Origin of the sequence: Halarchaeum nitratireducens (assembly GCF_017874695.1) — an archaeon.
Lineage (GTDB): Archaea > Halobacteriota > Halobacteria > Halobacteriales > Halobacteriaceae > Halarchaeum > Halarchaeum nitratireducens.
In genome coordinates this window covers 111,986-162,255 of sequence record NZ_JAGIKY010000005.1, presented here as the reverse complement: position 1 = coordinate 162,255, position 50,270 = coordinate 111,986, and the positions used below count along the sequence as shown (strand labels likewise).

Here is a 50,270-nt window from a genome sequence, read left to right as displayed (position 1 = left end):
GACGCTCAAAAGATCCACAAGCGACGACCAATCTTACAAGAGACGCTCGCTACCGCTACACAACCGAGGTGTGAGGCTTAACTAAAGACGGATGCACAGTCGACTGAGGGCTGAAATGCCGAACGGGATATCCTCATCCGGAGAGTTATACCACTGTCTTCAGTGGCTGATGGCCTCTTCGGAGGGAAGATAGCCATCGGAACCACGCCGAGGACAGTCCTGTTGACCGAGCACACTCCTGTCGTGTAACCCTCAGCCGCGCTACGACGTGCCTTGGGGCTACCAATAGGAGTCGATGGGTCCAGATCTGCTCTGTGGGAGTATGATCCGAACGATTGTCCCCTGTGGCTCCTTATCTTTGATTTCAACACGGCCGTCCGACATCTCTGCCACCCAGTAAATGACCCATAGCCCAAGTCCGAGGGTGTGAATGAGTGGGGTTTCTTCAGAGGTGTTGATCGCTTCTTGATCAACGCTCGGTATTCCCTCGCCCGTATCCTTGATCTCAATGACAACCTCACTATCGCGGTCCTCCTTCACTACTACTGAGACGGCGGTGTCAGCTGGATTGTGCTCGAATGCATTCTCGATCGCCTCCTCAATGGCTAGAGAGAAGGCTGAATTCACCCGCACACGGCAGGACTCCGGGAGGTCCGTAGTAAGGGTACGGTCCGGATACTCCTCCTGGACTCGTGCTTGTTGTGCTTCGATCACCTTCGTCAGATCGAGTTCCCGCTTCTCTTTTTCCTCCCAAATCGAGACGAGCTGCCGGGTCCGCTCGGCATTGTCAAGTAGGGACTCTAGACGTTTGCGGATGATTGTGAGCTTCTGCTCTCTCGCTGATGCAGTGGTGTCGCGTTCAAGCTCGTCCAGGTAGCCCAACACGATCGACAATTCGTTTCTGACGTTGTGCCGCATCACCCGTTGATTGATCTGCAGCAGCTTAGAGAGTTCTTGGGCTTCTTTGAGTGTCTCTTGAGTCTCGATTGCGTATAGACTGCCTCGAGTACCGACTGCTACTCCGAGAGTGCTGGCAAACGATACTAGAAAGGACAGCTCAGCGGGACTCCCCTCAAGATGCCAGATCAACCAGACAATAACTGCTAGGAGAGCAAACGAAATAGAGACGCCGATTGAGAGATAGAATGACCGCCACTGTCCAGAGTGGGAAATATTACTCTCTGAAAGGTTGTATGCTGTGCGTAATACGACGATTGCAAGGATCCAGATGATCAGTGACTCCAGCAGCGTCCCTATGCCATCCCCCTCAAACACAGCATGCTGTAACCCAAGTGCTATGCAAAGGCCACCTAACCCGTAAAACCCATAGCGGGGAGAGATATTGGGGGCCATCATCAACCGTCCTAAGTGTATTTGCTTCAGCCCGCCGTAGTAAAAAACATAGGACGCCTCCTCATACATTATGGACGGTCGTCTCAGGGCGCCCTGTCGTTTCGCTACACGTTGTCTCTCTATCGTGCCGTTCCAACTCTTGTCCGTCTCCGAGAACCCCGTGGGATCGCGTCCCCCTAGTCAAGTGTGGTTTCGGTGACGCGGAAGGTGCCGTTGGCTTCGTAGAGATAGCCACGATTCAGCAGTCGCTCGACGGCGTACTCGCTGTCACTGTGTTCGATGGAGAACGTGTCGGCCTCCTCAGGGAGTGCATAGGCTTCCTCGTAGGTGAAGTCGCTCTGTGAGACATCGGGAGTGTCGCGAAGAATCTGGCAGGCCTCCTGCACCCACTCCGGGAGTGGTGCTCGTGGGTCGGATGGGTCAGAGAATCGCGTCATTGAGGCTTGAAGGTCGTAAACAAGTGTATGACCGTATCGCTTGTGAACCGTCCCACCAACGACTGCATCCTCTCCGGGAGATCCGGATTTAACCAACAAACCTTCCAATAGTCCTCTTGTGTTGGTTAATAACCCGTCTAGCGAGTTCGGAGGACATCGATGGGGCGAACCCGACACACGTCGCGGCGTCGCGTCCACTGTCCATCCTCGACTGGTTGATCGAGCGTGAGTCGAGCGACGAGATCATCCTGAACGGTGAGTTGGCGGACGGACGTCTCCCGCCACCCGAGCCGTGGATCATACATCCGCTTCTGGACGGTCGTTCCATCTCCCTGCGCGAGGTACTGCGTACGCTTCACGCCGAAAAGCGTCGTCGACGTATACTCGACGCCGACTCGTTCACGCTTCAGCGTCGAAATGACGCCTTCGACGAACCGCTGGATCGCGACCTCCCCGACGTCGTTCGGCACGTGGAGTTGGAGTGGTGTTCGTGGGTGCTGTTCGGTTTCCAGTTCCGTGTCGGGACGTCGTTGATTGTATCGCTTGTTGTGGTCGAACATACTGTTTGAGAGGGGCTGTATCGGCCCCTCCAGCCCTCACAGGGGCGAGAAACACGACCAGCGGAGACACCCACCGTGAATATCTGATCCGAATCGCCGGCATCAACTCCATAGCAGATTGGTAGTGTAGCGTCGTCGGCGCCGTCGCGACGACATGCCATGCTCAGCCGTGCCCCCTCCTCGTCGTCATCGTAGCCGTCGAAGTCACTAACTGACCACACGTGCACGCGCACCATTGATTCCCGAAAGACTAAATTCACGAACGGAGTAGGGGAATGTACGATGCACGAAGACGCCCAACGCCGCATGGATCGTGATGTGGCGGACAATGATGACCTATACGAGGCGTTCGCGGCGACACCCGATGACGACGAGGAGTGACTCCGCCTGCCGGAGACTACATTATCGAGCTGGGTTCCACAGGACGATTTTGAAGTAGAGGAGCCAGACCAGGAGGAGTCGGTCGTGCCGATAGAGCGTATCTAGCCGGACTGGTGGGAGCTGTCGACGTACTCGATGGGAGTGCAGGACGGTTTCTCGCGAGACGGACGCTGGCCACCGTCCCGGCGAGAACTCGTTCTGACGCAGAAGTTCACGGAGGAGGACGAGTGCTGTCCGATGGTTCGCGTCTGGAAAGAAGTGCTTTCCAGCGATTGCATGCATCCAGCCAGCACACTGCTCGTACAACGGTGCATCTCGGGGGAACTCGTCGAGTACGCGTTGAACATCCCATTTCGCGTCACCCAGATCCGATGCCGGAGCACATCGAACTGTTCTGCGCCAGTCTGCTCGTACTCCGCGTCGCCCTGAAGGAATTGTGTATTCTGAATTTTGAAGTCAATCGGATCGATGCCTGAAAGCTCGGTGATCCGTGGTTGCGATGCCGAGTCGGCAAACCCCATTACGTGGCATTTCTCCCCCGTCCTCTTGAGCACCCACGGTTGGCGACGAAGTTGAATCGGTCCACGAGGAGATCCAGAAGCCACGTGCATAGCTCCGCCATGACCTCGCGGCTGATCTCGGCGGTGACCCCGAGGACTACGACTCCGAGACGTACTGGCGGAACCGTGGCAGTCAGAGTAGTACTGGCTCCGTCTCCGATGAGAACTCCAAGTAGATTGTCGTCACCCCAGACGTCGTCACTCCAGATCGAACCAGCCCTTCGTTCGACCCCACACCGACGACTCTTCATCGCGCTCGGTCTCTGTATCCGTCTCTGCCTCTGCGGCATCGAGTTCGTTCTCGAGGCGTTCGATCATCGCTTCTAACTCCGCGATCCGGTCATCTTTCTCCTCGAGTGTCGCTTCGAGTGTTTCGACACGGTCGGCTAATACGCGATTTTTCTCCGCGAGATACGCCTCCCCTTGTTCACCACGCGACGTCGCGCTCTGCCCGTCCGCTTCCACGTCATCCGCGGTCTGCGACGTCTCGGGATCGTAGAACTCCGAAGTTCGTTGGACGGCGCGCTCGATGGTCTTCTCGCCGTACGTCGCACCGTCCGCGTAGTGGACCTCGTCCCACTTCTCTCGCATCAACCCCGACTCGCGGAACAGCCGGTCCATCTGCGACTCGTCGCCGCCCGTCCAGAACGCAAGCAAACAACAGAACGCCATATCCGCCTCCGACTGACTCTCGTACCCACCGAGACGACCGTTCCACAACCGCTCGAACTTCTCGCCATTCGACGCGTTCCTCGCCTTCTCAAGGAGCTCTTCGTCCTCAAGGTCGACGTCGTCCGGCGCCGCGGCCGCCGTCGCGGACGCCCCGGCGTCGGCATCGTTGCTCGCCTCCTCGTCCGGCTGGACGTAGTCCTGGTGAATGCCACGCAGCGCGTCCTGTCGGCGCGCGATTCGTTCCGGCGTTCCCTCACATAATCGCCGGTAACAGTGAAGAACCGCGCTGTCTCGTAGCACTCGACGCTCCCACGACGATTCCGGCCGTCCGGAAGGTCGCCTTCGACGAGCACGTGAAAGCCCGTTCCCGACGGCGACACCTCCGTGTATGAGTCCAACCGCTCGACGATGTCGGTCGCGACATCGTCGACGGCGCGTACTACCAGACGACGTTCGCGTACTGGCAGCAGCTGCTCGCGGCACGCGCCACGCAGGTCGGCGTTGAACCGACGACGCCGTCGCCCTCGACGCCGACTTCGGAGGGCGTCGGGACGGGCATCACCGCTGACGGTGAGACGGTAACAGCTACCCCGGATCCCTTGCTCGATGCGTGGACGGCAACCGGGACCGGAGGGCGATAACGATGGGGCGCACGAAGCCGACGTATCGGGATGCGCTGCGGGCCATCGAAGAAAGCTGGGCGGGGTTCCGGCGGGCACTGCGCCGTCGCGACCGAGCGCGATGACCACAGCCCACGCTTCTACGTCGGCGCTCGCGACCTAGACGCCGATCTCGACCTCTCGCGACTCCAGTCGGTGTACGACCGGCATCCGGACGTCGTCGCGACTGAACGGGTTGCGCGACGACCCGGCTTCCGACGGGAGGAGGAACCAGTCCTCGCCGTCGGCGTCACTCACATCGACCGCGTGACTTCGCTCGCCCGGCAAACGCGCCAGCTCCCCGACTATCCGATCGGAGAGCTCGCCTGCTTCAACGTCGACTTCTCGCGCGAGTTCCGGTACTGTCTGGAGACTGGCGTCGATCCGACGCCGACGAGCGAGCTGTCGACGCTCCGGCTCAGCGTCCCGGTAACCGAAACGAGCAACGAGGTCTACAGGGAGCTGTCCGTCGCCGGCGACACCGTCACCGGCTCGTCGACGTCCTCCAGCCGATCGTCGACGCCCGCGACGAGATCAAGGCGGCCATCCGTCGCGAGAAGGAACGGGACGATCCCGACGAGGACCGACTAGCAGAACTCGAGGGGCGGTCGGGAGCCCTGAGATGGATCCTCGTCGCCTGCTTCGGCTACCAGGGGTTCAGCAACGCGAGGCTCGGCCGCATCGAGTGCCACGAAGCGATCAACGCGTTCGCTCGGGAGATTCTGCTGACGGCGAAACAGCGGCTGGAAGACGGCGACTGGCGGGTCGTTCACGGGATCGTCGACTCCATCTGGGTGACCCCGGACCCCGACGTTGACGACGATGCCCGCGAGAACCTCGAGACGCTCGCGACGGAGATCACGGAGCGCGTCGAGATTCGCCTCGAACACGAAGCCCACTACGACTGGGTGGCGTTCGTGCCGCAGCGCGAGAGCGACGCCGGCGCATTGACGAAGTACTTCGGGAAGGTCGCCGGCGACGACGACTTCAAGATCAGAGGCATCGAAGCCCGGCAGCGATCGACCCCGCCGTTCATCGAGGACATCCAGCGGGACTGTCTCGAACGGCTTGACGCGACTCGATCTCCGGACGCGGTGCTCGGGCGTCTCGAACGAGCAATCGATGAACTGCAGGCGGGCAACGTAGCAGTGGAGCGGCTCGTCGAACGGAATCGTGTTTCCAAGCCGCTGGAAGGCTATTCACAGAATACCCAGAACGTGGCCGCCTTGAAGCGAGCCCGTGAGCAGGAACTGGCAGTCCACCCGGCCAGGATATCGAATATGTGGTCGTCGACGACGAGAAATCCTCGCGAGACCGTGTCGCCCTCGCCCACGAAGCGATCGAGACCTACGACGCCTCGTACTACGAAACGCAGCTGGTCAGAGCGGTCGAGAGCGTGCTCTCACCGCTCGGGTGGGACCGAACCAATATTCGTCGAGAGATCTCCGATGAGAGGGACGCCGTTTTGAGCTCGTTCGGAGCCGTCAACGAACTGTCGTAGTGGACCCCACCCCTGGTTTCCGTCGTTTCGATCTAACCCCACGTTTCCGACGTAATTTTCGACCCCCCTCGTTTCCGTCGTTTCCTCACGCCCCACCCCGGATTTCCGTCGTCCGTACCCACTCAGTAGTAGGGGGTCACTACTCGCGAGTCCAGTCCTGCATCCGGCTGTCCTCGAGGATCGTTTCGCGGACGACCTGGGCATCTTCGATGAGGCGGTTCTGGAGGTGGATGCCGCCCGCACTCCCCTTGTTGATCTTCTCGATTTCGACAACCCCGAGGAAGGCCTGCTCTTTCAGGATGTCGCGGAAGCGACGGACGGAGAGGATATCCATATCGAGATGGTTGCAGATGCGTTCGTACTGGCCGTACACCCGGCTCGTGAGGAACGCATCGTCGTTGCTGTTGACACTCAGTTCCGTGAGCGCCAGCAACGCCGCCTTCGCCTGGGTGGGTGCGCCGTTCACGAGTTCTCTGAACCGGTCCTTTTCGGCGTGTTGCTGTGCCTGGCGGACGTATTCCTCCGTCACTTGCTCTGCCCCGGCCTCGTAGGCGACCTCCCCGGCGTGGCGAAGAATGTCGATCGCCTTCCGAGCATCGCCGTGTTCCTGCGCGGCGAAGGCCGCCGAGAGCGGAATCACGTCCTCGGAAAGGACGCCGTCCTGGAAGGCGTCCTCGCGGTTGAACATGATCTCCCGGAGCTGGTTGGCGTCGTATGGCTTGAAGAACAGCTCCTTGTGCTGGAAGCTGCTTTTCACGCGCTCGTTCACGTTGTCGACGTACTGGATCTTGTTGCTGATCGCGATGACGCCGACGCTACAGTCGATTTTCCCCGCCTCCTCAGCGCGCGAGAGCTTCATCAGCACGCTGTCGTCGTTCATCAAGTCGATCTCGTCGAGGATGATGATCACAGAATCGTATTTCGTCCTCGGAAACTACGACCGGGAGCCGATTCGGCGGCTCAACCTCGTTGTCGATCGACTGAACCGGCGGGAGGATGCCTACGCCTTCCGGATGGTTGATATTCGTGGCGAGTGGGACAACAGCATCTAGAAGTTCTGCCTGATCGCGGATATCGTCACGACGCTCGTCGGCGTCACCAGAACGCGAAGCGTTCTGGTTGGCAGACGAGAGCTACGGCTCTCGTCAACGTCGCCGAGAAGAACCCGAGTGACTTCCTCGTCGGACAGGGACTCCTCGTCGGGACGGTCGAATACTTCTCGAAGAGTCACGTCCTCAACCAGGAGTACGACGACGAAGCGCACCCATTCGGTTGGATGCAGGACGGCGTCTTTGAACTCTTTGAGCAGGAGGAGCGACTCCACCGATGGACGACCGAAGAGGATCTCGTTGACGCAGCCGAAGAACTGCCGTAGTTCGGTATCGTTCAAGTGCTCACAACCCTTGACCGTGTTCTCCTTGAGAGGTTCAGTAAGCTCGTTTGGAGAACCCGTTGACTTCGTTAATCCGATTTACGAGACTTATAGATTCTCTCTGTCTCCCTGTGGACCACTCCTCGGCGTTGACGATGTACGCCTCGGCATTGAGGGTGATCAGTTCGTCTCTCGGACTGTCCTCGCTCAATTCGCATTGTAGTTATCGAGAGTATATGTGTCCAAAAATAGTGACGCCTAGACTAGCGACGAGGACAAATACGACTATATCCGATGCGATTAGGTTAGTGACATCATCAAATGCGGCCACTAGCAGAGCAAATACTATCGAACCCAGCGTAACTCGGTTTCCTAATGACCATTTGCCACGGAGGAAAACAGCACTAAGTGATCCTGCTACTATCAAGTATGCCGCTGCCTCAATCATATCCCGTAATCTACAGCTAATCAGATAGAGCGTCATATCTCTTTTTCTGCCTCCGAGTTTGTCGAAGTCTTCAGCCGCTAACGGGGAGGTAAACTATTAGATATCGAAGGAGGCGATTAAACTACTCAATAAAAAACCAAGAAGAGTAATTGCCAACCCGAGATACGCTACCAGATCAACTCCGAAAACGAGACTGAATACGGTGAAATTCGTACCCAAGAGCATTACCTTCACTCCAAAATACGGGGGTGTTGAATCATCCTCAGCACCTTTTGCTGCTCGAACCCGGTTTAAAACGCTCATCTACACCCGCATAGTTTCTCTCAGAGAGTATATTCACCCCGGATAACAGTTCAATACACACCTCGATGGCGTCGTCCACCTCGGCGATGAAGCGTGTTCACCCCGGATAACAGTTCAATACACATATGCACTAACGAGTCTTTTAGATAGAGCAGTAACAAGTACGTCTTCAAAGAGTCGAAGTTTATGGATGTTACAAGGTAAAACCCCGCCGTTCAGGGCGGGAAGGATGTCAATTTCTAGTTGACCTTCTGATACCAGGAGGCATTATTATTCTCGGGCGCACACCCGCCTCTATGCCCTCCATGCCAGTCGCACGAGCCGAATTTCGACGGTGTATTCGTGGGAAGACACCATGGCTGATTGGCCTGTGTCTCGTCCTCGTCAGCCGCCTCCCGACAGCCTTCGACTCGAACGTCGTCCAGGGGCTCGGGACTGCCGTCGCGTTCCCGCGTGCGCAAGCCGCCGTCGCAATCGTCGTTCCCTTTGCTGCTGCCGCGCTCGGCTTCCGCTCAATCATCGGCGAACGCGAGACCGGCACCGCTCGCGTCCTCCTCGGCACCGAACTCTCCCGCGCTGATCTCGTTCTCGGGAAGACGATCGGTCGCAGCGCTGCTCTCGCCGGCCCCGTCCTCGCCACCACCCCGCTACTCGTTGGGTATAGTGTGTTCGCCTACGGCCGCTTTTCACTCCCGATGTTCGTCGGACTGCTCGCTCTCTCGAGTATCTATGTCTTCGCCTGGACAGCCGTCACCGTCGCGATATCGGCCGTCGAGTCCTCAACGACGCGTGCGGCCGCCATCACGTTCGGCCTAACGCTCTTTCTCAGTGTCTTCTGGAGCGATCTGACGACCGCCCTCCTCTGGGGTCTCATCACGGGCTCGTCACCGGGGAACGAAATGGCGAAGCCGGAGCTGTTTCAGGCTCTCAAATGGATCTCCCTTCCGAGCGCCTATTACGTCGTTACCGACTGGCTTTTGGGCGTCCCGGTCGGGCCCGGAAGCGCTGCGCTTCAGGTTAGCGACGCGCTCCACGAGCACGGGACACTCGCAGCGGCGACCCCACCGCTTCCAGCGTGGGTTGGTATCCCTATTCTTCTCGCGTGGCCCACGATCGCACTGCTCGGCGGCGTTGTCGGGATCCGGCGCGGCGATCTCACCCCGGGCGGCAACACTGGTCTCCTTCGACGGCTCTGGACGAAACGCCCGTCAGTTCGCCGATTCGGTGCGATCCCGCTCAGTGCCGTAACCGGCCGTGGGGGCTGGGTCGATGTGCTTCCTGGACGATGGCAACCGCTCGCGCGCCGTGAATTTCGGCGGCTCACCCATCGTCCTGGTATCTGGGTGCTCGGTGCGATGGTCCTTGTTGCCGGCGTGCTCAGCCTTTCCCCCTCGGCACTGATTCGTGACGCGCTCGGGCCACGCGTGCCACTCGCTGGCCTGCAGACGCCGCTCGGATTCCTTGGCGGGGTTGGGACCCTTCTGCTGACCTTCCGTGTTGTCGTCGCTGAACGCGACTCTGGAAGCCTCCGTGTGACTGCTGGAACCGCAATCTCTCGCGGAGAGACCCTCATCGGACTCATTATCGGCCGAGCGAGCGCGATCACACTTCCGCTCGTGCTCGCAGTGATTGGAACGTGTCTCGTCGCTGCACCCCGCTACGGTTTCGTGGCACCGGGCACGCTCCTTGCGTTTCTCGCGGCGACGGTCGTATTCTTCTTCTGTCTGACCGGCCTCGGCGTCGCCCTCTCGACACTGACGCGTCGGCAGTCGCTCGCAGGCATCATCATCCTCGTCTCGGGCGGCCTGTATCTGGCCTGGTTCCAACTCTCGAACGCACTCTATCAGGCACTCACTGGGACGGCAGTGAGTGGCTTTGCCCCACCCGCAAGCCCGACCTATCTCCTGCTTCGATGGCTCCCGCCAATCTCACTCTATCGCGTCGTGACGAACGCGATCCTCGATGTCCCGAACTCCGCCGGGAACGCGATGGGCGTCATTACCGATCTCCAACCGGACGTCTTCACCAACACGGTCGTCGTGAAGACGGCCTATGGCGCGGACGTCCCCGCGTGGTATCTGCATCCGGCTGTCGCGTTCGGGGAACTCCTCCTCTGGTTCGCGCTTCCGGTGGCCGTCGCGATGGTCGTCTATCAGCGACGTCCCCTCGACTGATTACGCGTCGTCGCGGCCACGTGTCGCTTCCCGCTGGGCGTCAGCCATCGCGACGAACGCATCCTCGATAGTGCCCGTGTCGACATTGAACGTCCGGATCGGTGCGCCCGCGTCGGCGAGTGTGTTGAGCGCGTGATAGCGACTCTCTGCACCGCACGCGATCTCGACGCCGGCGTCCGTTCGCGTGACGTATGTGACCCCGTCGACGTTTCGAACGGCCGTGAGTGCGGTGTCGTCGACGTCGGTATCGACGTGGAGGCGGCTCTCGACACCGGCGGTTGCACGGAGTTCTGCGGGGGTGCCCTCGGCGACGAGCTCCCCGTCAGCGAGGAGGCCGACGCGGTCACAGATGCGTTCGACCTGATCGAGGACGTGACTGGAGAAAAAGACCGTTGCGCCACGGTCGCGTTCGGCGGCCACCACGTCGCGAACGAGCCGAACTCCATAAGGGTCGAGACCGGAGAACGGCTCATCGAGGATCAGGAGGTCGGGGTCGCCGGCGATCGCCATCGCGAGCCCAAGCCGCTGTTGCATCCCCTTCGAGTAGCCACCCGCCCGTTGGTCGATTGCGTCACTGAGCCCGACGCGACCGAGGATGGTTTCGGGGTCGCCGGTGGCGTCGTTGGCGTCGAGGATATAGTCGAGGTGCTCGCGCCCGGTGAGCGATCCGTAGACGCCAAAGCGGTCCGGAAGGATGCCTGTGCGGGCGTGAATCGCGCTCGCGTCGTCGCGAACGTCCTGCCCGAAGATCGTCGCCTGGCCCGCGCTCGGACGTGTGTAGTCCATCAGCATGTCGATGGTGGTGGACTTCCCGGCGCCGTTTGGGCCGAGGAACCCGTACACTTCTCCAGTGTGAACGGTGAGATCGAGATCGGAGACCGCGGGGGTGCCATCGTAACGCTTGGTGAGCCCAGCTGTCTCAATGGCACTCATTGGTGCTCACCGCTGGAGTTCGAAGTGACTCGTGGAGTCTCGAAGCTGTTGATCTGGAGGGCCATGCGACTTGTTACTAGGCTGGTATGCAAAAGCGTTCACGGTCAGTACGATGACGCTGGACCGTTGCTGAGACTTCCAAACAGGGACTGGTTTAGTTAGTGCCACCGACTTGGGGCCGCGAGACGTTCAAGGACGGCGTCTGTGAGGACGATGACTGCGAGGAGCGTCCCGACAGCGAGCGTGAGGACGCCGCTCCACGCGACGCCGGGAGTGGTCGCGACCCGGCTGTATGTGGCCCAGCCAGCGACGAGGAGGCAGGGAGTGGCGAACGCAGCGAGGATGATTGTGGGTGTGCGCACGCTAACGGCGCGAAGATAGACTGTACCTGCGAGTACGAGCGGGAGTCCGACGAACAGGACTGTCGTCACCGCCTGATTGTTCAGTGTGAGTTCAGTGATGAGTACGCGGACCGCTGTCGCGACGGCTGGGGGTGGGTCGAGTAGTCCGACGACGAGTGCAGCTACTATCAATATACAGATCGCAAGCACGTACGAGCCATAACAGCTGCTTCGATACCACGTGGATCCCTCTCGGCCTGTCTTCTCTGATGTCATCGTTGGGCTACTGTCTGCGTACGACTACGACCGATAACTCTGGATGAGATACCGACAGAGGCCGCTCATCGTTCCGAGGACGATACCAGCCATGCTACTGAACTGGAGGGTGTTACCGTTTATGTATAAAACGGCTGTAAGAGCGGCTAATAGTACCGTCCCGATTAAGATGCTTTCACCGATGATTCCAATTCGACTTCGTAGTCCACTGCCGTTACTTCTTGACGTTTTCATAACAGTTTATTTCACCCGTTTACCATTAATTGGTCACGTTCTGTGGGGCGTGCCAGATTAGTGGAATGGATGGCCCGCAGAGACGACTCCCGATACGTCTGATGGTGAGACAAATTTACTTTCGTCTGTGACGCCGTAGCCAACAGCACCCACTATCTTCTGATTTGGGACTGTTCCGAAGACGGTGTCAACCTCGTTCACACCGACTGTAACCGAGTCGGTATCGGATATCAGTGCGATAACCGCACCGATAACTGTCACAGCGATCCCGATACCCGCCGACTCGATATAGATGGCGATGGCTGCGGCTGCGGTCGTAATTCCGATATCGTTGACTCGCTGCGTGAACTCAACAGTAACTCCCTTGAACTGATGAGAGTAGTCGCGGTATACCGAGCAGTTCCCTGTCGTTTCACTCACTTGTTTGTGACGCTCAACAACACCCTCGCTATCCATAGGTTGGACCGGCCCTGCTAACGAAGCCCCATCGTTTCCGCTTTCCAAACTCTCGTAGGTTGCCTTATTCACTTCTTGAATTGACAGCCCCTCGGTTTCGCTGGTGTTAGTACTCGTAGTGTCGATCGTCTTTGACCTGGTTTTGGTTTTCTTGTTCACACTCCCTTTGAAGTAAGTCGTATCTTCAACATTCCCTTCCCCATCGTATTCGACTACCTTAACGATGTACCTGATCTCCTTGACGTCGTTAGACACAGTCTGGTTGACCTTCTTGACTTCCTCTACAACTACAGGGGAGTGAGAATCCTCTGTCGCGGTAGCGAGACCCGTGAACCAGGCACCTGTCGTCCCGGTAGCGACTACGCCTCCAACCCCCCGGAGGATACCACGACGGGAGGCCTGGCACTTATACTGCTTCTCACTTAGTACCGACTGTTGTATGCGCTTACTCTGCACATTGTTGCTTTTCTCTTTCATACGTGACGAGCACAGAAAACAAATTGACCAGTTCATATGTTACCCTAATCATCACCGGTGTGCTCAACCTTCTCCCAATTCTGGCACTATGATAGATCACTCAAATATTGATTTTAAATCAAATGGTCTAATATCAAAATCCAGTCGAGAAGTACTATTATCGAGTAGGATAATCTCACAGCCTAATGGCTGATCGTCGTGGCCCGAATCTCAAAGAAAGGTTCATTCAATCCGCTACGGCGTTCTGGACAAGTAATTCGGGACCTCTCATATTCATCCGAGAGCTACTCAGCACCGCTCTTATCGTCGCATTCGTCGGGCTAGTTCTTTTTGCAGTTAGTGGCCTCTGGCCTTCCCTAGTTGCTGTTGAATCTGGGAGCATGCAGCCACACCTGGAGCGCGGTGATCTCGTCTTCGTTATGGAAGAACACCGATTCTCATCGTCGCAGGCGATCAACGGTACCGGAATCGTCACGTACCAGGCCGGCAAGCAGTCTGGCTACAGCAAATTCGACAAGCCAGGAGACGTGCTCATCTATAACCGATTTGGAAACCCGAATCGGACTCCCGTTATTCACCGCGCCCGGTTCTGGGTCAATAAAAGCGAAAACTGGTACAGTAAAACAGATCACGACTACACAGAAGGCGCACAAAGTTGCCGTCAGCTCGAATATTGTCCGGCTCCACACAGCGGCTTCATCACGAAAGGCGACCACAATTCGTATTACGATCAGGTCGGCGGAATCAGCTCTCCAGTAAAACCATCTTGGGTGAAGGGCACGGCAGAATTTCGGATCCCGTGGCTGGGGGAGATTCGACTTCTGGTAGCCGGCTAATCTGCTCCTCGGCTCTCGAAAAGCCACGCTTCAAGTGAACCTGGATCTTTCCCGTCCTCACGAAGCTCTTGCCCCTTCTCGAAGAGCTGTCGCAGCTTTCGTTCGTCCTCCTCTAACTCATCTTGGTCGAAATCTTCGAGACGTCTCTGTATTTCTGCGCTGTCGATGAAAACGTCAAGATCCCTCGGATCGAGGTATTCTACGGTTTGTTTAGGTGCTCCAAGTGCCCCATGCTGTCCTTCTTTGACAAAGGCCCGAACCAAAGTGAATAGCCCCTCTCTATCTTCAGCGAGCTCCTGGGCCCACTGGGTCGGTTTGTCCGAATCTGCCCACTCTGCCCATCGAGTGAGAACCATGTATACATTGGGCGTTTCCAGAAGAGCGTCGTTTGACACCCGCTCTTCAATCAAGCCGACTACATCCTCTTTTAAGTTCTCTACGTGTTCTCTGGCTAGCTTCCTGTCTTCCTGCTTGATCTCGTCACTATTGTACTCTCCGTGCTCCTGAAGCAGCACTCCGAGCAAATACGTGGCAAAGTAGGGGGCCTCTCCCTGCTGAATCGATCTATGCAATAGCTCGAAGCTCTCGTCTTTAGATCGTCCATCCAGAATCTGGAATATCGCTTGAAGAAGATACCCACGATTACCGTCGTCAAACGTATTCCGAGCGGGGTCCGTTTCAATAAGCTTGTCTCCCGCCAAGAACAACCCCTTGACTACCTCGTCGCCATCTTCGATATCCTCCATATAGTTGGGAAGTTGGCTCAAGAACGTATGAGCTAGTGACCGATCGGATTGCGTCTCTTGGGAGGCAAGGTCCCGGAGTTGGGTGGCAAACTTGTTTGCGTCGTCGGTGAGTTTGAGTATGGCTTCGATTTCTCCGATTGGTAGCTCTCCTCTGGGAACTGTTTGTCTGAAATAGTAGGGGAAGACATCGGGATGGCACACTCGCCTTTGCTTTCGATATGTGGCAGTGTCTCTGGAAAAGCTGAGTCCTATCGCCAGCCTCCCGGTTTTGACCTTCGGAAACAGATACCTGAGAAGGATTTGCAGCGGCTCTATCGTTTGTTCCTCTTCATCGAGGTGCTCCCACAGCTCGGAGTAATCCTCGTCCTCTGACGACCTGCTCGACCGCGTACTGACTGTATACCGAGATGGGTTGTCACGAATCTTCTCATAAGCTGGGTTGTGGAAGACCTGGAGTGCTTCTAATCCGACGATATCAATGAAGTTCGCATCGCGCCCCAATGCTTGATACGAGGTATCTATGGCGTTGATTAGCCTGATGACGTCCCTCGGCGTCTGAATCAATGGCTGAACCCCTCTCGGATAGACTGACTGCCACGTGGTGTCGTCGAAAATAACAGCGTCGTCCTGAACGATCTCCTCTAGTCGCTCGGTGAAGAAGTGGTTAAGCGAGCCTTCCGCAGGAGGGGGAACGCGCCGTTGCAGCTGGATAATCTTGTTTAGATACGCCCGTCCGTTTCCAACACCCTGTTCTCCGTCTAATGCCTCGACGACCACTTCTTGGTCAAACGCTAGTACGTAGGTGATGTTTGGGAAATCTGCCACCGCCTTTACGAGGCGAAACATCTGCCGTATCTCAGATTCAGTCAGGCGGTCGATGTCGTCGATAAACACGACGATCTGTTGATCTAATTCTCTAAGGCCCTCCGATATCTCTTCTTTGAGCCCCTCTAGGTCTGGATTTTCTGATTGGAGTGTATCTGAAAGCCAGGCAAGGAATTTTCCGGACGGTATCCCTGTTATCGTAGAAAGTGGGACTCAGGAGAGTCCATCAGCGAGCTTCGAAAGCTTATCGCGGATTTCGTCGTACTCTCCACCCGTGTCTAAGCCTGCGCTAAGCTGGGAGAAGAACTTCTCGATGAGATCTGATTGACCAGAAAACCACCACGGATTGAACTTTGTGATGACCGGTGGATTCTCTTTTTGCCGTAGCTCATACTCCACGAAGTTGAGAATCGTGCTCTTACCAGACCCCCACTGGCCATATATTCCGATGATGAACTCGTTTGAGGGGATTCGCGTATGCACTGTCTCAGCAAGATCCTCTGCGAAGTCGCCGTATCCAAGCCGGTCATATTCCGGCTTTTCTAACGCGGAGTCGGACCGCAACTCCGATTCTTCACTCGACATCTACCGTACTTCAAGCAATCCTATTGCATAGTACTGTGGCTCCAATATATACCGCCTTTCAGCCCCGAATTCACTACTGCCCTTCCCCTTGTACCGTTCCCCATCTATTTGGCGATAAATCATATTCACTTTCAGTGCTCAGCTAATAGCTGGGTTCGTCAACCTCAGATGCGGGATCCCTCATCAAATCCCATAGACGGCCGCCGATGGTACAGTCCAGCAACTACGGCACTTGGGTAGACGCCAATGAGGCGTATTCAGAACGGGTGGACTGACCTTTAGCACCACTGACGACGCGTATCGGGCGTGCTGGCCGAACGGTCGCTTGGGTAGGGAACGAGACTACTGTAGCGAGTGTATACCAGTACTATCGCCGTAGTACACCGCGTCGCCGACGAGGGCGACCGGATACCCACCGAATGAGCCACCCGGAGAGCGCGTCCAGAGCCGTTCACCGGTGGTCGTATCGAAGGCGTGAAGCACGCCGGAGGTCGCTGGGTTCCGTCCATCGGAACAGTCTGCCGTCGCCTGCGAATCGGAGGAGAGACAGACGGTCGGAGAGCCCGGATCGGCACCGCCGGTGACGACGACGTCCCCACCGATGACCGGGCGTCCGAGCATCGCACCGTCGTAGCGCCACTGCACCTCGCCGCTCGCCCGATCGAGCACGACGAGCGACCCGTCCGGTGGATCAGTCGTCGCCCGATAGGGCGTCGCATAGACACGGTCATCAGTGACCGAGATCACACCGAGCCCGTCCCACGAGAACTGCGTGAGCCACTCTTCATCAGCGAACGTGAGATCGTAACAGCGGACCATCCCCGGCGTGTTACCCGTCCTGCTACCGTACTGCGCAGCGAACACCGTATTCCCGACGAGAGTCGCTGAGACGACGTCCGGATGCCACCCCGGCGACATCGTCTGCCGTGTCTGTGGTGCTGGTTCCTCGAGGAGGCCGTCCGTCTGCGCACCGGGGACGAGGCTCTGAACGCGGTCGCGGGTGACGATGACGACCCGTTCATCGTCAGCGACCAGCGCCGGATGCCGGGCTGTTTCAAGCTGCCAGCGGCGGGCACCCGTGTCGGCATGCAGGCCGACGACGTGCTTGTGGCCGGCGACGTAGACCGTGCCCGCCGCTTCGATGACTTGCGCCGCCGATCGTTCCGCGTCGGTCGCGCGCCAGATCTCTTCGCCCGTCGTCGCGTCGAGTGCGATCACTCCCCGGTCGGTACTCACGTAGAGGCGTCCCTCGACGTAGGTGGGCGCGCCACCGACGTCAGCGCACCACTCCCCGGTCCCAGCGCGTGTGATCGCCCGCGTCTCTTCGTCAGAGCTCGCATACACCAGCGTCGGGCCGACAGCGACCGACGACACCGTTCCCGAGACGGGGACGGACCACGCTGTCGTCGGCGAGGACCGTGGTGGAGTAGCGGTCCGGTTTTGGCCGGTGTTCTGGACATCGTATCCGTTCCGTGGCCACGTGTCTGGTGCTGTAGTCGCCAGCGGGATCTGGCGCGCTGCCGTGTCTCGGGTGCCGGTGATCGATCCGAGACATCCGGAAAGTGCGAGTGCGCCGGTGAGCGCGCCCGTTTGGAGGACACGCCGCCGTGAGGCTGTCTCCGTGTCCTTCATCTACGTCACGAGTCGGGGAAGACGCTGTCGGGGTCGCGAGTAGCGAACGGACCAACGCGGCGGCCGTCAGTCGCATACTCGTAGAGAGCGGTGCGCGCGACCATCCCGAGGACCTGCCCCGCAACGATCGCGGCGACGACGACGAGAAGACCGAGGCCGCCGAGGAGCCACGCAGCAGCGCCGTGGAGACCGAGGTAGGCCGCCCCGAGCAGGACGATGCCGACGACCGCGATCGGTAGGACAACGAGTGAGACGCCGAGTGAGGCACTCACGCTCTCACCCCACGTCTGTTTGAACGCGTGCCCGCTCTCACGGAGGATCGTGTGGAGGTCGGCGGTGTCCTCGACGGCGATGACGGGGACGACGAAGAAGGTGAGGAGCCCCCACGCGAGGTCGAAGACGAGGCGAGCGGCGCTCCCGAGGAATCCGAACTTCTCGTCGAGGACGTAGAGGACGGTCCCGAGGGTGGCGGAGGTGAGCGCCCAGACGGCGATGGCACGGCGCGAGCGCCACGCGGACTGCAGGCCGTCGCGAACAGTCGGGTCTTCGCCGTCGAAATACTGGAACGCGCAGTGTGCGACCGCGACGTTGAAGAACGCACCCAGACTCGACGTGAGTGCGAGCCCGATGAAGATCGCGGTGTACTTGATGAGGTCGTTCGTGAATACCGATGCGACGAGGCCGTAGTGGAGGGCGATGCCGGCCGCGACTGCGAAGCCGCTCCCGACGAGCAGGAGACTGCACAGCGGGAGGACTGCGAGGCGGGGGTTCGCCCGGAACACGTCGAGACTCCCGTCAACGACGTCGAGCCCACGACTGAACCGTTCGAACATACGTCGGATGTGCCACTCCGGCATGATAAGCGTACTGATCGGTTACACGGAGTCTGAACGAACCGAACTTCACGCTGATCGGGATGCTCTCCCCGATTCTCAGTAGTCGCCGAGCACGCCCAGCCGGCGCGCGCGCCGCGTCGCGAGACTGAACGCGACGTATCCGAGCGCGAGGTAGCAGCCGGACGTTCCGACGAGAACCGCGAGGGTGAGCGGGTCGAACTCCCAGAGGCGGGTGCCATCGACCATCGCGCGTTGGAGCATCGCGCTTCCCTGCACCAGCGGGAGCAGCCGCGTCCACGGGAGATCGAAGACGGGCGCGGAGATGAGGCCGACGAACGCGAACTGAAGGAGGTTGGCGACGTTCGAGATGCGCTTGTAGAGAACGCTCAGTCCGCCCATCACGAGGCCGAGGCCGAGCGCGCCGGCGAGGGTGAGCGCCGCGACCGGGAGTACCGTCACGAGGTTCAAATTGAGGGTCGTCCCGGTGAGGAGGAGCATGACGGCGAGGACCACCATAGAGGTAGCGAACGTCCGGAAGACGATGGCGATGGACTTCGCGACCACCACCGGGCCGAAGCCGAACGGCGTCATGAAGTGTCGCTCCAGCGTGCCCCAGCTCGCTTCTGACTGGATGTCGTTCATGATCCCCGAATACGCGCCCAGCGAGAGCGTCCACAGGAAGTAGCCGACGATCAACCCCTCGATGGAGTCCGAGAAGGCCTGTCCCGCGACGAGCGTCCCGCCGTAGAACATCAGCGCGAAGAAGAAGACGCCCATGAAGAGCCCGAGCGCCGCGTTCAGCGGATACCGAACCCAAATGAGGAGGTCGCGGTAGATGACGGCTTTCAGCAGGTGGTAGTAGCTACCGGTTCGCTCGGGTGCACGGACGCGCGCGCTCCGGCCAGCGCCACCGCGTTCATCCCGCTCTGTCACCGCTCGCTCCTCGGCGTCCGTCACTGCCGTCCACCCCCCTTACCGTCGGGCGACTCCGCCGACGGAGAGTGGGTACTCAGCGGGTCCCCACTGCTTGCACGCTCGCCGCCCGAGGCCGCGGTCGTCATCTCGACGAACACCTCCGCGAGGTCCGGTTGGACCGTTTCGACGCTCGCGACGTCGAGGTCGTGGGCCTCCATCGCGTCGGTCAGCCGGTAGAACGTCTCCGTGTTCGCGGCAACCTCGAAGCGTACCCGATCGCCGGTGCGCTGGACGTCGGACAGCTGGAAGCGCGCTCGCAAGTCGGCGATCGTCGCGTCGTCGACGCCGCGAGCGGTGATGCGGTAGCCTCTCGTCTCGAAGCCCGCGAGCAGGTCTTCGACGGTGTCGTCGACGATCACGTGGCCGTCGTTCATGATGACGACGCGGTCGCAGACGTCCTCGATGACGTCCATGTCGTGACTGGAGAGCACGAGCGTCAGGCCGCGTTCGTCGGCGAGTCGGCGGAGCTCGCTCCGGAGTTTCAGCGAGCTCTCGACATCGAGGCCGAGCGTGGGTTCGTCGAGGAAGGCGACGGAGACGTCGCCGGCGAGCACGCTCGCGAGCGACACCTTCTGCTTCATGCCGCGCGAGAGGTCGCGGACCGCCGTGTCCGCTTTGTCCGCGAGGTCAAGGTGGTCGAGTAACGCCTCGTGGCGGTCGGTGACGGCGTCGGGATCCTGTCCCCGAATCGCGGCGAAGTACCGGAGGTTCTCCCGAACGGTCAGCCGCCAGTAGTCGTTACGCGCGCCCTCCAGCATGGCGTCGACGTGCTCGTAGGCCGCGCGTGGATCGGCGTGGACGTCGACACCGTGGACGCGCACCTCGCCCTCGTCGGGGAGCACGAGGCCAAGAATCGACTTGATCGTCGTGGTCTTCCCCGCGCCGTTCGGGCCGAGCAACCCCACGACCTCGCCGGGCGCGACGGTGAAAGAGACGTCGTCGACGGCGGTCACGGCATCCTCGCCGTCGCCGAACGTCTTCGTGAGCCCATCGACGTGTATCGCGGCGTCGTCCGGCCCGAGCGACGGGGGCGCCTCGTCCGTGGCCGCCGACGTTTCGTCCGAGAGAAACTGACTGGTGCCGGAGCGACTGTTCGCCATGGATCGTCTCCAGATATCGCACTTTAGAATATAAACCCAGCGCTGGGCTGAAACGCCCCGGGTACGACCCGAATGGGATTCACGTAGCCGTGAAACGGTGCGATGCGGTGGGCGTGTAAGTGGACGGGCAACGCACGCAATTACAATGGTATGTACGTAAACCCTCTCGCGTACCAGCGGCTCTGCGTTCCACTAATGCGAGGGATATATGTAGTGATGGGTCTAGCTCAAACGGCTATTGTACCGTCGTTCGGCGTTCCAGTACGCTGATTCGCCACGTCGTGAGTGTCTCTACGGGCGCATACTGCTCGACCCGAGCGCCACTCCCGGAGCGGACAGACGGTTTACGGCCACGTCAGTGGCGACCGTGACGCAGTCGGTCTACAGCTCCGAGAAGCCACGTCGACCGGACGGTACGCGACATCGATCGGAATCACTATTGAGCGAAGCCGCGGAGTACGGTACGATGCAGTTCGAGCGACCACTCCTCGTCGCCGCGCTCCTCCTCGCCCTCTTCGTCGGCGGCGCCGGCTACGTCGTCCACCAGTACCAGTACGTCGACGCGACGGAGACGACACAGGGGACCGTCCTGACGGCGCAGGTCGATGAGTACACGCGCGTCGGCGGCATCCACCTCACTGGGAACACCGCGTACGACGCGAACCTCACCTACGCGTACACCGTCGGCGGCGAGCGCTTCGTGAGCCACGCGGTCTTCGCGGGGCCCTACACGTCGCTGGGAAACGGCAGGCACACCGCGAGCGTCGTGAATCGATACCGAGAGGGCGGCTCCGTCACCGTCCACTACGCGCCGAACGACCCGTCGAGTTCGTTCGTCGTCGCGCGCTACGGCTTCGTCCCGGGATTCCTCGCGATGGCCCTCGCGCTCTTCCTCGCGGCGGACTTCCTCACGCCGGGAAGCCGGTGGCTCCGTGCCACCTGGCGCTTCCTCACCGATCGGTCCGGGAGCCGCCGGCGTCGACGCGACGACGAGTGGAACGACCCCGACGGCCTCCGCGAGCCGGCGGACACGACGGCGCAGTCGAGCGTCGACTCGGGATACGTGACCGGTCGACTCAAATGGGGCGTCTGGGCCGGGGCGTCCGCGGGGACGCTCGCGCTCGTCGCGCTCTATCGCCACCTCTCCGCACCACCGTACTCGCGGCTGGCGTGGGTCGTCGCACTCGTCGCCCTCGCCGCACCGCTCATCCGAGCCGGACTCGTGTACCGGGATCGTTCCTGAGACGCGGTCGTACACGCCGTCGAGCTCCGCGCTCCACGCCGGATCTCCGATGAGAGCGTCACCCTGTCGAACGCCGGTAACGACGTCACACTCCTCGGAGACGTCTCGAACGCGCGGACCATTCGGGTCGAGAAAGTCGGTTCCACCCGGTTCAGGGTGCGGGCCGAAACGGAGTCACCGTTGACGGCGACCGAACGCCAGCGGGCACGACAGATCGCGCTACGTAACCAGACGTACGAACGGGGCTCACGGCACTGGAGAACTACACCGTCACCGTCGACCCGGTTCACACGCTCGCTCTTCCATCGGAGCAGGCGGGCGGATATAACGCGACCGAGACCGGCGAGTCCGCGGATACGGGCGATGCCTTCACGATCGCAAACGTCACTAGCGACGACGGGTACGGGACAGTTGTCGTCCACCGTGAGCCGGCGTATGCGACGGACCGAGCAGTCGTCCAGATTCAACAGCCCGGCGCACCACAGCGACACGAGCTCGCGTACTCGGTGCGGGTCGATTTGGCGAACGGCACTGTGACGATGGTTACGGATTGGGACGCGATTCGCGCGAACTCGTCGGCGGTCGATTCAAGGGGCGTTCAGAATGTGACCATCTCACCGTCCCGAGACGGCGAAGTCGGCACGCGTATCGAACACCCACACGGTCGTTCCGAATGGGGATGACCCCGAGAAGTCCTCACCGCAGTCGGTTTCGTACTGCTGCTCGGCTATCGGTTGCGACGAACTGGCGCCGCGGATGGCACCGCCGGTCGTATGCCGAACGGAAACGACGCGTAGCCTACCCGCACTACCCCGGATTACTCGACCGCCGTCGACGACCGGCGTCATCGGCCATGTATCTGGACCGGAAAGACCTACAATCGACACGAGCCCTCGGTAATCCATGTCCCCCGCGTTCCCCCTCATCACCACCCTCGGAACGATACTCCTCTTGGTCGTGTCCGTCGCCGTCAGCGTGTGGGTCGCCCTCGATGCCCGCGCTCGCGGAAATCCACACCCGCTCTTCTGGGCCGTCTTCGCACCACTCTCCGGCGTCCTCCTCCTCTACTACGTCGGCTGGTGGCGCCGCAAACACGACCGGGAACGGTCGCCGTCCCGACGAGAGCAGTATGCGGCAGTCGTCGCCGTCGCTGGCGTGGGGGGCTTTCTGGTCTCCGCCGTGGTGCTTCCACCCGATCCTGTCTCGCAGATGCTGTTCTGGCCGGTCGCGTTCGTCGCGTGCCTGCCGGTCGCGTACTGGCTGATTGTTCGGCGCCACATCACGCCCTGACCGACGTCGTGACTTCCCAGCCCTCAACCACGCCGCGGAGGGCACTGCCGACGAGGGCTCTGTGAGGCACCGAACCGTGGACTCACTATTCCAGCCATACCTAATTCTCACTGATCACCGCAGACAGTCGAGCCCGGCAGGGTCGGCGTCACTAGACGGGACCCAACGTTCATACATACGGGGGGAGATACTTCGCTATGGACATCGGTGAGGCGAGTAAGCGGTGTAACGCCGTGCTCTCACACCTTCAACGGGCGGTCGTCGCCGACGAAGCGGTCCTCGAAGACGTACTCGTCGGTGTGCTCGCCGGAGGGCACGTCCTGCTCGAAGACGTCCCCGGGACTGGGAAGACTCTGACCGCCCGCAGCCTCGCCGCGACGCTCGGTCTCGACTTCGCTCGCATCCAGTTCACCCCGGATCTCCTTCCCAGCGACATCACCGGCACTTACGTCTACGACGAACACGAGCAGTCCTTCGACTTCCGACGAGGCCCGATCTTCGCGAACGTCGTGCTCGCCGACGAGATCAATCGCGCACCGCCCAAAACGCAAGCCGCCCTCTTAGAGGCGATGGAGGAAGAGCAGGTGACCGTCGAGGGCGATACCCACCGGCTCCCTGAACCGTTCTTCGTGCTCGCCACCCAGAACCCGGTCGAACAGGAGGGCACGTTCGAGCTCCCGGAAGCGCAAGTAGACCGCTTCACGATCAAAACTGCTCTCGGCTATCCCGATCGTGACGGTGAAGTCGAGATTCTCGACCGACGACTCGGGCGCACGACGCAGACTCCCGACCTCGACGCGCTCCTCTCACCCGACGGGGTCCGTGCTCTCCGAGCAGCCTGTGAGACCGTCCGCGTCGGTGACGACGTCGTCGAGTACATCGCGGACCTCGCCCGCGCGACCCGCGACGACCACCGCGTCCACGCTGGCGTGTCTCCCCGTGGAACCCAGCGGCTTCTCGAGGTCAGTCGCGCGCGTGCCATCATCGGGGGACACGACTTCGTGACGCCCACCGACGTCAAACGCGTCGCTCAGTCGGTTCTCGCGCACCGTCTCGTCCTCACCTCGCAGGCCACCGTCGAAAACGTCGATAGACACCGCATCATCGCCGACATCGTAGATGGACTCGTCGTCCCGACTATCGAAGAGCCCGCGTGAGGAAACGACCGCGGTAACCGCTACCGCGCGGTTTCGTGCTCCAGTCGCGGCGGTGCAGTCGAGGAGACGGTTGGGAGGGTGGGCAGCGAACTGAGCGAAGATGTCCGACTGATGGCGTGACGTGTACGCCATCGAGAGGGGGATATCCGTCTCAGGTGTGGCCAAGTCGTTTTCGGGCGAGCGAAATGGGGCGCAGCCAGACGAGGCCGCCGGCGAGACAGAGTGCGACGACCCAGATGAGAACTCCGAGGGTCTGATCGGTCGGTGGGACGGGAAGTCCTGCGAGAGCCCAACCGACGTACGCGAGGAGCCACCCGGTGAGTGAGAAGGCCCACACCTGCGAGTACGAGACGGGGAGATGGCCGGTGGCGAGTAACAGCCCGACGATGGCTCCGGGGACGAGCGAGACGACGAACAGCCACGTCGGCTGGACGCTGTACCCGACGAGCGCGGCGCTCAGCTCACTCATCGGGAGTGAAAGCAGTATCGTAGAGCCGACGACGATCCCCGCCTGCTCGAATCAGTCCGGGAGGGCCATGGACGCGTCTTCCCTCTCACAGAAGATAGGTGTATCCCCTCAGTCGCGGGACCGGCTCCCCACGTTTATGGTGGTCCTGTGCGACTACGACGCCATGGAACGGTTCTACGTATTTTACACATGCATGGCGATCTACGGTACAGTCTTCGCAACGGGGGCAATCCTCACTCTCGTCAATGGAAGCGCGAGCCTCCCACTCATCTCGGGTAGCATCGCCGGTGTCGGGATGGTACTTGCGTCCATATACGAGCTGTTCACCGGCTCCCCGTCCGACTTCGAGATCGGCGACGTCGGGTTCTGGGCCGTGGTTTCGGGTGTCGTGGGGTTTCTCCTACTCCAGATCCCCGGGCTACTCTGATCGTGGAACGTGACTGCGCGAAAGAGATGGCGAACACGCTCTCCAAATCGCCCACGACTGATGCATCCCCACATCGGGTACGAGTGGCGGCGAACCCGGAACGGTCCAACCCTTATTACGGCGCGTCACTAAACGAGTCCACGTACGCCGCCAGACATGAATCGTTCCCACCTCGCAGCCCTCCTCGTTACCGTGTTCGGGCTCGCCGTCCTCGGAGCCGCAGCCGGTACGCTGCACGCGGCGCACCCCGCCCAGACCGCCGCTTCGAGCCCTTCTGGATCGCCGGGGACGAGTGGCTCGAACGGGACGCCCTCGAACGCGGAGACTCCGACCGGCACGCAGTCAGCAGGCCACTACCTCCTTCCGGACCTCAGCGTCCCGTCCGGGCTCGCGACCGGTTCGACCCACGCAACGAGTGCGTTCGCCCGTCTCGCAATCGCCGCGCTTCTCCTCCTCGTCGGTGGGGCCCTCGTCCTCTGGTGGCTCACCGGTGACGATGGGTCCGCGCCCGTCGAACCGACCGCGACGCCCACCGACTACTCCGACGACCCGACCGAGCACACCCGGTCGCCCGAGGCGACGCACGTCCCCGCAGATAACGACGTCTATCGAGCGTGGCAGACGATGGTCGCGATCGCCCGCCCGGATGACAGCCGCCACAAGACGCCGCGCGAACTCGCGGACGCCGCCGTCGACGCTGGCCTCCCCGCGTCCGCCGTTCGAACCATCACACGCCTCTTCCGAACCGTCCGCTACGGCGACGCGCCCCCGACTCCAGACCGAGAACGCGACGCCCGGCGCGCCCTCCACACGATACGACACGCCGACAACCGGGGCGAGACCGACGACGACCCCGAACGACCGGGCAAATGACGGGGTCACGCCGCCCACTCCTCGTCGTCGGGCTCGTCGCGAGCCTTCTCGGCGTCTGCCTCCTCGTCGCACCCACACTCGGGAGCGGATTCACTCCGACCGGGGTCGGCCGCACAGCACCGTTCGCACTCGGTGGCGTCGTCGTCCTCCTCCTCGCCGGCGTCTACTTCCTCACAGACGTTCTCTCGTCGTCCACTGACCAGGGAGACGACGCGGAGACGCAGCCCCCGGAGACGCCGACACCCGAGCGCCGTCCCCACTACGAATCGCTCGGCGAGTCCTTCGCCCGCCGCCTCGACGGCATCTCTTGGACGGACCGCCGCGAAGCGGCGCCCACGGCCCGTATCCGTCTTCGTGACGATCTGCGAGAGATGGCGAGACGGGCGCTCACCGACAGCGACCACCGATCGCGCAACGAGATCGAATCCCGCCTCGATACGGGTACCTGGACCGCAGACTCGGATGCGGCGGCCTTCTTCACCGGCGACATCGTCCCGGAACTCTCCATCCGGCAGCGGCTTCGCTCCCTGTGGTCGCCGGAGGCGGTGTTCGCGCGTCGCGCGCGACACGCCGTCGCCGCCCTCGCGAACCGCACCACGAACACACCCGTTGTCCCCGCCCTCCGTGAAGGAACGACGCCTGGGCAGTCGCCACCACCGGTTTCGGTACGAGAGTACTGGGGGCCGAACGATGAGACGGCGCGAGAGCGGCGGGCGAGTCGGGCGAGCGACGTCGTCGTCGCCGCGCTGGCGCTCGGCGGCCTCGGCATCCTCACGCTGACGCCCTCGCTGCTCTTGCTCACGACCTTCGGCGTGATCGTCGCCGGCTACGCCCGCGTCGCCACCCCGCCAACGGAATCGGTCAGCGTCTCCCGCGCGCTCGACATCGAGACACCCGCCCCGGGGACGGAGGTCACGGTCACGATCGGCATCGAGAACACGGGTTCGGAGACGCTCGCTGACCTCCGCGTCATCGACGGCGTCCCGCCCGGACTTCGCGTCACCGAGGGGTCGCCGCGATTCACGACCGCCTTACGCCCCGGAAAGAAAGCCTCGTTCACCTACTGCGTCGAGGCCGTGCCCGGGCACCACGCGTTCGGGCCGATGCTTGCCATCACGCGCGACGTCACCGGACTCCACCGCCGCGAGTCCCTCGTCGAACCCGCCCTGACGACACTCACCTGCCACCGGCCTCGCCGGCCCGCCGCGATAGCGGGCCATCGCCGTCGCACGACGCCGCTCCCGGGTGCGTCGCGCTCGAATGCCGCGGGTGCGGGCGTCGAATTCCACTCCGTCCGCGAGTACCGACGGGGCGACCCGCTCTCGCGCGTGCACTGGAAGCAGCGAGCGAAGACGGGCGAGTTCACCACGATCGATTTCGACGAGTCCCGGCTCACGCGCGTGCTCGTCGCCGTCGATACCCGTCGTGAGACGTATCGGACGGTGGGGCGTGACGCAGATACGCCCCTCGCTCGCGCGAGCATCGCGGCAGCGCACGACGTCTCGATGGCGCTCCTCGACGAGCAGATCCCGGTCGGACTAGTGGCGGTGTCCCCGCGCTCGTGCTGGCTCGCGCCGCAAGCAGGGGCGACCCACCGCGCTCGGATCCGGACGCTGCTCACGGAGGACGACGCCTTCGACTGGACGCCGCCCACGGCCGACTTCGACGCGGAGCACGCGCTGAGAGTGATCACGCGGCAGACGCAGACCGCGACGCAGATCGTGGTCGTCTCTCCGCTCCTCGACGATCAGGCCGTTCAGCTCGTCCGGTCGCTCGACGCGCACGGCTACGCCGTCTCCGTACACTCCCCCTTCCCGGCCGAGGAGTCCGCGTCGCTGTCGGCTGGAGAGGGATACGCGGTGTTGATGCGGGGGGTCCGTATCAAGACCCTTCGAAGCGCCGGGATTCACGTCCGGACGGCGGACACGCTCGAACCAACGCGGAGGGGAGAATCATCGTGACCCGGCGTCGACGGGGGCGAGTGCCGCGGGTGAGCGCTGGGGTCTCCCTGATCGCCGGACTCGGTGCTCTCGTCGTGATCGCGGTCTCGATTCCGACGCTCGTCGGTGGCGTCCTCGGCGTCTGTCTCCTCGCGGCCGGCTTCTTTCGGCAGTCACGACTGCTCGTCGATGGCGGAGGAGCGGCGTTCGTCGGCGGACTCGTGTTCGCGGGTCTCGCGGGGATGGCCCCGAGTCTCGTACTGATCGCGGCGGTCCTCACGGTGATCGCGTGGGACGTCGGACGGACCGCATTGGGGATTGCCGCTGAAGTCGGTGACTCCTCTACTACCATCCGGATCGAGCTCGTCCACGCCATTAGTAGTATCGCCGTCTTCGCCGCCGGAGCGATTACCGGCTATGCCGTGTTCATGCGGACACTCGGTCAAGGGTCCGTGTGGGCGCTCGCGGCACTTCTCGCCGGCGCGTTCGCGCTACTCATCGCCTTAGGCTCGTGACGGGTGAGTGCTCGTCGTCTCTCGACAGGTCGGGTCGCGGATACGGCGCTCGTCAGCGATGACGGTGGATTCGTCGGACGCAGTAGACACGACGAGAGATGGCAGTAACCGGTCTGTAAGCGTCTTCGGAGGGCGGATAGAGTGACTCTTCGAGACGAGTGAAGTCCACCGGCCGAGGTAGGTTTTGGCTGACCTAAGAACCGAAGCAAATATAGTTCTTTAGGCGAGCCTAAAGCGCATGGCAGACGACGACGCGGAACACGAAGCACCGACGCGGAGGGAGTACGTGACGTACGGCGGGGCGGTCGTCGGCGGCGGCCTGCTCGCCGGCTGTTCGGGCGGCGGCGGGATGGACGAGACGACCACGACTGTGGGTGGAGACACGACCACAGAGGCGACGACTCCGAGCGATTCGTCGTACTCGGTGACGATGGCGCCGATGGGTGACGTCGAGTTCACTGAATCGCCGCAGGCGGCATTCACCATCCTCGCTCATCACGCCGACATGGCGCTCGCGCTCGGGCACGGTGATGACGTTAACGCCATCTTCAATCCCAGCCTGTTCGAGGGACTCTACAATCGGTTCCTGAACGGGCTCGATGGCGTTTCCGTCCAGTGGGCGGACCTGTACGGATCGTGGAATCCGGGAAAGGAGCAACTCTACGAACTGGACAGCGACGTTCATCTCGCCGATCCTGCGAAGGTCGCGACGATGGACAGCTGGACTACCGCAGACATCGACGAAGTCCACGAGAACGTCGCACCGTGGTTCGGAAATTCGTTCAGTGGCCAGCACGGTGAGCCCCCCGCTGAATGGGCGGATGACTACGAGTACTACGACCTCTGGGAGATCTTCGAGCGCGTCGCCCGGGTCTTCCAGGAGGAAGAGCGATATCAAGCCCTCGCAGCGGTCCACGAGGACCTGCTATCGACGATTCGGTCGAACCTCCCGCCCGCGGACGAACGACCCCGAACGGGACGGGTGCTCATCTCCCCGTCCGGTGTGAGTGAGGGAATCTGGGCGTACAGTATGAACGGCCCGGGATTCTATCGGGCGCACACGCGGGCCCTGGGTGTCGAAGACGCGTTCGCCGATATGCGGGTCGGCGCGCAAATCGACCTCGAAGCACTCGTCGAAGCCGACCCGGACGTCATTCTGCGAACGGGTGGCGTCTCACCGGGGGCGAACTGGACACAGGTCAAGACCGAACTCCGTACCGACTCGGTCGCCCAACAGATACCGGCCGTCAAGAACGACCGCATCTATCCACTCGGCGTTCGGTTCGGTGGCCCCATTATGAACCTCTTCCAGCTCGAGATGGGCGCCAAGGAGCTCTATCCCGAGCAGTTCGGCGAATGGCCGGCGTACGACGGTGGAGCATACCCCGACTTTTCCAAGGAGGACCAGCTGTTCGACCACCAACGCGTCGCGGACATCATCAAGGGAGAGTTCTGAATATGAGTGACAACACCGACACGAATACAACAGAAGCACCGACGCGACGAGATTATGTGAAGTACGGTGGGGCGGTCATCGGCGGGGGGCTGCTCGCTGGCTGTTCCGGCGGTGACCCCAGCTCAACGACCTCAGGGGCAACGACGGCGGACGAGACAGAATCCACGACGACATCCGAAACGAGTTCGCAGAGCGGGCAGTCTTACTCGGTGGCGATGGCGCCGATGGGCGAGGTCAGCTTCGACTCTGTTCCAGAGGCCGTGTACACCGGGCTGCCGAACACGGCCGACATGGCGATCGCGGCCGGGAAAGCGGACGCCATCAACTCAATCTACTTCCCCGAGTACCACGGCACGTTACTGAACCACTTCTACGAGCGGCTGGACGGCGTCTCGCTCGACTGGAAGAACCTCAAAGACTCGTGGGGGCTCGGGAAGGAGGGATTCTACGAGCTCGACAGCGACGTTCACTTGACCGACCCGGCCTACGCCACGACGTTGGACTCTCTCGATCAGGCGGACATCGAAGAGATCCGCGAACAGATCGCGCCGTGGTTCGGGAACTACTACAGCAACACGCATTCGACGCCACCGACGCAGTGGGCAGACGGGTACCAGTACTACTCGTTGTGGGAGATCTTCGAGAAGGTGGCCGAAGTTTTTCAGGCGAAAGAGCACTATCAGGCCCTCTACGAGGAACGCCAGCAGCTGCTTTCGACGGTGGAAGAAAAACGCCCGCCGAAGGACGAGCAACCGACCGTCGCGCTCACCTTCCCAGTCGAAGACCACGTCGGCGTCTTCCATCTGAACGCGCCCGGGTTCCTCGCCGCAAACACCCGTCCGCTCGGTGCGGTCGATGCATTCGCCGACATGGACTTCGAGCGGAACGCCCAGGTCGATATGGAGGCGATGGCAGAAGCGGACCCGGACGTCGTCCTCGCGCTGTTCCGACTCTCCTCAAGCTACAGTATCGCGGAGACGAAAAAGCGGTTCCGGGACGACCCGGTCGGGCAGACGATTTCGGCCGCGAAGAACGACCGCATCTACGCACAGGGCGTCAGATACCAGGGACCAATAGTGAACCTCTTCCAGACGGAGATGACTGCCAAGCAGCTCTACCCCGAACAACTCGGCGAGTGGCCCGGGTACGTCGACGGTGAAGACTACCCCGAGATTCCCGAGAGTGAGCAGCTATTCGACCGCGAGCGGGTCGCGGACATCGTTAACGGAGAGATCTGACCGTGGGTGACGACGACGAGAAGACGACTGAAACGCCGATGCGGCGTGCTTCGAGCGAGCGCCAGCGAGCGGGACGTCGTCGAGGAAGTGGGCGAATCGAACGGACTCGACGGGAGTACGTGAAATACGGCGGCGCGGTCGTAGGTGGGGGACTGTTCGCGGGATGTTCCAGCCAACCGACGGGTGAATCGACGCAGACAGCGGAGACGAGTCAGGCGACCGAGCAGGGGAGCGAGACGACCTCGACGACGGAGTCTGATTACACGGTCGACCTATCGCCCGTCGGCACGGTCTCGCTGGAGGAACCCCCGACGAACGTGTTCACCCACTTCCCGTGGTTCCCGGACATGGCCAGTGCGCTCGGTCGGGGTGAGACCATCAACTACCTCTGGTGGGACGGGACCGTCGCGGGTCTCGAGTACTTCACCGCCGGATTCGACGACTTCGAGATCGAGTGGGCGGACAAGGCGGGGGAGTACGGCTTCGCGAAGGAGCAGCTGTACGAACTCGACAGCGATCTCCACCTCGTCGACCCCGCGTGGGTAACGACGGAGGACAATTGGAACCGAAGCGACATCGACGAAGTGTCGAACAACGTCGGGCCGTGGCTCGGCAACTACTACAGCAACTACCACGCCACGCCGCCGGAGGAGTGGGCCGACGGGTACGAGTACTACTCGCTGTGGGAGTTGTTCGATCGCGTCGCGACGCTGTACGGGGAGCGAGAACGGTACGAAGCGCTCGCGTCCGTCCACGACGACCTGCTCGGGACCATCGAAGACCGGCTGCCGCCGGAGTCGGAACGGCCGACCGTCGCGTACCTTTCCCTCAGGGAGGACCTGGCCGACATCTACCGGCTCCGACTGAACGCGCCCGGCTACTGGAACGCCCACACCCGGCCGCTCGGCGCGATCGACGTGTTCGGCGGTGCGGAGTTGGAGGGTCCGTTCAAGCGACTCGACACGGAGGCGCTGCTGGACGCCGACCCGGACGCGATTCTCACACTCTGGACGGTCACGGAAGAGGTCGATTTCGAACAGATGGAGCAGAATCTGCGAGACGACCCCGTGGGAAGCGAGTTGGCCGCCGTGCAGAACGACCGGGTGTACGTGCAGGGGACGCGCTGGCAGGGGCCGTTAATGAATCTCTTCCAGCTTGAGATGACCGCCAAACAGCTCTACCCCGAGCAGTTCGGAGCGTGGCCTGACTACGAGAACGGCGACTCCTATCCGGCGTTCGGTCCCGACGAGCAGTTGTTCGATCACGAGCGGGTCGCGGACATCATCAACGGTGACATCTGACGATGACCGACGACGACGCGAACACGACAGCAGCACCGACGCGGCGCGACTACCTGAAGTACGGCGGGGCGGTCGTCGGCGGCGGCCTGCTCGCCGGATGTGCAGGCCAGTCCGAGTCCGGGGAGACACCGACCGAGAGGGATGAGAACGAGACAGACACGTCGACGCAGGCGGACGAGAGCTACTCGGTGACGATGGCACCGGCGGGAACAGTCAAGATCGAAGAGCCGCCGACGAGCGTAATGGTGTACAACCTCCTGTACGCCGACATGGCCGTCGCATACGGCTACGGGGACGCGGTGAACTCCCTCGGATTCAGCACGGATGTCGGGGGCGCGCTCGATGCGTTCTACGCGCACCTCGATGGTGTCTCCTTCGATTACGAGAGCCTCACGCAGCTCAACACTGGATCGGGGAATCTCACCGTCGATATGGAGCTGTTTTACGAACTCGACTCCGACCTCCACCTCGTCGATCCCGCGCTCATCGCCTCGTTTGACGGCTGGACCGTCGACGACGTCGAGGAGATCACGGAGAACATCGCACCGTTCTTCGGGAACAACTACAGCCGCCGGAACACCGAACCACCCAAACCCTACCGAGATGACTACGAGTACTACACACTCTGGGAAATCTCGGAGAAGGTAGCGAAGGTCTTCCGGGCACAGCAGCGATACCAAGCGCTCGCGTCAATACACGACGATCTGCTCGCAACGATCCGGTCAAACCTTCCCCCGGAGGGTGAGCGGCCGACCGTCGGGTCGGTGATCTACATGGGTGAGACGTTCTACCCCGCGAAAATCAACACGCCTGGATTCGCGAACGCGCACACTCGGCCGTTGGGCGCGACGGACGCGTTCGCCGGAGGTGACATCAGCTACGAGTCGTCCTACGATTTCGAGACGATGGTCGAAATCGACCCGGACGTCATTCTGCATCGCTACGGATACTCCTACTACGACGTCGAGTCCCTCCGCAAGGAACTGTCGAACCACGCGGTCGGCCAACAGCTCTCGGCCATTCGGAACGGCTGCGTCTACGCTGGCGGGAACCCACTTCAGGGGCCAGTCATGAACCTCTTCCAGCTAGAGATGACCGCGAAACAACTCTATCCCGATATCTTCGGCGACTGGCCGACCTACACGGGTGGATCGTATCCCGAGATCGCCGAGAGCGAGCAGTTATTTGACCGACAGCGGGTTGCGAACGTCATCAACGGAGGCATTTAAACATGAGTAACAACGACGAGACGGGTACGACGGAGGCACCGACACGTAGGGAGTACGTGACGTACGGCGGGGCGGTAGTCGGTGGCGGACTCCTCGCGGGCTGTTTCGGGCGTCAAAATGACGCACCGTCGAACGGAGAATTGACGCGGGGGCAAACAGAGACGCCCGACGGTGAATCGTACTCGGTAACGATGTCGCCGGTGGGCGAGGTCTCTTTCGAAAGCGTTCCGGAGAGCGCCATGGTGTACAGTCAACTGTACGCGGACGCCGCGGTCGCGCTCGGCCACGGCGACGCCGTCAACTCCCTCGGCTTCTCGTGGTACGGCGACATCCTCGACTTCTACCTCGACTCCCTCGACGTCGTCTCGCCCGACTGGGAGTCGCTCCCGCAGATCTACAACGACGGCCTCGACAAGGAGATCCTCTACGAACTCGACTCGGACGTCCATTTCATGGATCCGACGTGGGCTCAGAGTTCGTCGTTCGGGTGGAGTCAGGCGGACGTGGACGAGATCGTCGAAAACGTCGGTCCGTGGTTCGGAAATTACTACAGCAGGCTCAACGGCTCCCCGCCGGACGCCTACGCGGGGTCGTACGAGTACTACGAGCTCTGGGAGATCGTCGAGAAGGTCGCGCAGGTGCTTCGAGAGGGGGCGCGCTACGACGCGCTCGCGGCGGTCCACGCCGATTTGATGAGTGAGATCGCCTCGAAGCTACCGGGGGAGCGACCGAGCGTCGCGCTCACCATGCACAACGAGGAGGAGTTCCGCGTGTACTTCCTCAACGATCCCGGGTACGCGCGTTCGTTCACCCGACCGTTCGGGGCCACGGACGTGTTCGCCGAGGCGGGTGGCCTCGAGGAGAACTCCGGTTGGCTCGATTTCGAAGGGATGCTGGATCTCGACCCTGATGTGATCCTCCAGTTCTGGGGAATCACCCCTGACACCAACATGGCAAAGATGCAGGCAGCACTGGAGTCCCACCCCGTTGGTCGAGAGTTGACCGCCGTTCGAAACGACCGCGTCTACGCCTCTGGAGTCGGCGGGCAGGGGCTGATCATGAACCTCTTTCAGCTGGAGATGACGGCGAAACAGCTCTTTCCCGACGCGTTCGGCGAGTGGCCGGGCTACGTGGACGGTGAGCCGTACCCGGACATTCCCGAGGGGGAGCAGTTGTTCGACCGCCAGCGCGTGGCGGACATCATCAACGGAGACATCTAACAATGAACGACGACACCACTCGATACGAGGCACCAACGCGGCGTGACTACCTGACGTACGGCGGCGCGGTCGCGGGTGGCGGCTTGCTCGCCGGGTGTAGCGGGCAGTCGGATTCGGAGTCTACGCCAACGACGGACACACCGACTGATTCAACGAACACGACCACCACCGGGGACGAGTCGTATTCGGTAACGATGTCACCGGCGGGGACCGTCGAATTCGAGAAGCCGCCGGAGAGCGTCTTCACCGATCTGACCCATCACGCTGGGATGGCACTCGCAGTTGGCCGAGCCGATGCTGTCAACGCGACCTGGGGCGGTGAAACAGCCACTCAAATTTGGAACAGTTACCTCGAACGCATCGACGGCGTCTCGATCGAGTGGAGCGACCTTCCGAATTCGTTTAATCCCGATAAGGAACTCCTCTACGAACTCGGCAGCGATCTTCATCTCGCAGATCCGGCATACATGACGTGGATGGATTCGCTGGATCGCGCCGATATCACTGAGATTCGAGAGAACGTCGCACCGTGGTTCGGCAACACCTTCAGCAACACACACGGTTCCCCGCCCGAAGAGTGGGCCGACGTATACGAGTACTACACCCTGTGGGAGATCTTCGAGCGAGTCGCCAAGGTCTTTCAGTCCGTGGATCGCTACAGGGCACTCGCGGATATCCACGCCTCCGTGCTCGCGTCGATCGAGCGAAACCGTCCGCCCGAAGACGACCGACCGACAGCAGTGACACTCAAAGTGGTCGACGAGTCACTGTGGGTATACCCTCTCAACGCGCCGGGCTTCACCTACGCACACACGCGGCCGCTTGGAGCAACAGACGTGTTCCCAGACTTATCGAGAAGCCGCCAGATCGATTACGAGACGCTGATCGAACACGATCCCGACGTCATCCTCGTCGCCGAGACGATGGGACAATCCGGGATCGAGAACGTCCGGACGATGTTCGAGGAGGACCCCGTCGGCCAGCGGCTCAGCGCGGTCACCAACGACCGCGTATGCGCCGGCGGCATCCGGAATCAAGGACCGGTTATCAACCTCTTCCAGTTGGAGATGACCGCGAAACAACTGTATCCCGATGCCTTCGGTGAATGGCCGACGTACACGGAGGGGCCGTACCCCGAGATTCCCGAGAGTGAACAGCTATTCGATCGCGACGAGGTAGCGAACATCATTAACGGAGATCTCTGAACATGAGTGACAACAACGATACGAGGACGACAGACGTACCGACGCGGCGTGACTACCTGACGTACGGCGGCGCAATCATTGGCGGCGGCCTGCTCGCTGGCTGTACCGGCAGCGCCGGCGAGTCGACGACGACCCCAGCGCCTGATTCGACGACCACGACGACGCAGGAGGACGAACCATACTCGGTGACGCTGGCGCCGGCAGGTACCGTCGAGTTCGACCAGCCGCCGGAGAGCGTGTTCACGATCCTCGTCCATCACACCGATATGGTCGTCGCGCTCGGTCACGGCGACGCGCTCAACGCGATGTACAGTCCCGCCAACTTCGAGGGCAACTACGACAAGGTCCTCGAACGCCTCGACGGGGTGTCTGTCGATTGGGCGGACCTCTACAACTCGTGGAATCCGGACAAAGAGATCGTCTACGAGCTCGACAGCGACGTTCACCTGGCCGATCCGGCGTACGTCTCGACGATGGACGCGTGGGATACCGCGGACGTCGAGGAAGTCCGAACGGCGGTCGCGCCGTGGTTCGGAAACGCGCTGAGTCGGAACCACAGCGAACCGCCGGCGGACTGGGCGGACCAGTACCAGTACTACACGCTCTGGGAGATATTCGAGCAGGTCGCGGAGGTGTTTCAGGAGCGGGCGCGGTACGACGCGCTCTCGGAAGTCAAAGCCGACCTCGATGCGACGATCGCAGCGAACGTTCCGTCGAACGACGAGCGTCCGCGAACAGCCCGTGTGATGATGTCTCCGGACCTGGACTCGATCTGGGTCTTCCACATGGACGGTCCCGGGTTCATCCGTTCGCACACGCGTCCGTTCGGCGTCGACGACGTGCTCGCGGACATCCCGGAGAGCGATACGATCGGCTTGGAGGCGCTCGTCGAGGCCGACCCGGAGGTCATCCTCGTCGAGAACGCGTTCGCTCGGGCGGACGATTGGCGGGCGCAGAAGCAGAACCTCCGCGACGACCCGGTCGCCAGCGAGATTTCCGCGGTGAAGAACAACCGCGTCTATCCCCTTAGCGCCCGGTACGGCGGCCCGATTATGAACTTCTTCCAGCTGGAGATGGTCGCCAAGGAGCTCTACCCCGACCGGTTCGGCGCGTGGCCCGACTATACTGGCGGTCCGTACCCCGAGTTCCCGGCGGACGAGCAGCTCTTCGATCGACGACGCGTCGCGGACATCATCAACGGGGAGTTCGAAGCATGACCTCACGTGATACGACGACGGAGGAGGTGTCGACGCGCAGAGACGTCCTCAAGGGCGGCGGCGCGATCGTCGGTGGGGGACTGCTCGCCGGGTGTGTCGGTACAACGAGTAACGAACCGACTAGCACAGCCGCGACGAGCGACGCGAGTACCGACACCGCCACGACGGCAACCGGGTCCTACGCGGTTACGCTATCGCCGGTCGGGGACGTGGAGTTCGACAGCGTTCCATCCGATTTCCTGACGTACTACCCGTTGTCGGCGGGTACTGCCGTCGCGCTCGGCCACGGTGAGTCGATCAACGCCATCGGATACGACAAACAGCTGTTCGGCAACACGGTCTCCTACTACTACGACCGCCTCGAATCGGTCACCTTCGAGTGGGAAGACCTCGGCCGAGTCACGTCGGCTGACGACCCGGGGGTGTTGGATATGGAAGCGTTCTACGAGCTCGATAGCGACGTTCACTTCCTCGATCCCGCGCTCCTGCGGAGTTCATCGTTCGGGTGGAGCGAAGAGGACATCGACGCGATCGCGGAGGACGTCGGGCCGTGGTTCGGGAACTACTACAGCCGAACAAACGCCGATCCGCCCGACGCCTACCGCGATGGCTACGAGTACTACACGCTCTGGGAGTACATCGAAAAGATCGCCGCCGTTCTCCGGGAAGAGGAACGCTATCAGGCGTTCAAATCGATGCGCGATGACCTCGTCGCCCGGATTCAGGCGAACCTCCCGCCGGAATCCGAACGGCCGTCAGTCGCTATCGTCGCCTACAGCGGTGGCACATTCTGGCCGTACGACTTCACGCAGGACGGCTACATCTGGGCGCATGTTCGTCCGATGGGTATCGAGAACGCGTTCGAGACGATCGAAGGCGGTCTGGAGGCCGACGGATCCTACGACTTCGAGGCGCTTGTCGAGGCACAACCGGACGTGATGCTTCGATATTGGGGGACTGCCCTCGGCGAGACGTTCATCCGAGGTCGCGAAGCGGTCCTCGACAACCCACTCGCGGACGACATTCCGGCGCTTCGAGACGAGCGCTACTACCCGTCCGGGTACGGGATGCAGGGTCCGATCATGAGCCTCTTCAATCTGGAGATGACGGCCAAGCAGCTCTACCCCGATCAGTTCGGAGAGTGGCCGGGATACGGCTCCGGTGAGCTGTATCCCGAGATTTCGGAGAGTGAACAGCTGTTCGACCGACAAGCCGTCGTCGACATCGTTAGCGGGGAAATCTAAAATGAACAACGAGAACACCAACTCGAGTGCGGCAGAAGCGTCGACTCGACGAGAGTATATGAAGTACGGAAGTGCAGTCGTCGCTGGATCGCTTCTGGCCGGCTGTGTGGACCGCGGGTCGGATCCGAGGCGCACGGCGACCGAGCCCGCGACGAACGCCACATCGGACGGGGCGTACGCGGTCACCATGGAACCGACCGGCACCGTCGCGTTCGATCGCGTCTCCGAGGTGATCGCGGGGTGTGATCCCACGTACATCGACATGCTGGTCGCGCTGGGTCACGGCGATGCGGTCGAGTCCATCCGAACCCGCCGCCAGTACCTAACGACCCACTACGACGAACTCGACGGCGTGTCGATCGATTCGAGCAGCCTGACTCAGCTCGCAAGCAAGAACGGCGGTGTTTCGAAGGAGGTCTTCTACGAGATGGACGCGGACCTTCACCTCATGGACCCACACTGGCTGACGCGGATTCTCGACAGCTGGTCGAACGCAGACGTCGAGGAGATCGCGGAGGGAGTTGCGCCCTTCCTCGGGAACGTCATCTTCCGACGGACCGACCCGTGGCACGACTACCGATACTACACACTGTACGAGGCGTTCGAGAAGGTCGCGGCGGTGGTCCGGGAGCGCGAGCGGTTCGAGGCCATCCGATCGATACACGAGGAGACGGTCGCGGCTATCGAAGCGGAACTCCCGGCGGCGGACCAGCGGCCCGACGCACTGCTCCTCTATGCCCCAGACGACCCCGAGGAGTTCTACCCGTACCGTCTCTCGGGGAAAGGTGCGAACAAGGAACACTTCCACACGCTGGGCATCGCCGATGCGTTCGCTGACACCGACGTCAGCGGATTCTCGACCAGCGATAGTGGCAGTATCGACTATGAGACGCTTCTCGAAATCGATCCGGACTCGCTCCTTCTTCGGTATCGCGGCAAAGCGCGAACCCGTGAGGCGTTCGAGGAGTTGATCGTATCACACATCCGCGATCACGAGGTCGGCAGTCAGCTATCCGCGGTGGAGAACGATCAGGTCTTCCGTGGCGGGCCGATCTTCTGCGGCCCGCTCCACAATCTGTTCATGCTCGAACGGTACGCCGGCCTCTACTATCCGGACCGGTTCGCGGACGGACACATATTCGACCGCGATAGACTCGCGAACGTGATCACGGGGCGGTAATCGTCGCGCGCCGTCTCCGAGTGCACCGTTTATGTAATTTAATCCCCAAAAACGATACGCTTATTATCTTTTAGGCCTGCCTAAAGATATGGCAGAGGAGAAGAGCGGGGGAGAGGAAGCGAGTACGAGCAACGACACGGTCGACGTCGTCGTCGTCGGTGGCGGTCCGGCGGGATCCGCCGCCGCACTGTACACCGCCCAGTACGGCCTCGATACGGTCGTGTTCGACCGCGGGAAGTCGGCACTCAGCCGGTGTGCATACCTGGAGAACTACCTCGGGTTCCCGTGGGGCGTCGACATCCAGTCGTTCTACGAGTTGATACACGAACACGTCGAGGAGGCGGGCGGTACCGTCGTCTCGGATATGGTTCTCTCGATCGAGGAGTGCGAAGCGGGTGGGTTCCTCGTCGAGACGCAGGAGGGTCGCACCGTCGATTCGGACCGCGTCGTCGCGGCGACGACGTACGACCGCGACTACCTCGAGGGGCTGGACGACGAGGACGAGATGTTCGAATCACACCAGCACGGAGACGGGGACGTGCACGAACACGTGTCACTGGACTACGTCGACGAGGAGGGGCGAGCGCCGGTCGACGGGCTGTACGTTGCCGGCGCACAAGTGGGACGGGGGACGCAGGCGCTCACGGCGGCGGGGAACGGAATGGAGGTCGGAATGGCCGTCGTCGTCGACGTTCGCCGCGATCAGGGCTACTGGGAGAAGGTCGCGGCCTACCGGTCCTGGAACTGGCCCCGGTCGACCGTGGATCACGACTGGGACGACGAGGAGGCGTGGAACGAGCGGTTCCGAACCCACCGTGTGCCCGAAGACCACGACATCGACCCGGAACACCTCAGGGAGATCCAGGAGCAGGACGTCGAACGGATGAAGTCGTCGTACATGGATCGCGAGGAAGCCCAACGACGGGAGGAGCGCGCTAAACGGCGGTGGGCGGAGCGTCTGGACGACGAGCTCCTCCTCGACGTTCTCGACGACGAGCGCTTGCGTGAGTACGTACAGGAACTGGAGGAGACGAGCGTCGCTAACTGAACCACGACCCACGTCGGGCAGTCGGCTGGCTCGTGGCGCCGCGGCACTGACTCCCGCCACCAGTCCGGGGACAGAACCGTCGTACGGCGCGCCATCACCTCGACGGCGGCGCTAGTCGTGTGGTCACACACTAGGCTTATGCGCGTCGCGCTCCTCGTCGCGAGCGTGAGTGAGAGCGGCGGTTCGGAACGCACGGTTTCGGGGAAGCGAGCGAGCATTCCCACCCGTACCTGCCGCGAACTCGACATCGACGCCGCTGCCGACGTCTACCGACCGGATGCTGCGAGCGACCCCTCCCGGCCGGAATAGCCATGGAAGCGACGTACGCCCGCTTCGACGACCTCGACGACTTCGCCCAGTTCTACGAGGCGGAGATCGCGCCCGCGCTCCGCGCCGACCCGGACGTCGATATCGACCCCGACCGGGGGACGCCGACCTACGCGTGGCTGAAGGGCAACTATTCGGGGTTCGTCGAACGCCTGCGACGCGACTACGACCTCTCGCCGGGCGAGTTCTACGACGAAGTCGGACTCCCGCCGAACCCCGAGAAGAACGACGAGTGGGGAATCGACCACGAGCCCACGGTGCACGGCCTGGAGGACTACCTTGAGGAGCTTGAGCGCGACCGCGGGCGCGCCCCGACGACGGTGGGGCCGCGTCGCTCCCGACTGAAGACGTACGTCACGACCTACCGGGAAGTGAACGACACGAGTGACCTGCTCTCGCCGCTCCTCGACGAGACCGAGAAGCCGGACGAGATCGCCCGCGTCCGGGACACCTTCCGCGTCCTCGACGACGAGCTCGGGACGCTCGCCTCGAAGAAGAAGTACGTCTCCGCCGTCAAAAACTGGTACACGTTCCTCGTCGAGATGGGACGCGGCCTCTACAACCCCGCCGAGAGTCTGCTGAATCGCTTCGGCTGGGACGAAGACCCCGTCTACGACCATCCCGCCCTCTCTCGGAACGACCTTGTCGCGCTCCTCGACGTCGCGACCGACGAGGAGCGCTTCCTGCTGCTGGCGCTCGCCGGCTGGGGTCTCCGACCCATCGAAGCCTGCGAGTTGCACGTCGACCAACTCGAACTCGACCCCGGTGAGGGCGACGTCCCCTACATCGCCTTCGAGGCCGGCCAACGCAAGAACGCCCGCCGCACGCGCAATACGGTCGAGATCCTCGTCGGCGTCGACGCCATCACCGAACGCATCGACGTGCTCGCCGAAGATGGGGAGTGGACCGGCTACCTCCTCCCCGGTCAGTCGATCGAGCAGCCGATCTCCACGCAGACAGCACGGCGCTGGCTCCGTGACCTCGGCGAGCGCGCCGACGTCACGATCGACGGCGAGCGTCCCCTCCCGAAGATGGGACGGCGGACGTGGTACCGCCTCTACCGTCAACAGCGCCCGACCATCGAAGCGGGGACCGCCGCCGTCGCCGCCTCACAGGGGTCGCGGGACGCGTCGGTGTCGGAACGCAACTACCTCGACGAGCAGACGCGTCGCCAAGCCCGCGCCGACGCAATGCGAGAACTCGTCCAAGAGGAGTTGGCAGACATCTTCGAGGAGCACCTCTGAGGAGATGTAACACGAGTTGTAGGACTACGTGCAGAGACACTCGTGACGTTTGGACGACTGATTCACGATGAACTCGTGTGTCTCGGTCGCAAGCTCATAGAGGATTTCAGCTCGTTGACGGGCTGCAAGACCGTCCTGATAGTAGGTTTTCGCGCGGTGATCGCGCCACAGCTCTTGGATGTCCATCGCGCTGTATTCTGAGAGGATGCCACGCTGGGCTGCTTCGGTGTAGGCACCAGGATGCGTGCCGGGGAGGTCTCGTGGCTCGACTCCACTCTCGAGCAATCGAAACTCGATCACACGCTCTATCGCGACGAACGATGCCTCGATTACGAGCGTGTAGAATCCTTCCTCGAGAAGGAGGTCCGCACCGCGAAGAAGGCGACACGATTTCCGCAGCTGAAGGACGTCCGCTTCATTCGTCTCAAGACCAGCCTCAACGTCCTCCGGTCGTCGATCGAACGCGGCCTGCACTTCATCGACGAGTGACTCGATTCGACTACCGCTCACTCGCCATCACCTTCTTTCGGACCTCGTGGAACCGCTCCGTGCCGTACACCGTGATTCCGCCACGGAATATCTCATAGAGCTTTTCACCGGCACGTGTGGCGCTCTCGGGCGTTTCAACGAACGGTTCGAACGTATATCGGTCCCCGTCAAATGGTTGCTCCTCGAGATTAGCCGCAACTTGGGAGATACGGCGTCGAGCAGTGGTGCGGTCGCCATCAATGAGAACGAAGATGTCGATGTCACTCTTCCGGTCAGCCTCACCGCGTGCGACGCTCCCGAAGACGAGAATTCCGAGGAGATCGTCGACGGCAGGTTCATCCGCAAGTGTGGACCGAACGCGTCGAATGAACGCTCGGATCGGCTCGCGGTACTCAGACTGCGCAATCGCGAGGATTGGGTCGTCCTTCTGGAGGTGTTCGGGATCGATTTTGACGTAGTTTCGCTGTGGTGTCTCACGAACGTGTGCGATGCCAATGTTCGCTAAGAAGTCGACGGCACGCCAAACCGTGGATCGGCTGTACCCCGTCTCGTTGACGAGGTCGCGAATCGTGAATTCCGAGTCGTGTGCGTCAACGAGAATCCGGGCGATGTCGTCCGCTGCTTCCAACCGGAAGACACGCTCATCGCTATCAGGATGCAGACTGATGCAAACGTTTATTCCTTGTTTCGATTTCTCGGACACTGTCCGATCATATGCAACGAGGTATAATAAGCCTACCCGTCAGTCAATCCATCGTGTTTAGATAAGCGAGTTCCACCAGACAGCGAAGGCTTGTAACCACGTTTCTGTGGTCTCGGGATCAACGTGGCTGAAACTATTTCTGAACGATGAAGTGCGTCGCTTTATTTCTTGGAAGATATATTCGACAGCGTTCCGATTCCCATGACGAACGGTTTGAAATCGGAGTCCTGCTCGATGGAGTGCAGCCGCTAGGTGCTGGGCGTGATCGACGAAAAACACAGCGTCGGAGACGTCGTGCTTCTCACGAAGCTCCCGCAGAAACTACTGCGTCAATGCTATCGTAGCCATCGTAAACAGCCGAACATGGAGGAATTTGTTCGTTCCGGGATCGACGGCGGCGTACAGCCAGAACTGCTGTCCGTTGATTCGGATCACCGTTTCGTCGAGCGCGATGTGATCTGGACTCGCATCGCTGGCTGGCTGTAGATCGGCTTTCTGTACCCAGTCGTGAACCGCTTTCCGCGACCGTTCGACACCGAACTTCTCAAGTTCCAAGATGGTATTCGAAAGTGAGAGTCCCGACAAATGAAGTCGAATACCCAGTTCCATCAGCTCGCTCGGTGTCCGCTCTCGCTCCACAAACTCCAAGTTGATCCAGTCGCTACGACCGCTGAGGTGGGTGATTTCAGCCATTGATAGCGAGAATCAATCCCGCCTCACTTTTCAGCCTTAACTAAACACGACCAGAACCTACGATACGGCCTGATTGTTGGGTACCGGGAGGCGGTTCTGGATTCGGACGGCGAGCGGCGTACAAACGACGGCCGTCGGCCACGCAATGATAAACGCGAGCACGACGGACGTGAGCCATCGCATCACGAACCCCGGGCCGAGACCGCTGAAGACGATCACTAACACAGTGGATGCAACCATTCCTATGAAGAACGACATGATACCCGAGAATACGACCTCACCGAGCATTTCGTTACGGTTCATGCGCCGTCTCCTCCTCTATCTGGCAGCATCCGAACCATGGGTGGTAATCTCAACCGTGGTAATATAGTTCTTTCGCCGTAACACGTTGGTACGGTCAGGATCCGACGAACCTCCCCCCCCCCGATTACGCGCGCGACTGCACAGTGAGCCGCTTCGCTCCCTCAATAGTGGAGACCATTTTTAATATTACGACAATATATATGTAATTCTTCTTGTGGTTATCTCCATTATAGGAGGGGTGCTCCCTCGTGAGGGAGGTTCAAACGCTAAGCGGTGGGGTGCCCGCCCGAAAACGAGAGAGAGATCCCCGGACCGGAGCGAGCGTACCGTTGTATCTACCATCCATGAATCCGGTGAACGCTAGAAAGCTCTCTCATATGTGGATCGAGCGCCTTCTGCCACTATCCGGCGCGGCGACTGGGCACATCGAACACCGATACCCACACCGGCGAAACGTTAATATTATACCATCACACAGGCGACGCATGGCAAATGTGACGCGGTCCGCGGTAGAACTGGCGTTCGACATCCGCCACGGTCGTCGTTCACCCGTTGAGGAAACTGATAAAACGTTCGATCGAATCGGGCAACGCAACGACGAACTCAACGCGTTCGTCCACCTCCGCGAAGACGCTGCGCGCGAGGAGGCCGCCGATGCGGAACGCGCGCTTGACGATGGAGAGCCGGTCGGACCGCTCCACGGGGTCCCCGTCGCGCTCAAAGACCTCGACTCACACGTCGAAGGGATGCCGTACACACTCGGCGGGGTGGCTCCGATCGGTGAACTTCTGCCCGATGCGACATCAGTCATCGTCCAGCGACTCCAAGACGCGGGCGCGATTGTGGTGGGCTCGACGAACAGCCCCGAGTTCGGGGCGTCCGGCGACACAACGAACCCGATGTTCGGTTCGACGGGCAATCCGTTCGATTCCAGCAAGACGGCCGGAGGCTCGTCCGGCGGCAGCGCGTCAGCCGTGGGATCCCAGATGATCCCGATTGCGCTCGGTTCAGACGTCGCGGGCTCGCTTCGGATTCCCGCGAGCGCGTGCGGTGTGTACGGGTTGAAACCGACGCCGGGAACCGTCCCGAACGCCTCGCTGCCGGACCTGTTCCGCGACGTCGCTCCGTTCGTCTCGTACGGCGGCCTGACGCGGACGGTCGAGGATACCGCCCTCCTCCTGGCGACGATAGCCGGCGAACACTCCCGCGATCCGCTCAGCGTCCCCGACGGCGGGATCGACTACCTGAACGCAGTCGAACGCCCGATCGATGAGCTCTCTATCGCGTTCAGCAGCGACCTCGGTGTCTTCGAGGTCGAGTCTGCGGTTGTGGACATCGTCGAAGGTGTCGCAGACACACTCACAGCCGCTGGAGCGACCGTCGAGCCGATCGACGTCGAGTTGGGGCTCTCGCTCGAAGTACTCTTGCGCAGCTATGACACGCTCATTGAGTCCAGCATGGCGTCGAGTTTCGAGAGCCTCAAACGAGGAATGAACATCGATCTGATGGCCGACCACCGCGACGAACTCTCGCCCCATATCGTCGAATACGTCGAGCGGGGGCGCGAGTACAGCGCGGTGGAGTACCACCAGGCGAACGTGCTTCGATCTCGCGCGTACGAATCCATTGCGGACGTTCTCGATGAGTACGACCTCTTGCTCACACCAACGCTCGCCACACCGCCGTTCGAGAAGGGGGAGCGAGCCCCAGGTGCGATCGACGGCACGCCGGTGTCGACGGACAAGGAGGCCTTCCTCACGTGGCCGTTCAACCTCACTGGACATCCAGCCGCGTCCCTCCCCGCGGGACTCTCCAGTGAGGGGCTTCCGATCGGGGCACAACTCGTCGGGTCCCGGTTCGCAGAGGACACCGTGCTGGCGGCGAGCGGCGCGGTCGAACGCCGGCGTCCGTGGGCGGACAACTATCCACCCCTCTCCTGACCCGACTCAGCCGGTGTTCTCGTCCTTGTCTCTGGCGCGGATCTCCGCCTCCAAGCTCTCGACGGTGTCGGCTAGTATCTCGGGCAGCTCCTCGTAGAGTCGCTCATCACTGACCTGATATAACGGCCCGAAAGCGTTGAATCCGCCGATAGCATCGTCGTACGGCGCGACGACCATTCCGATCTCTCGAAGGCCGTCGTCCCACTCTTCGTCCGTCGTCGCGTACCCGTTCCTGCGGATCGTCGTGAGCTCATCGAGCAGCGCGTCGATGGATGTTATCGTGTTTTTCGCTTGCTTCGCCAGACCGTATCGATCCGCTATCTCTCTGACTCGCCGATCGGACATTTCAGCGAGCATCGCTTTTCCGATCGCGTTCGTGTGGAGATGCGCCTTGCTCCCAGCGTAGTCTACGACGTCGCACCTCGGATCTTCTGTTAGGTCGTAGAATAAGCTCGAATTATAGTTAGTGGAGGGGATGTATCCAACGAGCAGTCCGTTCGATTCGACGCCGTACTCGACTTGCTCCGGGATCTCTTCTCGCAGTTCCGTGATCGTGCGGTTGATGAGCTGGTAGGGTTCGACAGTCTTCTTGACGTACTCACCGAGATGGAACAGCTCGAAGCCGAGCTCGTATTGGCCGTCTCGTTTCATCAGGTAGCCGTGCTCCAGTAGCACGTTTAGGTGCTTGTAGAGCGTGCTTTCCGCCATGTCGATCTGCTCGCGGAGTTCGGACATCGTCGCACCATTCATAGCCTCCACGACGTTGATGATATCCAAAGATCTCGCTGTCGTCTGTACAATTCGATCAGTTCTGTCTGGCATGCGGTTACAATACTAGCATGGGAACATAACCGTTACCCCGCGTGGACTAGTACCCCAGTGATGTGCCACACCGGTCGCTGAGAGAGACGTATCGAATTTGAATACGTATATATGGAGTATCATCTCTATCCTCCTCAGGTGCCGAGTGGCAACTCTCAATATGGTGGAATTGATATAGTTCAGGGCATATAGATCATTCAATTTTCATCTCAAAATGTGCATCATACTTTTGTCAGAAGAGAAAATATACCATAGTGTGTATTATCACGCTATGTTTCGCTGTTCCAGTCGGGCGAAGCGGGAATTTCTGCATAAATAGTAGAGTGTATCCAGCAACCTATTACGACGATATTGGTGTAAAAATATGGTCGTCAACCCTGTATACAGGGACTATCGAACGAAACCGTTCGACCAGCGGACGCATCGAACAGCATCAGACCTTGATCACAGAAGCATTTATTAGGCTTGATTCGAAAGACATTGCCTGTCATGGCGACAGAGCCAGAATCGGCGGTCGATCAGACTATCGATCATCCAGTCGATCCCCTCACACGGAGCGAGATCGAGGCTGCACGCGACATCCTCGAAAGCGAACGGGACATTGACTCCGCGACTCGCTACGTGAAAATCGTCCTCGACGAGCCTTCGAAGGACGCTCTCCGCGACTACGAAAAGAACGGCACCGTGCCATCCCGCAAGGCGTTCGTCATACTCCGTGACCCGATCGAGAAGGCGACGTACGAGGCGTACATCTCCCTCACCGACGGCGAACTCACGTCTTGGGAACACATCGAAGGGGTCCAGCCGTCCATCACACTCGAGGAGTTCGATCGTTGCGAAGAGACCGTAAAAGCGAACGAAGAGTGGCGGCAGGCCGTCGCGAAACGCGGCGTCGAGAACTTCGACCTCGCTATTGTTGACCCCTGGTCCGCCGGCCACCACCTCGTCCCCGACGACATCGACACCGACCGTCGCCTCTCGCACGCGATGTCCTTCATCCGGACCAGCGAAGACGACAACGGATACGCCCGCCCGCTCGACGGCGTCCACGCCTGGGTCGATCTGGACGACATGGAGGTGGTCAAGGTACTCGACACCGGCGTCAGCGAGTCGAACGTCATCGACGAACTCGAAGACGCGCAGTACCGCGAGGAGCACCGAGACCTTCGCACCGACCTGAAGCCGTACAACGTCGATCAGCCCGAGGGGCCGAGCTGGGACATCGACGGCCGGAAAGTTGAGTGGCAGAACTGGCACTTGCGCGTCGGCTGGACGCAGCGCGAGGGACTCGTCCTCCACAATGTCGGCTACGAGGACGACGGTGAGATTCGCTCCGTCCTCAATCGCGCGTCCTGCGCCGAGATGTCCGTCCCGTACGGGAGCCGCGACCCCAACGAAAACTGGAAGAACGCCTTCGACGTCGGTGAGTACAACATCGGCAGTCTCGCCAATCCGCTCACAGAAGGCTGTGACTGTCTCGGCTACATGCACTACTTCGACGGCGTCATGTGCGATAGCAGTGGCGATGTCAACGTCATTCCGAACGCCATCTGCCTCCACGAGGAGGACTACGGTACCCTCTGGAAGCACACCGACTGGCGCACCGAGAACACCGAAGTGCGCCGAAACCGCCGACTCGTCATCTCCTTCGTCGCCACCGTTGGGAATTACGACTACCAGTTCAACTGGTACCTCTACCAGGACGGCTCCATTGAGGGGCAGGTGCGACTCACCGGTATCGACAGCGTCGGCCTCATGGCTCCCGACGAGGACCCTGGTGGGTTCGCCGAGGAACTCGCCCCACAGGTGAAGGGGATGATCCACCAACACTTCTTCAATTTCCGCCTCGATGTCGACATCGATGGCGCAGAGAACGAGCTCTACCGCGTCCAGAACCAGGCTGTCCCTGCGGGACCGAACGGCGTGCAGAACGACTGGCCTGGCGACCCCGAACAGATGAATCCGGCTGGGCAGGCGTTCTACGCTGAGAAAACCCAGCTCGAATCCGAACAGGAAGCCCAGGAACTCACCGACCCGCACAAGGGCCGCTACTGGCAGGTCGTCAATCCGAACAAGACGAACTGCGTCGACGAGCCGGCCGGATACAAGCTCGCGCCCGGCGAGAACGTCGAAGCGTGCGCGCAGCCCGGCTCAAGCGTGCAAGCGCGCGCGTCATTCATCGATAACCACATCTGGGCGACTCCACACCGCGACGACGAGCGGTTCCCCGCCGGCGAGTACCCGAACCAGAACCCCGGCAGTGAGGGTCTTCCCGAGTGGACCGAGGCTGACCGCTCGCTCGACGGCGAGGACATCGTGCTCTGGTATACGCTCGGCGTTAACCACATCACGCGCCCGGAGGACTGGCCAATCCTCCCAGTACATATCGCGAGCTTCAAGCTCGAACCGGTGAACTTCTTCGACGAGAATCCCTCGATAGACGTCCCTCCCGAACACGCCATCAAGGACGTCCAGCAGCGCCGGGCGGAGAAGTACGATGATCCCGACGCGGTGAGCCAGACTGACGACTGACGACTGCACGCGACAGCGGACGATAGCGATCGATGCCCCAGTACGTACACAGACTCGAACGGACCGCGTTACGACTACTGCCCGATCGCCCGTCACGCTCTCGACTCGGGGCGTGTTCGCGCGAGGACCGGCGGCTGACCGCGCCGAAACGGATCGGGCGAGGTGGTGGTGCGTGAGCGCTGTCGTCGAAAAGACAACGGTCGAACTGGGAGTGTTTGCGCTCGTCGGACTCCTCGGCGGCGCGCACTGCATCGGGATGTGCGGGCCGCTCGCGTCGCTCTACGCGGAGCGCT

General features: G+C 61.3%; 39 protein-coding genes and 8 pseudogenes (1 of these 47 cut by a window edge). 28 read left to right on the top strand and 19 right to left on the bottom strand.

From position 1 onward, the window contains the following. Nucleotides 1-279: 279 nt before the first annotated feature. From J2754_RS07060 to J2754_RS07045, 4 genes and pseudogenes are all read right to left on the bottom strand, one after another. Nucleotides 280-1,353, bottom strand: coding sequence for a sensor histidine kinase (locus J2754_RS07060; protein WP_211087019.1), 1,074 nt, complete (start codon nt 1,351-1,353; stop codon nt 280-282). 176 nt (nt 1,354-1,529) lie between these two features. Then, on the bottom strand, nt 1,530-1,790 hold the full coding sequence (locus tag J2754_RS07055; protein WP_211087018.1) for a hypothetical protein: 261 nt from the start codon (nt 1,788-1,790) through the stop codon (nt 1,530-1,532). Between the two features lie 137 nt (nt 1,791-1,927). After that, nucleotides 1,928-2,350, bottom strand: coding sequence for a DUF8030 family protein (locus J2754_RS07050; RefSeq protein ID WP_211087017.1), 423 nt, complete (start codon nt 2,348-2,350; stop codon nt 1,928-1,930). 1,139 nt (nt 2,351-3,489) lie between these two features. Beyond that, nucleotides 3,490-4,394: pseudogene (locus tag J2754_RS07045) on the bottom strand (phage NrS-1 polymerase family protein); the annotation flags it as partial. Here J2754_RS07045 and J2754_RS16100 point away from each other — a divergent pair. The 3 pseudogenes from J2754_RS16100 to J2754_RS07040 all read left to right on the top strand — a co-directional run. After that, nucleotides 4,392-4,604 (top strand): annotated as a pseudogene (locus J2754_RS16100) (hypothetical protein); the annotation flags it as partial. The pseudogenes J2754_RS07045 and J2754_RS16100 sit on opposite strands and share 3 nt — an antisense overlap. 2 nt (nt 4,605-4,606) lie before the next feature. Further along, nucleotides 4,607-4,705 (top strand): annotated as a pseudogene (locus J2754_RS16820) (DUF8156 family protein); the annotation flags it as partial. After that, a pseudogene (locus J2754_RS07040) lies at nt 4,686-6,123 on the top strand (DNA polymerase domain-containing protein); the annotation flags it as partial. The pseudogenes J2754_RS16820 and J2754_RS07040, both read left to right, overlap by 20 nt. A 139-nt stretch (nt 6,124-6,262) precedes the next feature. Here the strand turns inward: J2754_RS07040 and orc4 are convergent. Continuing rightward, nucleotides 6,263-7,045, bottom strand: a pseudogene (gene orc4, locus J2754_RS07035) (DNA replication protein Orc4); the annotation flags it as partial. Here orc4 and J2754_RS07030 point away from each other — a divergent pair. Together J2754_RS07030 and J2754_RS07025 are read left to right on the top strand one after the other, a co-directional pair. After that, nucleotides 6,927-7,498, top strand: a pseudogene (locus J2754_RS07030) (hypothetical protein). The pseudogenes orc4 and J2754_RS07030 sit on opposite strands and share 119 nt — an antisense overlap. A 1,044-nt stretch (nt 7,499-8,542) precedes the next feature. Next, nucleotides 8,543-10,420: an ABC transporter permease gene (locus tag J2754_RS07025; protein ID WP_188879314.1), complete on the top strand. Its 1,878-nt coding sequence runs from the start codon at nt 8,543-8,545 to the stop codon at nt 10,418-10,420. On the opposite strand, the gene J2754_RS07020 is transcribed toward J2754_RS07025, so the two are convergent. From J2754_RS07020 to J2754_RS07010, 3 genes are all read right to left on the bottom strand, one after another. Then, nucleotides 10,421-11,353 (bottom strand): ABC transporter ATP-binding protein, encoded by a 933-nt coding sequence (locus J2754_RS07020; protein WP_188879313.1) that lies wholly within the window; start codon nt 11,351-11,353, stop codon nt 10,421-10,423. It abuts the gene before it with no gap. A 158-nt stretch (nt 11,354-11,511) separates the two neighbouring features. After that, the gene (locus J2754_RS07015; protein ID WP_188879312.1) at nt 11,512-11,970 is read right to left on the bottom strand and encodes a hypothetical protein; all 459 of its coding nucleotides are present in this window, start codon (nt 11,968-11,970) and stop codon (nt 11,512-11,514) included. Nucleotides 11,971-12,261: 291 nt separating this feature from the next. Then, nucleotides 12,262-13,137, bottom strand: coding sequence for a hypothetical protein (locus tag J2754_RS07010; protein ID WP_188879311.1), 876 nt, complete (start codon nt 13,135-13,137; stop codon nt 12,262-12,264). Between the two features lie 185 nt (nt 13,138-13,322). Between J2754_RS07010 and J2754_RS07005 the strand changes: the two genes are divergently transcribed. Further along, the gene (locus J2754_RS07005; protein ID WP_188879310.1) at nt 13,323-13,973 is read left to right on the top strand and encodes a S26 family signal peptidase; all 651 of its coding nucleotides are present in this window, start codon (nt 13,323-13,325) and stop codon (nt 13,971-13,973) included. On the opposite strand, the pseudogene J2754_RS07000 reads toward J2754_RS07005, so the two are convergent. The 5 genes and pseudogenes from J2754_RS07000 to J2754_RS06975 all read right to left on the bottom strand — a co-directional run bounded on the left by J2754_RS07000 (nt 13,970) and on the right by J2754_RS06975 (nt 20,672). Then, nucleotides 13,970-16,129: pseudogene (locus tag J2754_RS07000) on the bottom strand (KAP family P-loop NTPase fold protein). The gene J2754_RS07005 and the pseudogene J2754_RS07000 sit on opposite strands and share 4 nt — an antisense overlap. Before the next feature lie 342 nt (nt 16,130-16,471). After that, nucleotides 16,472-17,761, bottom strand: a complete 1,290-nt coding sequence (locus tag J2754_RS06990; RefSeq protein WP_211087016.1) for an outer membrane protein assembly factor BamB family protein — start codon at nt 17,759-17,761, stop codon at nt 16,472-16,474. Between the two features lie 5 nt (nt 17,762-17,766). After that, the gene (locus tag J2754_RS06985) at nt 17,767-18,594 is read right to left on the bottom strand and encodes a DUF6159 family protein (protein WP_211087015.1); all 828 of its coding nucleotides are present in this window, start codon (nt 18,592-18,594) and stop codon (nt 17,767-17,769) included. Nucleotides 18,595-18,693: 99 nt separating this feature from the next. Further along, on the bottom strand, nt 18,694-19,530 hold the full coding sequence (locus J2754_RS06980) for an ABC transporter permease (protein ID WP_188879306.1): 837 nt from the start codon (nt 19,528-19,530) through the stop codon (nt 18,694-18,696). 20 nt (nt 19,531-19,550) lie between these two features. Continuing rightward, nucleotides 19,551-20,672, bottom strand: a complete 1,122-nt coding sequence (locus J2754_RS06975; RefSeq protein WP_211087014.1) for an ABC transporter ATP-binding protein — start codon at nt 20,670-20,672, stop codon at nt 19,551-19,553. A gap of 466 nt (nt 20,673-21,138) precedes the next feature. Here J2754_RS06975 and J2754_RS06970 point away from each other — a divergent pair, with 466 nt between their 5' ends. From J2754_RS06970 to J2754_RS06960, 3 genes are all read left to right on the top strand, one after another. Beyond that, nucleotides 21,139-21,915, top strand: coding sequence for a DUF3592 domain-containing protein (locus J2754_RS06970; RefSeq protein ID WP_211087013.1), 777 nt, complete (start codon nt 21,139-21,141; stop codon nt 21,913-21,915). A 903-nt stretch (nt 21,916-22,818) separates the two neighbouring features. Beyond that, the gene (locus J2754_RS06965; RefSeq protein ID WP_211087012.1) at nt 22,819-23,205 is read left to right on the top strand and encodes a hypothetical protein; all 387 of its coding nucleotides are present in this window, start codon (nt 22,819-22,821) and stop codon (nt 23,203-23,205) included. A 197-nt stretch (nt 23,206-23,402) separates the two neighbouring features. Beyond that, the gene (locus J2754_RS06960; RefSeq protein ID WP_211087011.1) at nt 23,403-24,362 is read left to right on the top strand and encodes an AAA family ATPase; all 960 of its coding nucleotides are present in this window, start codon (nt 23,403-23,405) and stop codon (nt 24,360-24,362) included. A gap of 151 nt (nt 24,363-24,513) precedes the next feature. On the opposite strand, the gene J2754_RS06955 is transcribed toward J2754_RS06960, so the two are convergent. Then, the gene (locus J2754_RS06955) at nt 24,514-24,831 is read right to left on the bottom strand and encodes a hypothetical protein (RefSeq protein ID WP_188879300.1); all 318 of its coding nucleotides are present in this window, start codon (nt 24,829-24,831) and stop codon (nt 24,514-24,516) included. A gap of 163 nt (nt 24,832-24,994) precedes the next feature. Between J2754_RS06955 and J2754_RS06950 the strand changes: the two genes are divergently transcribed. The 16 genes from J2754_RS06950 (at nt 24,995) to J2754_RS06875 (ending at nt 42,495) form a co-directional block, all read left to right on the top strand. Next, the gene (locus J2754_RS06950; protein ID WP_188879298.1) at nt 24,995-25,258 is read left to right on the top strand and encodes a hypothetical protein; all 264 of its coding nucleotides are present in this window, start codon (nt 24,995-24,997) and stop codon (nt 25,256-25,258) included. Nucleotides 25,259-25,414: 156 nt separating this feature from the next. Continuing rightward, nucleotides 25,415-26,131, top strand: a complete 717-nt coding sequence (locus tag J2754_RS06945) for a DUF4129 domain-containing protein (protein WP_188879296.1) — start codon at nt 25,415-25,417, stop codon at nt 26,129-26,131. Beyond that, nucleotides 26,128-28,092: a DUF58 domain-containing protein gene (locus tag J2754_RS06940; protein WP_211087010.1), complete on the top strand. Its 1,965-nt coding sequence runs from the start codon at nt 26,128-26,130 to the stop codon at nt 28,090-28,092. Before J2754_RS06945 ends, J2754_RS06940 begins: the two co-directional genes overlap by 4 nt. A gap of 29 nt (nt 28,093-28,121) precedes the next feature. Then, complete coding sequence (locus tag J2754_RS06935; RefSeq protein WP_211087009.1) at nt 28,122-28,586, top strand: DUF7519 family protein; 465 nt, start codon at nt 28,122-28,124, stop codon at nt 28,584-28,586. Nucleotides 28,587-28,824: 238 nt separating this feature from the next. Beyond that, nucleotides 28,825-30,042 (top strand): ABC transporter substrate-binding protein, encoded by a 1,218-nt coding sequence (locus tag J2754_RS06930; RefSeq protein ID WP_188879290.1) that lies wholly within the window; start codon nt 28,825-28,827, stop codon nt 30,040-30,042. A gap of 2 nt (nt 30,043-30,044) precedes the next feature. Further along, nucleotides 30,045-31,280: an ABC transporter substrate-binding protein gene (locus J2754_RS06925; protein ID WP_211087008.1), complete on the top strand. Its 1,236-nt coding sequence runs from the start codon at nt 30,045-30,047 to the stop codon at nt 31,278-31,280. Between the two features lie 2 nt (nt 31,281-31,282). Then, nucleotides 31,283-32,581: an ABC transporter substrate-binding protein gene (locus tag J2754_RS06920; RefSeq protein WP_342590111.1), complete on the top strand. Its 1,299-nt coding sequence runs from the start codon at nt 31,283-31,285 to the stop codon at nt 32,579-32,581. A gap of 2 nt (nt 32,582-32,583) precedes the next feature. Further along, nucleotides 32,584-33,810: an ABC transporter substrate-binding protein gene (locus J2754_RS06915; RefSeq protein ID WP_211087007.1), complete on the top strand. Its 1,227-nt coding sequence runs from the start codon at nt 32,584-32,586 to the stop codon at nt 33,808-33,810. 2 nt (nt 33,811-33,812) lie between these two features. Continuing rightward, nucleotides 33,813-35,030, top strand: a complete 1,218-nt coding sequence (locus J2754_RS06910) for an ABC transporter substrate-binding protein (protein WP_211087006.1) — start codon at nt 33,813-33,815, stop codon at nt 35,028-35,030. A gap of 2 nt (nt 35,031-35,032) precedes the next feature. Then, nucleotides 35,033-36,235, top strand: a complete 1,203-nt coding sequence (locus tag J2754_RS06905) for an ABC transporter substrate-binding protein (RefSeq protein WP_211087005.1) — start codon at nt 35,033-35,035, stop codon at nt 36,233-36,235. Nucleotides 36,236-36,237: 2 nt separating this feature from the next. Further along, complete coding sequence (locus J2754_RS06900; RefSeq protein WP_211087004.1) at nt 36,238-37,452, top strand: ABC transporter substrate-binding protein; 1,215 nt, start codon at nt 36,238-36,240, stop codon at nt 37,450-37,452. Next, entirely contained in the window at nt 37,449-38,696 is a 1,248-nt protein-coding gene (locus J2754_RS06895) for an ABC transporter substrate-binding protein (RefSeq protein ID WP_211087003.1), read from the top strand. Before J2754_RS06900 ends, J2754_RS06895 begins: the two co-directional genes overlap by 4 nt. A gap of 58 nt (nt 38,697-38,754) precedes the next feature. After that, complete coding sequence (locus tag J2754_RS06890) at nt 38,755-39,876, top strand: ABC transporter substrate-binding protein (RefSeq protein WP_245332919.1); 1,122 nt, start codon at nt 38,755-38,757, stop codon at nt 39,874-39,876. A gap of 88 nt (nt 39,877-39,964) precedes the next feature. Continuing rightward, complete coding sequence (locus J2754_RS06885) at nt 39,965-40,924, top strand: FAD-dependent oxidoreductase (RefSeq protein ID WP_211087001.1); 960 nt, start codon at nt 39,965-39,967, stop codon at nt 40,922-40,924. A 165-nt stretch (nt 40,925-41,089) separates the two neighbouring features. Beyond that, on the top strand, nt 41,090-41,233 hold the full coding sequence (locus J2754_RS06880; protein WP_188879278.1) for a hypothetical protein: 144 nt from the start codon (nt 41,090-41,092) through the stop codon (nt 41,231-41,233). Nucleotides 41,234-41,235: 2 nt separating this feature from the next. Beyond that, entirely contained in the window at nt 41,236-42,495 is a 1,260-nt protein-coding gene (locus J2754_RS06875; protein WP_188879277.1) for a tyrosine-type recombinase/integrase, read from the top strand. 24 nt (nt 42,496-42,519) lie between these two features. Here J2754_RS06875 and J2754_RS16700 read toward each other — a convergent pair whose 3' ends face one another. The 4 genes and pseudogenes from J2754_RS16700 to J2754_RS06855 form a co-directional block, all read right to left on the bottom strand. After that, a complete protein-coding gene (locus J2754_RS16700; protein ID WP_407647965.1) occupies nt 42,520-43,005 on the bottom strand; it encodes a DUF8154 family protein in 486 nt (161 codons plus the stop codon). Further along, nucleotides 42,995-43,687 (bottom strand): nucleotidyltransferase domain-containing protein, encoded by a 693-nt coding sequence (locus J2754_RS06865; protein WP_211087000.1) that lies wholly within the window; start codon nt 43,685-43,687, stop codon nt 42,995-42,997. Before J2754_RS06865 ends, J2754_RS16700 begins: the two co-directional genes overlap by 11 nt. 57 nt (nt 43,688-43,744) lie before the next feature. Next, nucleotides 43,745-44,380 (bottom strand): annotated as a pseudogene (locus J2754_RS06860) (IS6 family transposase). A gap of 57 nt (nt 44,381-44,437) precedes the next feature. Continuing rightward, nucleotides 44,438-44,683, bottom strand: coding sequence for a DUF2798 domain-containing protein (locus J2754_RS06855; RefSeq protein WP_188879273.1), 246 nt, complete (start codon nt 44,681-44,683; stop codon nt 44,438-44,440). Nucleotides 44,684-44,931: 248 nt separating this feature from the next. Between J2754_RS06855 and J2754_RS06850 the strand changes: the two genes are divergently transcribed. After that, the gene (locus J2754_RS06850; RefSeq protein ID WP_211086999.1) at nt 44,932-46,623 is read left to right on the top strand and encodes an amidase; all 1,692 of its coding nucleotides are present in this window, start codon (nt 44,932-44,934) and stop codon (nt 46,621-46,623) included. A 6-nt stretch (nt 46,624-46,629) separates the two neighbouring features. Here J2754_RS06850 and J2754_RS06845 read toward each other — a convergent pair whose 3' ends face one another. Next, nucleotides 46,630-47,445 (bottom strand): IclR family transcriptional regulator, encoded by an 816-nt coding sequence (locus tag J2754_RS06845; RefSeq protein ID WP_211086998.1) that lies wholly within the window; start codon nt 47,443-47,445, stop codon nt 46,630-46,632. 489 nt (nt 47,446-47,934) lie between these two features. Here J2754_RS06845 and J2754_RS06840 point away from each other — a divergent pair, with 489 nt between their 5' ends. Both J2754_RS06840 and J2754_RS06835 read left to right on the top strand, forming a co-directional pair. Next, entirely contained in the window at nt 47,935-49,977 is a 2,043-nt protein-coding gene (locus J2754_RS06840; protein WP_188879270.1) for a primary-amine oxidase, read from the top strand. 172 nt (nt 49,978-50,149) lie between these two features. Next, nucleotides 50,150-50,270, top strand: the 5' end (the start) of a protein-coding gene (locus J2754_RS06835) for a sulfite exporter TauE/SafE family protein (protein WP_229772867.1). It continues 665 nt past the right edge of the window; 121 of the gene's 786 nt are visible here — the first part of the coding sequence; it begins with the start codon at nt 50,150-50,152; its stop codon lies off the right edge, out of view.

Bases quoted from the DNA above. Each gene is read 5' to 3' on its own strand.
- J2754_RS07060 (WP_211087019.1), bottom strand. From the start codon at position 1,353: ATGGCCCCCAATATCTCTCCCCGCTATGGGTTTTACGGGTTAGGTGGC.
- J2754_RS07055 (WP_211087018.1), bottom strand. From the start codon at position 1,790: ATGACGCGATTCTCTGACCCATCCGACCCACGAGCACCACTCCCGGAG.
- J2754_RS07050 (WP_211087017.1), bottom strand. From the start codon at position 2,350: ATGTTCGACCACAACAAGCGATACAATCAACGACGTCCCGACACGGAA.
- J2754_RS07025 (WP_188879314.1), top strand. From the start codon at position 8,543: ATGCCCTCCATGCCAGTCGCACGAGCCGAATTTCGACGGTGTATTCGT.
- J2754_RS07020 (WP_188879313.1), bottom strand. From the start codon at position 11,353: ATGAGTGCCATTGAGACAGCTGGGCTCACCAAGCGTTACGATGGCACC.
- J2754_RS07015 (WP_188879312.1), bottom strand. From the start codon at position 11,970: ATGACATCAGAGAAGACAGGCCGAGAGGGATCCACGTGGTATCGAAGC.
- J2754_RS07010 (WP_188879311.1), bottom strand. From the start codon at position 13,137: ATGAAAGAGAAAAGCAACAATGTGCAGAGTAAGCGCATACAACAGTCG.
- J2754_RS07005 (WP_188879310.1), top strand. From the start codon at position 13,323: ATGGCTGATCGTCGTGGCCCGAATCTCAAAGAAAGGTTCATTCAATCC.
- J2754_RS06990 (WP_211087016.1), bottom strand. From the start codon at position 17,761: ATGAAGGACACGGAGACAGCCTCACGGCGGCGTGTCCTCCAAACGGGC.
- J2754_RS06985 (WP_211087015.1), bottom strand. From the start codon at position 18,594: ATGTTCGAACGGTTCAGTCGTGGGCTCGACGTCGTTGACGGGAGTCTC.
- J2754_RS06975 (WP_211087014.1), bottom strand. From the start codon at position 20,672: ATGGCGAACAGTCGCTCCGGCACCAGTCAGTTTCTCTCGGACGAAACG.
- J2754_RS06970 (WP_211087013.1), top strand. From the start codon at position 21,139: ATGCAGTTCGAGCGACCACTCCTCGTCGCCGCGCTCCTCCTCGCCCTC.
- J2754_RS06965 (WP_211087012.1), top strand. From the start codon at position 22,819: ATGTCCCCCGCGTTCCCCCTCATCACCACCCTCGGAACGATACTCCTC.
- J2754_RS06960 (WP_211087011.1), top strand. From the start codon at position 23,403: ATGGACATCGGTGAGGCGAGTAAGCGGTGTAACGCCGTGCTCTCACAC.
- J2754_RS06955 (WP_188879300.1), bottom strand. From the start codon at position 24,831: ATGAGTGAGCTGAGCGCCGCGCTCGTCGGGTACAGCGTCCAGCCGACG.
- J2754_RS06950 (WP_188879298.1), top strand. From the start codon at position 24,995: ATGGAACGGTTCTACGTATTTTACACATGCATGGCGATCTACGGTACA.
- J2754_RS06945 (WP_188879296.1), top strand. From the start codon at position 25,415: ATGAATCGTTCCCACCTCGCAGCCCTCCTCGTTACCGTGTTCGGGCTC.
- J2754_RS06940 (WP_211087010.1), top strand. From the start codon at position 26,128: ATGACGGGGTCACGCCGCCCACTCCTCGTCGTCGGGCTCGTCGCGAGC.
- J2754_RS06930 (WP_188879290.1), top strand. From the start codon at position 28,825: ATGGCAGACGACGACGCGGAACACGAAGCACCGACGCGGAGGGAGTAC.
- J2754_RS06925 (WP_211087008.1), top strand. From the start codon at position 30,045: ATGAGTGACAACACCGACACGAATACAACAGAAGCACCGACGCGACGA.
- J2754_RS06915 (WP_211087007.1), top strand. From the start codon at position 32,584: ATGACCGACGACGACGCGAACACGACAGCAGCACCGACGCGGCGCGAC.
- J2754_RS06910 (WP_211087006.1), top strand. From the start codon at position 33,813: ATGAGTAACAACGACGAGACGGGTACGACGGAGGCACCGACACGTAGG.
- J2754_RS06905 (WP_211087005.1), top strand. From the start codon at position 35,033: ATGAACGACGACACCACTCGATACGAGGCACCAACGCGGCGTGACTAC.
- J2754_RS06900 (WP_211087004.1), top strand. From the start codon at position 36,238: ATGAGTGACAACAACGATACGAGGACGACAGACGTACCGACGCGGCGT.
- J2754_RS06895 (WP_211087003.1), top strand. From the start codon at position 37,449: ATGACCTCACGTGATACGACGACGGAGGAGGTGTCGACGCGCAGAGAC.
- J2754_RS06890 (WP_245332919.1), top strand. From the start codon at position 38,755: ATGAAGTACGGAAGTGCAGTCGTCGCTGGATCGCTTCTGGCCGGCTGT.
- J2754_RS06885 (WP_211087001.1), top strand. From the start codon at position 39,965: ATGGCAGAGGAGAAGAGCGGGGGAGAGGAAGCGAGTACGAGCAACGAC.
- J2754_RS06875 (WP_188879277.1), top strand. From the start codon at position 41,236: ATGGAAGCGACGTACGCCCGCTTCGACGACCTCGACGACTTCGCCCAG.
- J2754_RS06855 (WP_188879273.1), bottom strand. From the start codon at position 44,683: ATGAACCGTAACGAAATGCTCGGTGAGGTCGTATTCTCGGGTATCATG.
- J2754_RS06845 (WP_211086998.1), bottom strand. From the start codon at position 47,445: ATGCCAGACAGAACTGATCGAATTGTACAGACGACAGCGAGATCTTTG.
- J2754_RS06840 (WP_188879270.1), top strand. From the start codon at position 47,935: ATGGCGACAGAGCCAGAATCGGCGGTCGATCAGACTATCGATCATCCA.